This window comes from Pseudobutyrivibrio ruminis (assembly GCF_015057245.1).
GTDB classification, from domain to species: domain Bacteria; phylum Bacillota; class Clostridia; order Lachnospirales; family Lachnospiraceae; genus Pseudobutyrivibrio; species Pseudobutyrivibrio ruminis_E.
On sequence record NZ_SVET01000009.1, the window covers coordinates 1 to 57671 of the forward strand.

Annotated in this window: 49 protein-coding genes and 1 pseudogene (1 of these 50 running past the window's edge); 40 read left to right on the forward strand and 10 right to left on the reverse strand. The window is 38.3% G+C overall.

Features of this window, described 5'->3' with window-relative positions; all coding sequences use genetic code 11:
- Positions 1-365: 365 nt before the first annotated feature.
- Positions 366-1589, reverse strand: a complete 1224-nt coding sequence (locus tag E7274_RS08795) for an argininosuccinate synthase (RefSeq protein WP_304175344.1) — start codon at positions 1587-1589, stop codon at positions 366-368.
- Positions 1590-1851: 262 nt separating this feature from the next.
- Between E7274_RS08795 and argC the strand changes: the two genes are divergently transcribed.
- From argC to E7274_RS08820, 5 genes are read left to right on the forward strand one after another with little or no spacing between them, the layout of a single operon-like run.
- Positions 1852-2904, forward strand: a complete 1053-nt coding sequence (gene argC, locus E7274_RS08800) for an N-acetyl-gamma-glutamyl-phosphate reductase (RefSeq protein WP_304175346.1) — start codon at positions 1852-1854, stop codon at positions 2902-2904.
- A gap of 18 nt (positions 2905-2922) precedes the next feature.
- Positions 2923-3423: a GNAT family N-acetyltransferase gene (locus E7274_RS08805; RefSeq protein WP_242839250.1), complete on the forward strand. Its 501-nt coding sequence runs from the start codon at positions 2923-2925 to the stop codon at positions 3421-3423.
- 12 nt (positions 3424-3435) lie between these two features.
- Positions 3436-4659, forward strand: a complete 1224-nt coding sequence (gene argJ / locus E7274_RS08810) for a bifunctional ornithine acetyltransferase/N-acetylglutamate synthase (protein WP_304175348.1) — start codon at positions 3436-3438, stop codon at positions 4657-4659.
- 22 nt (positions 4660-4681) lie between these two features.
- Entirely contained in the window at positions 4682-5578 is an 897-nt protein-coding gene (argB, locus tag E7274_RS08815; RefSeq protein ID WP_033153932.1) for an acetylglutamate kinase, read from the forward strand.
- Positions 5571-6767 carry an aspartate aminotransferase family protein gene (locus E7274_RS08820; RefSeq protein WP_304175350.1) on the forward strand — a complete coding sequence of 399 codons (1197 nt, stop codon included), beginning with the start codon at positions 5571-5573 and terminating at the stop codon, positions 6765-6767. Before argB ends, E7274_RS08820 begins: the two co-directional genes overlap by 8 nt.
- Here the strand turns inward: E7274_RS08820 and E7274_RS08825 are convergent.
- Positions 6764-7996, reverse strand: coding sequence for a sensor histidine kinase (locus E7274_RS08825; protein ID WP_304175352.1), 1233 nt, complete (start codon positions 7994-7996; stop codon positions 6764-6766). The two genes, E7274_RS08820 and E7274_RS08825, sit on opposite strands and share 4 nt — an antisense overlap.
- Before the next feature lie 2 nt (positions 7997-7998).
- Positions 7999-8673 (reverse strand): response regulator transcription factor, encoded by a 675-nt coding sequence (locus tag E7274_RS08830; RefSeq protein ID WP_304175354.1) that lies wholly within the window; start codon positions 8671-8673, stop codon positions 7999-8001.
- 177 nt (positions 8674-8850) lie between these two features.
- Here E7274_RS08830 and E7274_RS08835 point away from each other — a divergent pair, with 177 nt between their 5' ends.
- Entirely contained in the window at positions 8851-11103 is a 2253-nt protein-coding gene (locus E7274_RS08835) for a hypothetical protein (RefSeq protein WP_304175356.1), read from the forward strand.
- Positions 11104-11144: 41 nt separating this feature from the next.
- On the opposite strand, the gene E7274_RS08840 is transcribed toward E7274_RS08835, so the two are convergent.
- The gene (locus E7274_RS08840) at positions 11145-11657 is read right to left on the reverse strand and encodes a SprT-like domain-containing protein (protein WP_304175359.1); all 513 of its coding nucleotides are present in this window, start codon (positions 11655-11657) and stop codon (positions 11145-11147) included.
- Positions 11658-11753: 96 nt separating this feature from the next.
- On the opposite strand from E7274_RS08840, the pseudogene E7274_RS08845 reads away from it, so the two are divergent.
- The 12 genes and pseudogenes from E7274_RS08845 to holA all read left to right on the forward strand — a co-directional run.
- Positions 11754-12497: pseudogene (locus E7274_RS08845) on the forward strand (DNA/RNA non-specific endonuclease); the annotation flags it as partial.
- A 165-nt stretch (positions 12498-12662) separates the two neighbouring features.
- Positions 12663-13235 carry a ComEA family DNA-binding protein gene (locus E7274_RS08850; protein WP_304175361.1) on the forward strand — a complete coding sequence of 191 codons (573 nt, stop codon included), beginning with the start codon at positions 12663-12665 and terminating at the stop codon, positions 13233-13235.
- A 21-nt stretch (positions 13236-13256) separates the two neighbouring features.
- Positions 13257-13955, forward strand: a complete 699-nt coding sequence (locus E7274_RS08855; RefSeq protein WP_033153935.1) for a response regulator transcription factor — start codon at positions 13257-13259, stop codon at positions 13953-13955.
- Between the two features lie 12 nt (positions 13956-13967).
- Positions 13968-15404, forward strand: a complete 1437-nt coding sequence (locus E7274_RS08860) for a sensor histidine kinase (protein WP_304175363.1) — start codon at positions 13968-13970, stop codon at positions 15402-15404.
- The gene (locus E7274_RS08865; RefSeq protein ID WP_304175364.1) at positions 15404-16393 is read left to right on the forward strand and encodes a GerMN domain-containing protein; all 990 of its coding nucleotides are present in this window, start codon (positions 15404-15406) and stop codon (positions 16391-16393) included. Before E7274_RS08860 ends, E7274_RS08865 begins: the two co-directional genes overlap by 1 nt.
- A 19-nt stretch (positions 16394-16412) precedes the next feature.
- Positions 16413-18737, forward strand: a complete 2325-nt coding sequence (locus E7274_RS08870) for a DNA internalization-related competence protein ComEC/Rec2 (protein WP_304175365.1) — start codon at positions 16413-16415, stop codon at positions 18735-18737.
- 394 nt (positions 18738-19131) lie between these two features.
- Entirely contained in the window at positions 19132-19923 is a 792-nt protein-coding gene (locus E7274_RS08875) for a hypothetical protein (protein ID WP_304175367.1), read from the forward strand.
- Between the two features lie 409 nt (positions 19924-20332).
- On the forward strand, positions 20333-20818 hold the full coding sequence (locus E7274_RS08880; protein ID WP_304175369.1) for an NUDIX hydrolase: 486 nt from the start codon (positions 20333-20335) through the stop codon (positions 20816-20818).
- A 61-nt stretch (positions 20819-20879) separates the two neighbouring features.
- Positions 20880-21161 carry a hypothetical protein gene (locus tag E7274_RS08885; protein WP_304175371.1) on the forward strand — a complete coding sequence of 94 codons (282 nt, stop codon included), beginning with the start codon at positions 20880-20882 and terminating at the stop codon, positions 21159-21161.
- Positions 21162-21525: 364 nt separating this feature from the next.
- On the forward strand, positions 21526-23295 hold the full coding sequence (gene thrS / locus E7274_RS08890) for a threonine--tRNA ligase (RefSeq protein ID WP_304175373.1): 1770 nt from the start codon (positions 21526-21528) through the stop codon (positions 23293-23295).
- Between the two features lie 58 nt (positions 23296-23353).
- A complete protein-coding gene (locus E7274_RS08895; protein ID WP_330598828.1) occupies positions 23354-24256 on the forward strand; it encodes a radical SAM protein in 903 nt (300 codons plus the stop codon).
- Between the two features lie 68 nt (positions 24257-24324).
- A complete protein-coding gene (gene holA / locus E7274_RS08900) occupies positions 24325-25305 on the forward strand; it encodes a DNA polymerase III subunit delta (RefSeq protein ID WP_304175375.1) in 981 nt (326 codons plus the stop codon).
- Between the two features lie 38 nt (positions 25306-25343).
- Here the strand turns inward: holA and E7274_RS08905 are convergent, their stop codons facing one another.
- On the reverse strand, positions 25344-27113 hold the full coding sequence (locus E7274_RS08905) for a sensor domain-containing diguanylate cyclase (RefSeq protein ID WP_304175376.1): 1770 nt from the start codon (positions 27111-27113) through the stop codon (positions 25344-25346).
- Between the two features lie 158 nt (positions 27114-27271).
- On the opposite strand from E7274_RS08905, the gene E7274_RS08910 reads away from it, so the two are divergent.
- Entirely contained in the window at positions 27272-28087 is an 816-nt protein-coding gene (locus tag E7274_RS08910; RefSeq protein WP_304175378.1) for a PilZ domain-containing protein, read from the forward strand.
- A 60-nt stretch (positions 28088-28147) separates the two neighbouring features.
- Here E7274_RS08910 and rpsT read toward each other — a convergent pair whose 3' ends face one another.
- The 3 genes from rpsT to lepA form a co-directional block, all read right to left on the reverse strand.
- Positions 28148-28411, reverse strand: coding sequence for a 30S ribosomal protein S20 (gene rpsT, locus E7274_RS08915; protein WP_033153945.1), 264 nt, complete (start codon positions 28409-28411; stop codon positions 28148-28150).
- Positions 28412-28569: 158 nt separating this feature from the next.
- On the reverse strand, positions 28570-29772 hold the full coding sequence (hemW, locus tag E7274_RS08920) for a radical SAM family heme chaperone HemW (RefSeq protein WP_304175380.1): 1203 nt from the start codon (positions 29770-29772) through the stop codon (positions 28570-28572).
- 1 nt (position 29773) lies between these two features.
- Positions 29774-31579, reverse strand: coding sequence for a translation elongation factor 4 (gene lepA / locus E7274_RS08925; protein ID WP_304175382.1), 1806 nt, complete (start codon positions 31577-31579; stop codon positions 29774-29776).
- 241 nt (positions 31580-31820) lie between these two features.
- Here lepA and hrcA point away from each other — a divergent pair, with 241 nt between their 5' ends.
- The 7 genes from hrcA (at position 31821) to galT (ending at position 40244) form a co-directional block, all read left to right on the forward strand.
- Positions 31821-32876, forward strand: a complete 1056-nt coding sequence (gene hrcA / locus E7274_RS08930) for a heat-inducible transcriptional repressor HrcA (protein WP_304175384.1) — start codon at positions 31821-31823, stop codon at positions 32874-32876.
- A gap of 44 nt (positions 32877-32920) precedes the next feature.
- On the forward strand, positions 32921-33538 hold the full coding sequence (gene grpE, locus E7274_RS08935; protein ID WP_304175483.1) for a nucleotide exchange factor GrpE: 618 nt from the start codon (positions 32921-32923) through the stop codon (positions 33536-33538).
- Positions 33539-33649: 111 nt separating this feature from the next.
- Positions 33650-35542, forward strand: coding sequence for a molecular chaperone DnaK (gene dnaK, locus E7274_RS08940; RefSeq protein WP_033153949.1), 1893 nt, complete (start codon positions 33650-33652; stop codon positions 35540-35542).
- Positions 35543-35776: 234 nt separating this feature from the next.
- On the forward strand, positions 35777-36946 hold the full coding sequence (gene dnaJ / locus E7274_RS08945) for a molecular chaperone DnaJ (protein WP_304175386.1): 1170 nt from the start codon (positions 35777-35779) through the stop codon (positions 36944-36946).
- 10 nt (positions 36947-36956) lie between these two features.
- Positions 36957-37898 (forward strand): DUF1848 domain-containing protein, encoded by a 942-nt coding sequence (locus E7274_RS08950; protein WP_304175387.1) that lies wholly within the window; start codon positions 36957-36959, stop codon positions 37896-37898.
- A 17-nt stretch (positions 37899-37915) separates the two neighbouring features.
- A complete protein-coding gene (locus E7274_RS08955; RefSeq protein WP_304175389.1) occupies positions 37916-38674 on the forward strand; it encodes a sulfite exporter TauE/SafE family protein in 759 nt (252 codons plus the stop codon).
- A gap of 76 nt (positions 38675-38750) precedes the next feature.
- Positions 38751-40244: a UDP-glucose--hexose-1-phosphate uridylyltransferase gene (gene galT, locus E7274_RS08960; protein ID WP_304175390.1), complete on the forward strand. Its 1494-nt coding sequence runs from the start codon at positions 38751-38753 to the stop codon at positions 40242-40244.
- Positions 40245-40289: 45 nt separating this feature from the next.
- On the opposite strand, the gene E7274_RS08965 is transcribed toward galT, so the two are convergent.
- Positions 40290-41003, reverse strand: a complete 714-nt coding sequence (locus tag E7274_RS08965) for a GGDEF domain-containing protein (protein ID WP_304175392.1) — start codon at positions 41001-41003, stop codon at positions 40290-40292.
- A gap of 502 nt (positions 41004-41505) precedes the next feature.
- Between E7274_RS08965 and gltX the strand changes: the two genes are divergently transcribed.
- Both gltX and E7274_RS08975 read left to right on the forward strand, forming a co-directional pair.
- The gene (gene gltX / locus E7274_RS08970; RefSeq protein WP_304175393.1) at positions 41506-42957 is read left to right on the forward strand and encodes a glutamate--tRNA ligase; all 1452 of its coding nucleotides are present in this window, start codon (positions 41506-41508) and stop codon (positions 42955-42957) included.
- 60 nt (positions 42958-43017) lie between these two features.
- Positions 43018-44844 carry an ATP-dependent helicase gene (locus E7274_RS08975; protein ID WP_304175396.1) on the forward strand — a complete coding sequence of 609 codons (1827 nt, stop codon included), beginning with the start codon at positions 43018-43020 and terminating at the stop codon, positions 44842-44844.
- Here the strand turns inward: E7274_RS08975 and E7274_RS08980 are convergent.
- The gene (locus E7274_RS08980; RefSeq protein ID WP_304175398.1) at positions 44817-45128 is read right to left on the reverse strand and encodes a DUF1292 domain-containing protein; all 312 of its coding nucleotides are present in this window, start codon (positions 45126-45128) and stop codon (positions 44817-44819) included. The genes E7274_RS08975 and E7274_RS08980 overlap by 28 nt on opposite strands.
- A gap of 130 nt (positions 45129-45258) precedes the next feature.
- On the opposite strand from E7274_RS08980, the gene E7274_RS08985 reads away from it, so the two are divergent.
- From E7274_RS08985 to fliG, 12 genes are all read left to right on the forward strand, one after another.
- Entirely contained in the window at positions 45259-47106 is a 1848-nt protein-coding gene (locus E7274_RS08985) for an alpha-amylase family glycosyl hydrolase (protein ID WP_304175399.1), read from the forward strand.
- 7 nt (positions 47107-47113) lie between these two features.
- On the forward strand, positions 47114-47650 hold the full coding sequence (locus tag E7274_RS08990) for a DUF5662 family protein (protein ID WP_304175401.1): 537 nt from the start codon (positions 47114-47116) through the stop codon (positions 47648-47650).
- Between the two features lie 15 nt (positions 47651-47665).
- Positions 47666-48673 (forward strand): tryptophan--tRNA ligase, encoded by a 1008-nt coding sequence (gene trpS / locus E7274_RS08995; protein ID WP_033153961.1) that lies wholly within the window; start codon positions 47666-47668, stop codon positions 48671-48673.
- An 85-nt stretch (positions 48674-48758) separates the two neighbouring features.
- Positions 48759-50294, forward strand: coding sequence for a YifB family Mg chelatase-like AAA ATPase (locus E7274_RS09000; protein ID WP_304175403.1), 1536 nt, complete (start codon positions 48759-48761; stop codon positions 50292-50294).
- Positions 50294-51391 carry a DNA-processing protein DprA gene (dprA, locus tag E7274_RS09005; RefSeq protein WP_304175405.1) on the forward strand — a complete coding sequence of 366 codons (1098 nt, stop codon included), beginning with the start codon at positions 50294-50296 and terminating at the stop codon, positions 51389-51391. The genes E7274_RS09000 and dprA overlap by 1 nt, the downstream gene beginning before the upstream one ends.
- 125 nt (positions 51392-51516) lie before the next feature.
- Positions 51517-53589, forward strand: coding sequence for a type I DNA topoisomerase (gene topA / locus E7274_RS09010; protein ID WP_304175406.1), 2073 nt, complete (start codon positions 51517-51519; stop codon positions 53587-53589).
- A gap of 137 nt (positions 53590-53726) precedes the next feature.
- On the forward strand, positions 53727-54503 hold the full coding sequence (codY, locus tag E7274_RS09015; protein WP_304175408.1) for a GTP-sensing pleiotropic transcriptional regulator CodY: 777 nt from the start codon (positions 53727-53729) through the stop codon (positions 54501-54503).
- 288 nt (positions 54504-54791) lie between these two features.
- Positions 54792-55187, forward strand: coding sequence for a flagellar basal body rod protein FlgB (gene flgB / locus E7274_RS09020; protein ID WP_033153966.1), 396 nt, complete (start codon positions 54792-54794; stop codon positions 55185-55187).
- A 31-nt stretch (positions 55188-55218) separates the two neighbouring features.
- Positions 55219-55674, forward strand: a complete 456-nt coding sequence (flgC, locus tag E7274_RS09025; RefSeq protein ID WP_304175410.1) for a flagellar basal body rod protein FlgC — start codon at positions 55219-55221, stop codon at positions 55672-55674.
- Positions 55675-55691: 17 nt separating this feature from the next.
- The gene (gene fliE, locus E7274_RS09030; RefSeq protein WP_033153968.1) at positions 55692-55994 is read left to right on the forward strand and encodes a flagellar hook-basal body complex protein FliE; all 303 of its coding nucleotides are present in this window, start codon (positions 55692-55694) and stop codon (positions 55992-55994) included.
- A gap of 26 nt (positions 55995-56020) precedes the next feature.
- Positions 56021-57631, forward strand: a complete 1611-nt coding sequence (locus tag E7274_RS09035) for a flagellar M-ring protein FliF C-terminal domain-containing protein (protein WP_304175412.1) — start codon at positions 56021-56023, stop codon at positions 57629-57631.
- A gap of 3 nt (positions 57632-57634) precedes the next feature.
- On the forward strand, positions 57635-57671 hold the 5' end (the start) of the coding sequence (fliG, locus tag E7274_RS09040) for a flagellar motor switch protein FliG (protein WP_033153970.1). Its footprint extends 971 nt past the window's final position; the window shows 37 of its 1008 coding nt (coding positions 1-37); it begins with the start codon at positions 57635-57637; its stop codon lies off the right edge, out of view.

The following is a 57671-nucleotide window of genomic DNA, read 5'->3' on the forward strand; positions in this document are numbered from 1 at the left end:
TGGCTGTATAGTGTTTAGAATTATCACAAATTAAATGATATATTATTTTATAAATTATTTCTATCTAAATGACATTGCCGCCGTCCTAGCGGCAGCTGCCAATTCATATCAAATATCTCTTTTTATTTTTCTAAGTTCGCTCCAAAGCAAATAGTAATAAATACAAAGCTAGTTTAAGACTGATGATTACTAAGTGTAGTGTTTGTCCGTCTCCACCCATACCTTATCGATAGAATTGTAAAACTTTGTAAGAACACCTACTAATAAATATGGGCGACTACACATTTAGATAATCATAAATCTGCGACGTACCCTGGCTCCCTGGGGCTCTGGGCCCCGTTGGGGTGGCCTGGGGTACGTATGTTTTACTTAGTCTTTTGGTTTTCGGCAAGCTTCATGGCGCGGACCTTAAGTGGGAGGCCCCAAAGTGTGATGAAGCCTTCGGCGTCGTGGTGATCGTAAAGGTCGCCAGTTGTGAAGGATGCAAGTGACTCTGAGTATAGAGAGTATGGAGAAGTTGTTCCGGCTTTGATGATGTTGCCTTTGTAGAGCTTGAACTTAACTTCGCCTGTAACGTATTCCTGTGTTGACTTTACGAATGCCTGGATAGCGTCGCAAAGAGGTGTGAACCATTTGCCTTCGTAGCAAACCTGTGCAAGCTTTGCACCCATTTCTTTTTTCACTTCCATTGTCGCGCGGTCGAGACAAAGCTCTTCAAGCTGAGCGTGTGCCTCCATGAGGATAGTGCCGCCTGGTGTCTCGTATACGCCACGAGATTTCATACCTACTACACGGTTTTCAACTATATCTACAATACCAACCCCGTTTCTACCACCAATTTCATTTAATTCCTTGATGATATCTGATACCTTCATTTTCTTTCCATTTACTGATGTTGGAACACCCTTTTCGAATGTCATTGTGACATACTCTGGCTTGTCTGGAGCCTTCTCAGGTGGAGTAGTAAGCATAAGTAAGTGATCATAATTTGGTTCCTGAGATGGATCTTCAAGCTCGAGGCCTTCGTGACTGATGTGCCAAAGGTTTCTGTCACGGCTGTAAGACTGGTCTGTAGAGAATGGAAGATTAATGCCGTGAGCTTTGCAGTAGTCGATTTCATCCTGACGAGACTGAAGCTTCCATTTGTCACTTCTCCATGGAGCAATTACTTTGATGTCTGGCGCAAGTGCTTTAATGCCAAGCTCGAAACGAATCTGATCGTTTCCTTTTCCTGTAGCACCATGGCAGATTGCAACAGCTCCTTCTTTTTTGGCAATTTCTACAAGCTTTGCAGCAATACCTGGACGAGCCATAGCAGTTCCAAGTAAGTATTTATTTTCGTAAATAGCGCCTGCCTGTACACAAGGTACGATGTAGTTGTCGCAGAAATCGTCAACAATATCTTCTATATATAATTTAGAAGCGCCAGATGCTTTTGCTCTTTCTGAAAGGCCATCCAATTCCTCGCCCTGTCCGCAATCGATACAGCAGCAGATTACTTCGTATCCATAGTTTTCCTTAAGCCATGGAATGATAGCTGTGGTATCAAGACCACCTGAATATGCAAGTACAACTTTTTCCTGTGCCATAATGTATATCTCCTTTTGAATTTATTGTTCTATAGTCTGAAAATACTGTACTACAATAAAGTGATAAATTCAAGGGTTATTTATACATGAAAATAGCATAAAAATAAATTTAGTTAATTTTAACGTTGAAATACCGAAATATATAATGTATATTTATGCAATATTAATTCATATTTTTGCGCTACAGCACTTTACTTCGTGAAAGTAAAGTTATACAATGAATGCAGTTGTACAAAAAAAACAGAGAAGGAAATGCATAATTATGATTAAAGTAGGTATTATCGGTGCTACAGGATATGCTGGAGCAGAAATTGTAAGAATTCTATATAGTCATCCAGAAGCTAAAATCGTATGGTATGGCTCACGTTCATATGTGGATGAGAGATTTGCTTCTATATATAAGAACATGTTCACTTTGGTGGAAGATAAATGCTTGGATGATAATATTCTTGAGCTTTCAAAACAGGTCGATGTTATCTTTACAGCAACCCCTCAGGGATATTTAGCAGGTGTTCTTACAGAAGAAATTCTTAGCAATTGTAAAGTAATCGATTTATCTGCTGATTATCGTATTAAGGATGTTGCTACATATGAAAAGTGGTACGGCATTGAGCACAAGAGTCCTCAGTTTATTGAGGAAGCGGTTTATGGTTTATGTGAAATCAATAGAGATAAGGAAGTAGGAGCAAGACTTATTGCAAATCCTGGTTGCTACACAACATGCTCGATACTTACAGCTTATCCACTTGTAAAGGCAGGTCTTATTGATCCTACATCAATTATTATTGATGCAAAGTCAGGAACCAGTGGTGCAGGCAGAGGAGCAAAGCTTCCTAATCTTTATTGCGAAGTGAATGAAAGCATTAAGGCATATGGAGTTACATCTCATCGCCACACACCTGAAATCGAAGAGCAGCTTGGATATGCATGCGGCCAGGAGATTATGATTAATTTCACTCCACATCTGGTTCCTATGAATAGAGGTATTTTGGTTACAGAGTATGCAACACTTGTTAAAAAGGATGGAAAGCTTCCTACAAAAGAGCAGGTAATGAAGGCCTACCACGACATGTATGATGATGAATTCTTTGTGAGAGTTCTTGAATATGGCGAGTGCCCAGAAACTAAGTGGGTTGAAGGAAGTAATTTTGTAGATGTTAGCTGCAAGATTGATGAAAGAACAGGTCGAATCGTTATGATGGGTGCTCTTGATAATCTTGTTAAGGGTGCTGCAGGGCAGGCTGTTCAGAACATGAATATTATTTTTGGTTTAGATGAAAAGATGGGACTTGATTTTGCACCAATGTTCCCATAGGTAATAGGGGTAGTAAGTATGGTTGTACAGGAAAATTTTAAGATTTCAATGGATTTAGGTGTATATACAGAGTATCAAATTCGCACCATGGAAGAGTCTGATTATGAAGAGGTTTATGAACTTTGGACAACAATTCATGGATTTGCAATGCGAAGCCTTGATGATTCAAAAGAGGGAATCTTAAAGTTCATTAAGAGAAATCCTAACACATCTGTAGTGGCGGTTGTTGATGGCAAAATAGTTGGTTCTATTCTTGCTGGACATGATGGTCGCCATGGGAGCTTTTATCATGTTTGTGTTCATGAGGATTATCGCAAACACGGTATAGGAAAAGCTATGGTTACATCGGCAATGGTTCGTCTGAAAAACGAAGGAATCAATAAGGTTCAGTTGGTTGCCTTTTCTGGAAATGAAATTGGAAATCATTTCTGGCATGCAGAGGGATGGAGAGAGCGCGAAGATTACAACACATACGATTTCGTTTTAAATGACGAGAATATAATCAAATTTAATAGTTAAGGAGTACATATAATGAAGGTTATAGATGGTGGCATTACAGCGGCACAAGGTTTTGAGGCAGCAAGCACAGCAGCAGGGATTAAATATCAGGGGCGTACTGACATGGCAATGGTTTATTCGAAGGTGCCATGTGTATCTGCTGGAACATTCACAACTAATGTGGTAAAGGCAGCATGTGTTCAGTGGGATATGAAAATTGTAAAATCTGACAAGCCAGTTCAGGCAGTTGTTATAAATTCAGGTATTGCAAATGCCTGCACAGGTCAGGAAGGCTTTAACGCATGTGAAGCTACAGCAAGAGGTGTTCAGGAGGTCCTTGGTGTACCTTACGATACTGTAGCAGTGGCATCTACTGGTGTAATCGGAATGCAGCTTCCTGTTGATAAGCTTGTGGCTGGTGTAAAAGCTATGGCACCAAAGCTTGATGGAAGTGTAAATGCAGGAACAGAAGCATCAAAGGCAATCATGACTACTGATACTGTAAATAAGGAGATTGCAGTTTCATTTGAGATAGATGGTGTGGAAGTAAAGCTTGGTGGAATGAGCAAAGGCTCAGGAATGATTCATCCTAATATGTGTACAATGCTTGCTTTCCTTGGCACAGATCTTGATATTGAAAAGGAGCTTCTCCAGGAAGCAGTCAGCGATGTGGTCGCAGATAGCTTTAACATGATTACAGTTGATGGAGATACATCCACAAACGATACACTTATCTGCATGGCAAATGGCTTGGCCGGCAACAAGAAAATCACTGATAAAGGTAAGGACTACGAGACATTCAAAGAAGCCCTTTCTTATGTATGTACTAGTCTTGCTAAAACAATGGCTGCTGATGGAGAGGGTGCAAGCAAGCTTTTCGAGGCTACTATCGTAAATGCCAAGTCGAAAGAAGATGCAAAGACATTGGCACGTGCGATTGTTGGGTCTAATCTTTCAAAAGCTGCAATCTTTGGATGTGATGCGAATTTTGGTCGTTTCCTTTGTGCAATGGGATATTCTGGAGCAAACTTTGACCAGAATGACGTGGAGCTTTTCTTCAAAAGTGCAAATGGAGAGTTAAAGGTTTTTGATAAGGGAACACCTATTGTATTTGACGAAGAGGAAGCTTTAAAGATTATGAAGGCCGATGCAGTTACAGTTTATGTAGATATGCATGAAGGAAATGCAGAGGCTACAGCTTGGGGCTGCGACTTAACATATGACTATGTAAAGATTAATGCAGATTATCGCTCATAATAAAAACTGGGAGGACAACACAATGGACAAGAGCATGTTAGCTGTTATGGACAAGGCAGAGGTTTTAATTGAAGCATTACCATATATTCAGCGTTTTAATCGAAAGATAATTGTTGTTAAATATGGCGGAAGTGCCATGATTGACGAAGAGCTCAAAAAGCAGGTTATTCAGGATGTTACTTTGCTTAAGCTTGTTGGATTCAAGCCAATCATCGTTCACGGTGGTGGCAAGGAAATCAGCCGTTGGGTTGAAAAGACAGGAATGGAGCCTGAATTCATTAATGGTCTTCGTAAAACGGATGAAGCCACAATGGAAATTGCAGAGATGGTTTTAAACAAGGTTAACAAATCACTTGTTCAGAACGTCCAGTCCCTGGGAGTAAATGCAGTTGGTGTATCAGGAAAGGACGGTGGCCTTTTGAAGGTTCAGAAGAAACTTTCTGATGGCCAGGATATTGGTTTTGTAGGAGAAATCACTGAGGTGAATCCAAAGATAATTATGGATTTACTTGAAAATGATTTTCTCCCAATTGTTTGTCCTATTGGAATGGATGAGAATTTTGTTACTTACAATATCAACGCAGATGATGCTGCATGTGCTATAGCAAAAGCGGTAAATGCTGAGAAGCTTGCTTTTCTTACAGATATTGAAGGAGTTTATAAGGATAAGGATGATCCAGATTCACTTATTTCTGAGCTGACTGTTGAGGAAGCCAAGGACTTGATTGGTGATGGATATATTGGCGGCGGAATGCTTCCAAAGCTTAACAATTGCATCGAAGCTATTGAACAGGGAGTAAGCCGTGTGCATATTTTGGATGGAAGAATAGCACATTGTCTTCTTCTTGAAATCTTTACTAACAAGGGAATTGGAACAGCTATTATTGGAGATAAGGATACGAGGTATTACAATGAATAAGAAGGAATATATAGAGGCAGCAGATAATTGTTTATTACATGTATATAATAGATTTCCAGTTATATTTGATTATGGAAAAGGCGTGTTTTTATATGATGAGCTAGATGAGAAATATTTGGATTTCGCATCTGGAATAGGTGTTATGGCTTTTGGATATGGTAATGAAGATTATGAGGCTGCTCTTACAACTCAATTAAAACGCATTACGCATACATCAAATCTCTATTATCATGTACCTATGATAGAGGCAGCACAAAAGCTTACAAAGGCATCTGGAATGGATAAGGTTTTCTTTACAAATTCAGGTGCAGAAGCAATAGAAGGTGCACTTAAGACTGCAAAGAAATACGCATATACGAAGAAAGGACCGGGAGATTATGAAATCATTGCCATGGAAAACTCATTCCATGGTCGCACCGTTGGTTCTCTTTCAGTAACAGGAACAGAGCATTACAGAGAGCCTTTTTATCCTTTAATGGCAGGAGTTAAATTTGCAACATTTAATGATTTTGGTAGTATTCTTGCAAATCTTAGTGATAAGACATGCGCAATTATTATGGAAACCGTTCAGGGAGAGGGCGGTCTATATCCAGCTGATGAGACTTTCCTGAAGAAAGTGCGTGAGATTTGTGATGAGGAAGATATACTTTTGATTCTCGATGAAGTTCAGTGCGGCATGGGAAGAACAGGAAGCATGTATGCATTCCAACAGTATGGTATTAAGCCTGATATTCTCACCACTGCAAAGGCACTTGGTAACGGTGTACCAATTGGAGCATTTGCTGTTACAGACAAGGTGGCCCAGAGCTCTTTAGAGCCGGGAGATCATGGCACAACCTATGGTGGCAATCCACTTTGTACTGCAGCGGTTTCTCAGGTGTTTGACATGTTTGAGGATTATAAACTAATCGACCATGTAAAGGAGATAACACCTTATTTTGAGCAGGTTCTTGATAATCTTGTTAATAAATACGATTTTATTACAGAACGAAGAGGTATGGGCTTGATGCAGGGACTTGTGCTTACAATTCCGGTAAAAGAGGTTGTAAGTAAAGCATTGTTAGAGCAGCATTTGGTTGTACTTTCCGCAGGTGCTGATGTTTTAAGACTTTTACCTCCACTTGTAATCACAGAAAATGACATAGATTTATTCAAAGAGAAGATTACAAATGTATTTGATCAGTTTTAAAATCTAGCGTTAAACACCACATTTCCGTCAGAGGAATCAACCCATATTTTCCCGCCATGTTCGGTTACTATGGCTTTGGCTATTGATAGTCCAAGGCCGTAGTGACCGTTATTTTCTGTTCTTGATTGGTCAGATTTGTAGAATCGTTCAAAAATCATTTCTCGTTCATTATCTGGTATTATTTCACCTGTATTTGATGCTGATAAAAGTACTTTTCCATTATCTTCAGACAAGGAAATAAGAATGTTACCGCCTGCACTACAGTGGCTTATTGCATTGTCAGTTAAAATAGAAACAAGCTTTTCTATGTTTTGGCTGTTGCAGGTTTTGATGATGTTTTCCTCTATGGAATAGTTTAATTCTAGGCCACGTTCAAAAGCTGTAGCTTCGAATGGCATTATGTTGGCAAGGGCCAGCTCACTGAGGTTTATTTCATGCATGACTGGTTTTATATTTTCAAGTCGCGCCAAGTCTAAAAGCTGATGAACAATTGTAGACATTCGTTCATTTTCATATTTTATATTGTCAAGCCAAGGGTTATTTGCCATATCTCTGCTAAGCAGTTCAGCGTTGGCACTTATAGTAGAAATAGGTGTCTTTAGTTCGTGACCCGCATCTGATATAAACTGTTTTTGCTTTTCGTATACTGTTTCGATTGGCTTCATTACCCATCCAGAAAGAATAATTGTTAGGATTGTTAGGATCAGAATTGAAATCAAACCGAAGACTATCATATTTTTAATAAGATAAGAGATAGTCAAATCTATAAGTACAGTATCCATCATGGTAACTAAAATATAATCATCGCCACGGGTGATTAGGTAGGTGACTGTTTTTCCTTCTCCATAATCACTTTCAGAATCTAAAAGATTCTTTGCGTATGAAATAAGTGCCTCATCAGAGAAACCTGATGGTGCGTCGTTTAAGATATCAACAGCGTTTCCATTTAAATCGAATGCAACTGCATAAAATGTGGATACCTGAAAATTGTGAAAGGTTGTGCTAGGAGTTATATCAGAGGCTTCAGCTATATCCATATGATTCATTTGGGAGGCTTCAGGGAATCCGTTAGTGTCGTAAGAATCAGCAAAAATCTGTAGCATCTCTTTATTTTCTTTTGTAGTTTGTACTTTGGTTGTACCGTAAATGATGGCAAGTGTTGAAAACATAATAGCTATCAAAAATAGCATCATTATAAGGACTAAACGTAATCTTGATTTTGATTTCATTATTAACCTCGTAATTCGTATCCCATTCCTCTTATAGATTTAATTTCTGTTTTTGTGCCGAGAAATTTTAGTTTTTTTCTGGTAAATGAAATGTATACTTCCACATTGTTGTATTCCGCTTCATTGTTATAACCCCACACTTTCATGGCAAGCTGTTCTTTTGAAAGTATCTGACCATTGTTTGAAATGAGACATTCCATGATTTTAAATTCCTTTTCAGGAAGTCGTATTTCCTTATTAGTGGTAGTGCATATTAGGTTTAAGGATTTTGTATTTAGATTTAAATCGTAGGCAGAAAGTATGCCATCTGTATCCTTTATATTTCTTCGAATTAATGCTCGAAGTCTTGCTAAAAGTTCTTCTATTTGAAATGGTTTTGTAAGATAGTCGTCGGCGCCACAGTCTAGTCCAGTTACTTTATCTGTAATATCACTTTTTGCAGTGAGCATAATTACTGGAGTGGAAATACCTTCGCCTCTTGCCATCTTCACTATTTCAAATCCATTCATGCCAGGTAGCATCACATCACAAATGACTGCATCATAAGTATTCTGCAGGATAGCGTCGTAGCCTCCAAGTCCTTCATCTTTAACATCAACAGTGTAACCCTCTTGCCTTAGAAGCTCTGATACAGCTGCAGACATTCTTTTTTCATCCTCTATTAAAAGTATTTTCATATTTACACCTCATAATTACTCATATTAATTATAAGATAATCTTAATAATAAATGCTTGAAGAAACCTTGAAAAATCAATGTTCAAATAATCTTCACATTGTTTCAAGCTTTCTTCAAGGTTTCTGGACTAAATTACAATCACAATAGAAAACGAAAGCAATATGAAGGAGGCTTTTAATGAAAAAGAGATTTGTTTCTTTATTAATGGTTGCAGCTCTTGCTACTAGTATGGCAGCATGTGGAACAACTTCAGACACATCTGTTGAATCAACAACAGAAGCAACTGCAACTACTGAAGTAAGTGAGGAGCAAGCTTATATAGAGGAAACTCTTAACCTTGCAAACAATGACGAAGTTACTTGGAGCTATGATTCCGAAGCAGATGCATGGATTATGTCAATTGTATCAGCTGTTGCTTATCCGGAAATAGAAGATGAGCAGGGTGTTTCTGTTTGTGTTCCAGGGGCTTATGTAACTGGTATTGATACAGATGGTGATGGTGAGGCAGATGTTACTGCGACAGATTATACTGAAGCAGTTAACGGTTCACTTGTAATTGATTACGAAGCTGAAATCGTCAGTTCAAATGGTCAGGTTTATACAGCAGCAACTGCTCCTGTAATTGTAAATACAGGTGCTGCCGGATATAGCTCATCAACAAATACTGAGGCTGCTACAACATATGCATCTGAGGGTTATATCAACATGTCTTGTGGTAACAGAGGAAAGAACGATACAGCAACAGATGAAGATGGAAATGAGTATTATACAGGCGATGCACCTAGCTGTCTTGTAGATCAAAAGAACGCTATTAGATTTGTTAAGTATAATATCCTCCTAGGAAACCTTCCAGGAAGTACAGAATATTTTGTATCAACCGGTGGATCTGGTGGTGGAGCTCATGCGACTATGGTTGCGGCAACAGGCAACAATTCTGATTTCTATGATTATGAAATTGAAGCTGGTGCAGTAGGTGTTTACCAAAACGAGGATGGATCGTACTCAACATCAGTTACAATTGATGGAACAACATATGAGATTTCAGATGGTGTTTGGGGATGTATGGCATACTCAGCAATTACATCTTTATATGAAGCCGATATGGCACTTGCCTTTGAATACTATATGGATACTGATTATGATTTCGGTACAGAATTCAAGGAGCAGTTGGCAGAATACCTTTCAGAAGAGTATATGGAATATATCAATGAACAGAATCTTTCTGTGAATGAAGCAGATGTTGAGCTTGATATAAATGGCGATGGCGATATGACAGATACTATTTCACTTACTATCGAGTATGATGAGGAAAAGTATGCTGATACAAATGGCTATGGTGGAACATATGTAGATTTCTATCTAGCAGAATTTGTTTCAAACCTTCAGTGGTATTTGGATAACTTAGATTATGCAGAAGGATGGACATGGTTTGATGAAGATGGTAATGCACTTTCTGATGAAGAGGTAGAAAACATGACTTCTGAGGAAAAAGCAGAGGCATTTATTGAAGGTAGATATGCAAAGAGCTCTTCAAGTGACGATATGATGGGCGGCCCTGGCGGCGGTGCACCAGATGGAGCACCTACAGGTGAGGCACCTACAGGAGAAGCTCCTGGTGATGCTAGCGCAGATACAGAGTCTGCTTCAGAAGATGAAGATAGAAGCTTCGCTAATGATGATGTAGCAGCAAACTCTGCTGGTGACACAATGGATGTTGGTACACCTGATGAGGGAACAACTCAGTCTGCAGGTACAACTACTGATTCAGCTAACTACAGTACATATGAAGAAATGCTTGAAGCATACGAAAGCGATATTGCTGAAATTGAAGCTGGTGATAAGTATGGCAACAATATAGTAGATCTTTATAATCCACTTAACTACATTGGTGATGAAGATACTGATGACGCTACATGGGTAAGAATTCTTTGCGGTGCATCAGAAGGTGATATTTCAATGTTCAATTCTTTAAATCTTCAGATTGCAATGCTTTCTGCAGGTATTGATGCAACAATTGATTGGCAGTGGGATGGTGGACATGTTCCATCTGAAATCCTTGGAGATAGCCTTTCATACTATGTAGATAAGATGTATGGAGAATACGTAGATGGTGCAGTTTCTATCACAAAGGCAGAAGCAGAAACACAGACAGAAAATGGAGATGCTACTGAAGCAACAGGAACAGACATATCAAGTTGGGTTGATTACAGTGACATTTCATCGGTATCATTTAGTCTCGCTGATGCTGTAAGTTACAGAACAAATGGCGCTAGCAAGACAGTACCAGGATTTGATGTTATGGATTACGGTCAGGAAGATTATGTATTCGGTGACAGCGATTCTGATGCACGTCATTGGAGCGAAAAGCTTCTAGAGGTATTGGAAGAGCACGCAGACGTACTTTCAGAATTATTCAATTCAGGAGAGTAAATAATCTTGTATTAACAACATAAATTTCTAGAATTCGATTTTTAGCTTACAGTTTTTCTAGACCAAGCTGATGCGCCACATCTGGCACATCCATAGTATCTATAATATTTAGTGAATTTAGAGTCTCGCTTGCGGTAGATTGTGGCACCACAGTTGCCGCAAGTGAAGACATATTTTACATTCATTTCTTTACTTTCGTAGTTTTCAACGCCTTTTTCTATACCTTGAGTAACACGCTTTATATTGTAACCGTACACTTGATTTACAACTTCTGCGTAATATTTCCATTTTCCAGTATGACGCATGCATCCTTTGCAGGTATGAAGTAATTCATGAATTATAGTTTCTTTGCAGGCTGTTTCAGAAATTCTATCATCTTCTAAAAGCCTGGCAGCTATTTCTATGGAGTAGCTACCATCTGGATTCAATTTACAAAGTCCCCAGCGAGTTTTTGCTCTAGTATTAATTTTCCAAGATGAAATGTTTCCTAATTTAATTCCAAGATGAGTAACTTCATCTATGCACTTTTCTTTTAATGTTTCAAAATCCTTCAACGTTGTATATCCTTTGATTTTCATGTCAAGTCTGATATTGGAATTGTATCATATGTTATGATTATATATAAGGCAAGACAGCAAGGAGGGACTTGAATGAGAAAGAAAAAATTATATACGATTTTGATTGTATCAGTGTTATGCATAGCAGATTATTTGTACTATGGAACTAGCAATGCAGGTAATGATAATAATGAGATAGTAGAATCCATTGAAACTACTCAAGACACTGACAGTGATATTGATACAGTTCAACTTGATGAAGATTATACTGATAATCTTTATACAGTTGTAAACGACAATGTGCCATATTTTTCAGAGGAAGATTTGACTCGTACTGATGCTTTTGAAACATATAGTGAACTAGATTCTTTAGGCAGATGTGGAGTAGCTTATGCAAATATATGCCAGGAGCTTATGCCTACAGAACCACGAGGTGAAATTGGTAGTGTAAAGCCTAGTGGATGGCATACTGTAAATTATCATGAATATGTGGATGGAAATTATCTTTACAATAGATGCCATCTAATTGGATACCAGCTAAGTGGTGAGAATGCCAATGAGAAAAATCTTATTACTGGCACTAGATATCTAAATGTTGAGGGAATGCTTCCTTTTGAAGATAAGGTTGCAGAATATGTCGAGGAGACAGGAAATCATGTTTTATACAGAGTCACACCTGTATTCGAAGGCGATAACTTGGTGGCTTCCGGTGTTCAGATGGAGGCTTATTCAGTAGAAGATCAAGGGACAGGAGTTATGTTTAACGTATATTGTTACAATGTGCAGCCAGGAATAACTATCGACTATGCTACTGGTGAAAGCCAGCTAACTAGTGAGTCTAATGAATAGATTTATATCTATAAAAAACATTAAATTTTTGAAATTATGTCAAAATTATTTTGATTTTACAACATTTTGTAAAACTATTGTAATATATGAAAAAATTAGCTACAATAAGCAGGACGATATTGGAGTCTCCTACAGAAAATTATAGGAGATTACATGAAGAAATTTTTATTTATTGCTTGTTGTAGCATTTTTTTATTTACAGGATGCGGTCAAGCATCATATTTTCAATCAACGGAGCTAGTAGATTCCACAGAAGAAACACCTAAAGAGCAAGAGATGGTTGAGGAATTATTGCCGGAAACTATATTTGTTCAAGTTGCAGGTGCTGTTGAGAATCCTGATGTTTACGAATTACCAGTTGGCTCCAGAGTCTATGCAGCGATAGAAGCTGCAGGTGGTCTGTTAGATTCAGCAGACGATAGCGATATTAATCAGGCGTCAGTGCTTGAGGACGGACAGAAGCTATACGTATATACGATAGAAGAAGCCGAGGCACTAAAGCAAGAGATGATTGCATCGTCACAGCAGGACGACGGACTTGTCAATATTAATACAGCCAGCGCCGCTGAGCTTCAGTCATTACCTGGAATTGGAGAGGCTAAAGCAAAACAAATTGTATCCTACAGAGAGGCTAACGGAGATTTTTCTTCGATAGAGGATATAAAAAATGTTTCAGGAATAGGCGATGGTATTTTCAACCAAATTAATTCACTTATCAAAATTTAGAGAATAGTATAGAGGATTGTTATGGCTAAAAAAGTTTTAGTAGTTGATGATGAAAAACTAATTGTAAAAGGAATTAGATTTTCTCTTGAGCAGGATGGTATGGAAGTGGATTGTGCTTATGATGGACAGGAGGCTCTTGATTTAGCTTCAGCCAATTCATACGATATGATTCTTCTTGACGTTATGCTTCCAAAGCTTGATGGATTTGAGGTTTGTCAAAGCATTAGAGAGTTTTCTAATGTTCCTATTGTTATGCTTACTGCTAAGGGCGATGATATGGATAAAATCCTTGGCCTCGAGTACGGCGCAGACGACTACATTACTAAGCCATTCAACATCCTTGAAGTAAAGGCTCGCATCAAAGCAATCATGAGAAGAGCAGCTTTGGGACAGCCAGTGGCAACTGATCATAAGGCAGAGGAAAACATCGTAGAGAACGGTGATTTAGTTTTAGATAAGAGCAATCGCCGTCTTACAATTCTTGGTGTTGAATATAATCTTACTTCAAAGGAATTTGACATGCTTCTTTTACTTGTCACTAATCCTAAGAAAGTATTTTCAAGAGAGGATTTGCTCCACACTATTTGGGGAGAAGACTACCCTGGTGATGAGCGAACAGTAGATGTCCATGTCAGACGTCTCAGAGAAAAAATCGAGCCAAATCCAAAGGAGCCTAAATACGTTCGCACAAAGTGGGGCGTTGGCTACTATTATATGTAAAGTGGGTTGTTAATGAAAAAGTTATTTAGTCACGGTTATTTTCGCAGTATAGGTTTTAAAATAGCATTTATTATCATTTGCGTAGGCATCATTCCATTTGTGGTTTGTGTGCCTATTTCTATGCGTGCATATGAATCAGTTTCTATCAGAACTGATGCAACAAATCTTATGGCACAGGCCATTTCCTACAATAGCCAAATTGTAACAAGCGGTTATCTTACAGGGGATGATAATTCACTACTTGATACACAACTTAAAGCGGTAGCAGAAAGCTATAATGGTCGAATTCTAGTGGTGAATTCTGCTTTAAAGATAGTGAGAGATTCCTTCTCTGCTGACGTTGGAAAGACTGTTATTTGGGAGAATATTATATATTCGATGCAGGGACAGTCTTTGTATTACTATGATAAGCTTACCAATTATCTTATTGTTACAGTTCCTCTTACCAGCTCAGAGGGAGAGACCGTTGGTGTTTTGGTTATTAACAAATCAATGGATTACATCCTTACAAATGAGGACACGTTTCTATCCTATATGTTAATAGGCGAGATTATTATTGTTTCTTTGACACTTATTGTTGCTGTGCTTTCTCATATTCACTTTACAAAGCCAATGAAGCGCATGTCTAAGTCTTTAGATGCGATTGTTCGTGAATATACAAGTGAGATGCCAGAGGAAAATTCATTCACAGAGTTACAGGATATTTCTTCAAAATTTAACGAAGTAATTGGAAAGCTGCACTCTATAGATGAGTCTCGTCAGGAGTTTGTTTCAAACGTGTCTCATGAGCTAAAGACTCCACTTACATCTATGAAGGTTTTGGCGGATTCTCTTAATGGTTCAGAAGATGTACCAATCGAAATGTACAAGGAATTCATGCTGGATATTGGTGATGAGATTGATAGAGAAAACAAGATCATCAATGACCTTCTTAGTCTTGTAAGAATGGATAAGAGTGGCGCACAGCTTAATGTTACAGCTGTAAACATCAATGAGCTTATTGAGCATATTCTAAAGAGACTTAAGCCTATTGCAGAAAAATCTGATATTGAGGTAGTTTACGAATCATTTAGACCAGTTGTAGCAGAGGTAGATGAAGTCAAGTTTACACTTGTTGTTACCAATCTTGTTGAAAATGCTATTAAATATAACAACGAAGGTGGATGGGTTCATATTTCATTAAATTCAGATCACCAATTCTTCTATATCAAGGTTGAAGACAATGGTCTTGGAATCCCTGAGGATTCAGTGGAGCATATTTTTGAAAGATTTTATCGTGCAGATAAATCTCATTCTAGAGAAATAGGTGGAACAGGTCTTGGTTTGGCCATTACAAAGAGTGCTATTGCTATGCACAATGGTGAAATAAAAGTCCGCTCAAAGCTCAATGAAGGCTCTACATTTGATGTGCGAATTCCTCTGAACTACATTGAAAAGGAGGTGCACTAATGAAAAGATTACTTAGCTTAATTCTTACAATTACATTAGCCCTTTCAATGGTTTCTTGTGGATCAAAGAATGAAGAGTCGGACTATCAGATTTATTATTTAAAATCTGATAAAGCGGGAATCGTTCCAATTGCTTATACTTTCCAGTCTGATAACACTGCAGAAATGGTAGAAGAGGCCATTAATGAGCTGGCTGAATCTCCAGATGATATAGATTATATCAATACAATTCCATCAGAAGTTGAAGCGAAAAGTTGGGAAATCAACGATGGTAATCTTAGCCTATATTTAGTTGGAGGCTATGACTCATTAGATACTTACACAGAGATTCTTGTCAGAGCTGCTATCGTAAAAACGTTAGTTCAGATTGATGGTGTGGAATCTGTTTCTATCTATGTAAATGATGCGCCACTTGCTGATTCAAATGGTGATAGTATAGGTGCGATGACGGCAGATACCTTTATTGAGGATTTTGGACAGGAGACAGACTCTCTACTTTCATCAGAACTGACTTTATATTTTGCTAGTGCGGACGGTATGTCTACAGTGGCAGAAACAAGAGAGGTTTATTACAGTCGTAATGTTACAATTGAGAGACTTGTTATAGAACAATTATTGAAGGGCCCTGATTCAGATGAGCTCCTTTCAGCGATTCCACCAGGAACAAAGCTTAATTCTATTTCTGTTTCAGAAAATGGAGTATGTATAGTCAACTTTGACGCTGCTATTGAGTCTACAGTAACAGGTGTCACTGAAAATGTTACTGTATACTCAATCGTAAATTCGTTGACAGAATTGGACAATATAAAGCAGGTACAGATTTTGGTTAATGGAGATACTCCACATATCTCTAACGTGGACGTAGACTTGTCTTCGTCTATTTCTCGCAATGAGGATATTATCAATGAACTTGCTGATCAAGATGAAGAAGACGAAGAGCTTTATTTGGAAGATGATAGCGATTTTGACTATACCGAAACAGAAGAATAATATTTAACAAGGAGGACATATGTTACGAGGCCGAAGACTTTGTAAGATTTCCTTGTTGATAATAATAACAATTGCTTTTAGCGTATATGGCCCCTGGGATTTCCTTGGGGTCTATACTAAAGCTGATGCAGCTGATTGTATGCCGGATGGCATCCAGGTGCAGGCTGTTGGCATGATTTATCATAAGGAAATCAAAAACGACAGTGTACTCTATTATGTAAGAAATGCTACCGTTGACTCTGAAATTGGTAGACTTTCAAATACATCTTTTATTTTCAAATTTAATTCAGATGAAATCCCAAATTATTGCAAACTAAATATAGAAGGTAATGTCAGTCATTTTTTGACGGCTAGAAATGATGGCGCTTTTGATATGAATAATTACTATCAGTCCATGGGGCTTTATTTTGAGCTGTCTAATCCTGAAATTTTAGGCTACAGCTGTGGCTTATTATCTGGCAAAGATATTTTATATAAGCTTAGTAAAGCTCTGGATTATGTTTATCATTTTGCCTTGCCAGGTGAGGAAGCGGGCTTTTTATCAAGCATCTTCATTGGTAATAAGGGGGACCTATTAGGCGATTTGCGCGAACTTTTCCAGATTGTAGGGGTGGCACATGTGTTGGCTGTCTCTGGACTTCATGTATCTGTGGTTTGTATGTCACTTTATAAGCTTTTGAGGCGAAGAGGAAAAAGCTTTATATGTGCCGGAATCCTTGCTGGAATTGTGGCTGTTTTTTACGGATTACTTACAGGGGGAAGTATATCTTCAGTGAGAGCGATTTTCATGTTCCTGATTTTTCTTTTGGCGGATATACTCGGAGAGGCATATGATTCTCTGACAGCGCTGGCTGTTGTGGCGGATTTTCTACTCCTGGGAAATCCATTGCTTATCAGAAATGGAAGTTTTATTTTTTCCTTTGGAGCAATTCTTGGTATTTGGTATGTAGCACTGCCTTTAAGTGGGATATATGGAAAGTATTGTAACGAAAGAAAAAAGCTTATGAAATCAGATGACGGCTTTGGAAAAGCAATTAAAAAGCCAATCCATAGAGTTATTGTTGAATATTTCGTATCTAGCTTTATTTTTTCTATTGGTATATACGGGGCCATGCTTCCCATTGTTACTCAAATGTATCATGAAACTCCGGTTTATTCTTCAATGCTTAATTTATTAATCTTGCCACTTATGCCGGTGCTGCTTGGGCTAGGTTTGCTTGGTGGCTTTCTTGGACTAATCTATTTACCACTGGGAAAGCTTATTCTGATGCCATGTCATTTTGTTATTTACATTTTTGAGATGATAGCGTCAATGTTTTCGAAACTACCAAATGCTAATGCAATCGTTGGGCATCGGGAAATTCTAAGAATTGTTATTTATTACGTATTAATATTTTTTGCATGGCGGCTTTCTGAATTGTTTAATAACCATATTGATGCTGAACTAATTAATCCAAGAACCAGAATATCGTATATACGAAGTAAAATGCTTGTTACAATGGCCCTTTTCATAGTTGTTATTTGCACATGGTTCATCCCTTCTAAACAATCATTCGAAGTGGATATCTTGGATGTTGGACAGGGGGATGGAATATATGTTTCTTCACAAGATGGAGTCAGGTTTTGCATTGATGGTGGAAGTACAAGCTCGGACGCTGTTGGAAAATATACCTTGATGCCTTTTCTCAAATATAAAGGAGCTAGTCATATTGATTATTGGTTTTTGTCTCATATGGATATGGATCATGTATCAGGAGTATTAGAACTACTTGAGTCTGGGTATAGAATCGATAATATTGTGCTTTCAGCAGAGATACCTAGCGACGATACTTTGAGCCAGTTACTGGAATTATGTAAAGCTAATGGCACCAATGTTCTATACATGAACCAGGGAGATAAGTGTGGCAGTAGACATCTCACATTTACTTGCGTATATCCTTTTGATGGAGTGGTCAGCGATGACATTAATGCACTGTCATTGGCACTGTTGATGGAGTATGACAAGGATGGTGACGGAACTGTTGATTACTCAGGATTCTTTGGAGGAGATTTAGGTGCTGAGCAAGAAATATCTATTGCCCAGTCCGGAAATTTAGGCCATGTTGACCTTCTAAAAGTTAGCCATCATGGCAGTCGATTCAGCTCTGATTCAGAGTTCTTGTCCCTATTGTCACCTGATGTTGCTGTTATTAGTTGTGCCAAGGTAAATCGCTACGGCCATCCAGCTGCTGAAGCCGTTGAACGCATTGAGGCCGCGGCGAGAAACATTTATTACACCATGGACTCCGGCCGCGTGAGAGCGAGGGCAGGGGGAGTTGATGTGTTTATACAGGAATCGCAGTGATATTAGATAGTTGGCTACTGCATTTTTGTAGCTTTGAATGTTTTACAGTAGAAGTATGGCGTGGTCTAGCGCATATTTGTATGGAAATCAGATTATGCAGTAGTGAATTGGGGAATGGCTACTGTAAGATATCATGGAAATCTGATTGTGCAGTAGTGATTTGAGGGATGACTACTGCAGAATATAAGAATCGGGTAATAGCGCAGTAGGGAGGACGACTGAGCCTACAGCAAGAAATTATGAATGATTATTTGAGTAGTAGATTGTTGAAATCCCTATACAGCATGTCGGATAGAAATGAGAAAAATGCTGTAGTAATCATTATGAGGACTACTGCGGGAGGAGCAAATGATGAGTCATGCAGTATTAAGTATACTATTAAGAAAGGTTATATATGAAAATAGATGAATTAAAGAAGGAATTACAAAGAATAAGAGAACAAAAAGATTATGTGAAGCAGCAATTGAAAGAATATGCCGACGTCAGTGGATATTCTCTAGTGGTCAGAAAATCAAATAAATGGTTTCAATATTACTATCGAACAAATGAAGGCAGCGTAGAATATATACCTGCGACAAATAGAATACTGGCAACTAGACTAGCGCAGAAAGATTATTATGTCAAACTGTTAAAAGAAATAGAATGCCAAGAAAAGGTAATTTGGAGTTTCGTGAACAAGTATAGTGACAGCTTTATAGGGGAATTACTAAAAGGATTATCGGATGGAAGAAAGCAGTTGATAGAACCAATAGTAATGCCAGATGAAGAGTTTATCATATCTTGGCGAGCAAAACATTTGGGAAACGAAAATTCTATAGAAATAAGCATGCTATATGCTACTAATAGAGGAGAACGTGTTAGGTCAAAGTCAGAAAAAATATTGGCAGATCTGTTTAATAGTTATGGTTTGGTTTATTGTTATGAACCTCATATAGTTCTTTATAATGGACAGAAATGTTATCCTGATTTTGCTATTTTAAACATTAGAGAAAGAAAGACATATTATTGGGAACACTTTGGACTAGCGTCAGACGATAATTATTCTGAGAAGAATCTTGAAAAGCTTGCTAAATATGAAAAATCTGGGATTATATTGGGGGAGAATCTCATAATATCGACAGAGTCAAGTGGCGTTAGTCTGGACATTTATTTGATTGAGAAAAAAATAAAAGATTATCTTTTGTAATAATACTGCATGATAGAAATAATGTTTTCAGTGCAGTAGTGATGTGCCAATGCAATACTGCATGTTTGTCAGGAAAATTGATTAAGCAGTACTTGTATTGGAGAAGCTACTGCAAAATTTGATGATTAGCAGTTTAAGCAGTAGTAATTATCAGCAAGTCTACTGCATAGATAAAGCTATCAGCATTAGAGCAGTAGCCAATATGAAAGAGACTACTGCATGATTAAAATTATTAGCATCTGAGCAGTAATCATCATATAAACGATTACTGCATAGATAAAAACAATATCATAAGTGCAGTAGGGACTACCGTGGAAATGAAATGAATTGGAATTGATGTGAAACTAGTAGAAGAAAAAATTAAAAGATATATAATGTAAAGTGACTTTGATATTAGAATAGGAAAAATATGACACTTACGACATTATGTTATTTAATAAAAGATAATAAATATTTGATGCTTCACCGCACCAAGAAGGAGCATGATATTAATGCTGGAAAATATATTGGTGTTGGTGGACATGTGGAAGAGGGGGAGTCTCCAACCGATTGCATTAAGCGAGAGGTAATGGAAGAGACTGGATTGACACTAAATTCTGTAAAAATGCGAGGCTATATCACTTTCGTTATGGGAGATGAGACTGAGCATGCTATACTTTTTACCAGCGATGATTTCTCTGGGGATTTGGCAGAATCTTGTAGCGAAGGTGAGCTGACTTGGGTTGATATTGATAAAGTGATGGACCTAAATCTTTGGGAGGGCGACAGGGCTTTCTTGAAGCTCTTAAAGAATCAGGACCAGGAGGGAAAATGTGAGTTTTTCTCGCTAAAATTGGTATATGATAGTGAGGATAACCTTTTAGATACTATCTTTGAAGGACAGTATGAAAACTAATCACAATCATTTGAACAATCGCCTAATCTAAGACAATAAAAATTAATTATAAGGACTAAAAATGAACGAAGAAAAGCTAAAAGAATTATACGACAAGATGATACAGGTGCATGAGAAGGTTGAGAGCATATACGACAAAGAGGGTGTGCCTTCCATGCTGAAAAATGAATATAGAAACAAGGTCTCTCAGTACAATGACATGTACGAAAACTGCCAGGATATGAAGCTTATGACGTCAAAACAAGAGACAATTGATAATCTTTTAAATCAACAGGCTGAAATTTTGAACGTAAGAATCAAATGGGAGCTTGACTGGGCAAAAAGAGTTATAGAGCGACTTTAATGAATATAATATAACCAAACTGTTTTATTGATTTAACAGTATTTTTGTGGTAGGATAAGACACGAAAAGCGATGACAGAAACAGTAGTATTTGTGAAAGCTAAGAGAGAGGACGCCTAGGCTGGAAGCGTCTAGCGGAAGCATTTATGAACACCATTCTCGAGCTGAGCGTAGAAGCCATTTGGTGAAGCGTCTCCGGGTAGTTCCGTTAAAGACAAAATGAGTGAAACACTAAGGTGGAACCGTGTATTAAAATGAATGATGCACCCTTAGGATTGCTAGAAGTAGCTTTCCTATGGGTGTTTTTTATTTTACACCCTTGGTAATGTACTAAGATTTCATTACATTTTAAAAGGAGAAAAGCAATGGTTAATTTTAAAGAAGATGAGGCATTAAACACTCTCAATCACTCATGTGCTCATATGATGGCACAGGCTGTAAAGCATCTTTATCCAAACGCTAAGTTTTGGGTTGGTCCTGTTGTAGAGGAAGGATTCTACTATGATATGGACCTTGGCGATGTTATGCTTACAGATGAGGATATCGCAAAAATCGAAAAAGAAATGAAGAAGGTCGCTAAGACAGGAGCTAAGATTTATCGTCGTGAGATTTCTAAGGCTGAGGCTTTGGAAGAGTTCAAGGACGATCCTTACAAGGTAGACCTTATCAATAATATGGACGAGGATTCAACAGTTATTTCTTGCTACGATCAGGGAGATTTCACTGATCTTTGCCGTGGACCTCACGTTGATAACGTAAAGCTTTGCCGTTACTTCAAGCTTGTTAAGCACTCTGGTGCTTATTGGAAGGGTGATGCTAACAATCAGGTGCTTAACCGTGTATACGGTGTTTGCTTCCCAACACAGGAGCAGCTTGATGAGCATCTTGCACTTCTTGAGGAAGCAAAAGAGCGTGATCACAGAAAGATTGGCAAGGATATGCAGCTTTTCATGGCTGACGATTTAATTGGTAAGGGACTTCCAATGTACCTTCCAAACGGTTATACAATTTGGACAGAGCTTGAGAATTACATCCGCAATAAAGAACGTAAGCTTGGTTACCTTCACGTTATGACACCATGCGTTGGTACAGTTCAGCTTTATCAGACATCAGGTCACTGGGATCACTACAAGGAGAACATGTTCCCAGCTATGGAAGTTGAGGGAGAGAACTTTGTTCTTCGTCCAATGAACTGCCCACACCATATGAGAATCTATGCTAACCGTCCACACTCATACAAGGAGCTTCCAATTCGTATCGCTGAAATCGCTCACGATTTCCGTTTCGAGTCTTCAGGAACACTTAAGGGTATTGAGAGAGGACGTCACTTCTGTCAGAACGATTCACATATCTTCTGTACACAGGAGCAGATTAAGGATGAGGTTAAGGGCGTTTGTGATCTTATCTTCAGCACATACGAAGATTTCGGTATCACAGATTACAGATGTGTTCTTTCACTTCGTGATCCAGCTGATACAAAGAAGTATCACCAGGATGATGAGATGTGGAACACAGCAGAGCAGGCTCTTCGTGAGACTCTTACAGAAATCGGTATTGAGTTCACAGAAGAAATTGGAGAGGCAGCATTCTACGGACCAAAGCTTGATGTTAACGTTAAGCCAGCTATTGGTAACGAGATTACACTTTCTACATGCCAGCTTGACTTCTGCTTACCAGCTAAGTTTGATCTTACATACACAGATGCAGAGTCTAACAAGCAGACACCTGTAGTTATCCATAGAGCTATCCTTGGTTCACTTGATAGATTTATGGCTTACATTCTTGAGGAGACAAAGGGAAATCTTCCACTTTGGCTTGCACCTACACAGGTTAAGGTGCTTCCTGTAAAGAATGATGATGAAGAGCTTAACGCATATGCACAGAAGCTTGTTGATGCTCTTAACGATGCCGATGTACGTGTTGAGTTTGATACTCGTTCAGAGAAGCTTGGATACAAGATGCGTGAAGCACAGATCCAGAAGGTTCCTTATCTTGCTGTACTTGGTAAGAATGAGGAGGCTGAAGGAACAGTTTCATACAGACTTCACGGCGAGCAGGGCACTACAACAGTTTCATTTGATGAGTTTGTAGAGCTTATTGTTAATGAAATCAAGACAAAGGGTCGCAATAAATAATTAAAAGATATGGTGCCTGGTTTTAATGCCAGGCACTTTTTTGTTTATTATGGAAATTATGAATGAATGTAGGCTTTGTCCTAGAGATTGCAAAGTTAATAGAGTAAATTCAAGAGGGATATGTCAGGTATCTGATAAGCTTAAGATAGCCAGAATCGCCTTGCATTATTGGGAGGAACCATGTATTTCAGGAGAAAGCGGCAGCGGAGCTGTGTTTTTTTCAGGATGTAATCTTCACTGCGTGTTTTGTCAGAATGAAGAGATAAGCCATGGAAAGGTTGGCAAGGAAATCTCTGTAGAAGAATTGGCAAATCAGTTTATTAAGCTTCAAAAGCAAGGGGCTAATAATATAAATCTCGTAACAGGCACTCACTATATTCCACAGATTGTTCAAGCGGTGAAGCTGGCTAAAGCAGGTTTAGATGATGGAAACCGCCTTGAAATACCGGTTATTTACAATACCAGTGGTTATGAGAAGGTGGAATCGTTGAAACTCCTAGATGGAATAGTGGATGTATATCTGCCTGACTTTAAATATATGGATGAATCATTGGCTGGTAATTATTCCCACGCTTCAGATTATCCGGAAGTTGCAAAAGCGGCTATTGCTGAGATGGTTCGCCAGTGTCCATCAGTGCAGTTTGACGAGCAAGGTTTTGTTAAATCAGGTGTCATAGTTAGACAGCTTTTACTGCCAGGTCATGTAAATGACGCCAAAGCAATTATTAAATATTTATTTGATAACTATCAGAATAGTGTTTTTATCAGCATGATGAGCCAGTATACACCTATGCCTCATATAGCTTCAAAATGCCCTGAATTAAATAGAAGAGTTACCAAACGTGAATACGATAGTCTTATTAATTACGCTTTGGATTTGGGCGTAGAAAACGCCTTTATACAGGATAGAAAAGTAGCAAAGGAGAGCTTTATTCCAGAGTTTTCTAACGAATGGGATTAGTTTATTGAATATTATTTCTTTTCAATATTCACTAGTAGTTAATCTGGATTTAGGCTATACTTTTACCTATGAGACGTATAGATGAGGATATTAGTTCAGGACAATTTCAAAATATATATTTGCTTTATGGTGAGGAAGACTATTTAAAGCTTCAATACAAGAATAAGCTTTTGAAGGCTCTTGTAAATGAAGGGGATAATATGAACTTCACCAAATACGAGGACAATGGCATCAACGTAGGCCAGGTTATTGATCAGGCTGAGACAATGCCATTTTTTGCTGAGCACAGAGTCATTCTTATAGAAAATAGCGGATTTGGAAAAAAGATGCCTGAGGATTTGGGCAACTATCTATCTAGTATTCCGGATTTCACTATATTTATTTTTGTTGAGCCTTCTGCAGATAAAAGAGGAAAGCTATATAAGGCAGCAAAAGCCGCAGGTCGAGACATAGAGATGAATATGCCTAATGAAAGTGTCTTGGCTAAATGGGTTGGTGGTCAGCTAAATGCTGCTGGCAAACAAATGAAACGGGATGCCTGGTCTCAGTTTTTGAACATGACTCACGACTCAATGGATAACATGGCTACGGAGCTTGATAAGCTTGTTTCTTATGTAGGGGATAGGAATCAGATAACTTTGGAGGACGTCAATGCTATCTGTATTGCCCGGGTCGAGACAAAGATTTTCGATATGCTAAATGCTATTTCTGCCAAGGATTTGAAAAAGACATTGGATTTGTATCAGGATATGCTTTCTGCAAAGGAACCTCCTATGAGAATCTTGACTATGATAGTTCGCCAGTTCAGGCAGATGAAGGTTATCAAGGAGTTGTCGGCATATGGCAACAATGCAGGAACGATAGCAAGCAAAGTGGGAATGCCTGATTTTGCTGTGAAGCGTACAATGCAGCTGGCTAACAATTTTTCTGCAAAGGAAATTACAAATCTATTAAATGATGCGGCTGATTTTGAGGAGCAGTTTAAGACTGGTCGCTTGGATGAAAAGCTGGCTGTAGAACTTATTATTATGAAATATGCAGGTAAATAAAAGGCTCTGTCCCTATGCATGGGACAGAGCTTTATTTTTTATTTTATACATATTTTGTTTTTGCCAGTTTCTTTGGCTTCATATAAAGCTGCATCGGCTCGTTTAAACACTGATTCAGCGGTGTCTCCCGCGATGAAAGCGGTGAGTCCAAGACTTACTGTAGGAGAGTCTATTCCATCAAATTTTATGCTGGAGACTCGTTTTCTGGCTTCTTCAATATTGGATGAAACTTCATCTAGCTTTAATGTAGGGGCGATAAACAAGAATTCTTCGCCGCCCCAGCGTCCGATAATTCCGCTAGGGAGTTTTTCAACTTCGTTATCCAGCTGCTTGGAAAGCTCTTTTAGAACGATATCACCCATGGTATGACCATATGTATCATTAATTTCTTTAAAATTATCAATATCCACAATACCGATAATCATATCAAAGCCGTTTTTATTCGCTCTATCAATAGCGTTTGAAACAAGTTTGTTGAGCATACGGCGGTTGTATAACCCTGTTAGCTCATCGGTATCTGCAATTTCCTGAAGTTTTTCGTTGGCCTCTTGAAGCTCAGCAGCTGTGACGTTAATAAAGTTGGCCAAACGACGTACCATAGAAACCTGACTGTGCATTTTTTGCTCTTCTGGTATAGGCAAAGCTTTGTCGCCATTAAATGATGGCTGAACAATAGCCTTTTCACCTTCACGCATGCCAATTGCTATCAATGTGACATGATGCTCAATGATGTGGTCACCCATGCGCATAATCTCTCCGCTTGAGTAGAATCCAGAAGTTGGAGAGATGGCTGCAAATGGTGCTGTTTCCTTGTTAATAAGGTATTTCCAGTAAAGTCGTCGGACTCCGCAGCTGTACAAGAATATTGCTTGTGGTGCGAAGGCCTTTACTTTTTTTACAAGAGCAATTACATCTTCTTTTATAACATCAGGATCACCGTAGGAAAGATTGATTGGAGTTCCTGGGTCGATATCAGCTGCAAGAATAATAGAGTTATCTTCGTGATTACATGAAAATGGTAATCGTAATACTTCATTGCCATGCTGATGAGACATTATTGGAAATTCTAGTATGTTTGAAAAGAAGTTTTCGTCAGCTTGAATATCCAAATACTTGCTATATACGACGCCGGCAGGGGTATTATTGATTTCAAACAGCTGCTTGCCTTTGATTTTTGTGACTTTTAATTCCTTACCTAATGCCTTCCAACCTATTGCATGATGTACATCGATATGGAAATCTGGGCCAGAATAGGTTATCACAAGGACACCATTAGGAGAGATGTCATTCTCATCTATTACACAGGTATTATCATCAGATATTGTGACGGCGGCACTTCCTCCGCCGAATACGAAAATATCTTTATGGCATTTTTCTACGTTATTTAAAATGATATGACTGTTAATCGATTTGAGGGTAATAAGTAATTCGGCGGCAACGATATTATTCGTTGAATCAATGAAATCAGAGATACTTTTGCCAATAGCGTCTTCATTTCCTGGAATGCATTTGAAAAGTTTTACTTGTGTTGATGTGCTTTCAAAAACTGAAACAGAAATAATCATTCCTTCGTCAACTAGATGGCCATCGCAAATACCACCGTTGGTGCTGGTTCCGCCAATTGACGCAGTTGGAAAGGCATCAAGAATTTCAGAAATAACGATGTCTACTTCTGACTTATCGATACCGTTTGTATAAATATGAAATAGAATTGATGAATAAGAATCATTGCCGATTTCTTTATGCAAAGAATTCAGTACATTTTCTATATGAGATGTATTCTCAAGTTCATAATTGTATTGTTTCAAATTATCGCCCTCATTGCGTTTTTATACTCCCTCTTTAATATACATAATACTGTGCGATAAATCATGCAAATTGTGTGAAGTATTTGTTACGAAAGATATTGGATATAAGGGCTAATTCTCTAGTAGTCAGGAACTTTTATCTTTGTTAAAATTAAGATATGAATAAAGAAAAGGCGATTACTAAATTACATATTTCAGATGTGACTGAAAAAGCGCGCATCTCAGTGCAAGCAACTCTTGAGAATAAAAAGTTGGAGTTGCCGACGGAGTATGCTGTTTTAGATGAAAAAGAGCAAGAAGAATTTGCTGCTAAGTTTGGTAATAAAGGTATCCCAATAGAGAACATTATTCAAATGTGGCAGGACTCTGTTAGAGAAGTAGATTTTACTGGAAGCGTTTCAAAACTTGATTTGATAGTAGTGAATGATCAAGGTGTTTTTATTTGGGAAAATATCAAAATATATAGATTCACTTTTTCGTCAGGGCGTGCAATCCACGTTGTATTACCCTTATTAGAAGAGGGAAATAAATATAATAGACGTCGTGGAGTGCGCATCAATATTGATAAGGTCATGGAGGTAGAGCAGGACGATATAATGTATTCGGTTATCGTTCGAGATTTATCATATTGCGGAGTTGGATTTGTAGAGCCTTTAGGTTCTCAAATTGATCCAAATCGAGAGTTTATATTACATCTTACAGAGAATAGTGAGGATGGTGAAAGGGAAGTAGGAAAGTTTTTTGGAAGAATTGTAAACCAGAAGGACGATGAGAATGGTGGCATTTTCAGTGGATGCACAATTTCATCAGACCATGCAGCTTTTCTACAGAGATATATCGCAACAAAACAAATTGAGGCTATAAGAGGCAAGAGCGATAAGTCAGGGATAAAACGAATTAAGACAGGAGAGTTCTGGAAAGAAGATATAGCAGAAGCTATTATTAAGTCTGAAGAAGATGAAGAGCAAGAATAAAAATAACAACAAAAAAGCATCGGCTGACGGGACCGATGCTTTTATTATTTCGTATTTAAATTAAGCAAGTGTGTTTACAAGCTTTGAAAGACGAGATACCTTACGGCTAACTGTGTTGTCGTGGTAAACGCCCTTAGAACCAGCCATCTCGATAACCTTGATAGCAGCCTTAAGCTCAGCCTCTGCAACAGCCTTATCACCAGCTTCTACAGCAGCCTCAACACGCTTAACGTATGTCTTAACCTCTGATCTGATTGCCTTATTACGCTCTGTTCTGATAGCTGTTACCTGAACACGCTTCTTAGCAGACTTAATATTTGCCATGTGTTGCTACACCTCCAATTTGTATAATTATAAAATGTTCAAATTAAATACGTTGTAGCCGGACACGGACAGTTCAACGCATACTCAAATATAATAGTTAATGAATCCCTGGTTGTCAATAGTTTGAGAATATTTTTATTGAAATAATGTAAATATTTCTACTTATCTAATAAAAATTGAGCAAGAACCTGATTGCTTACATCTATTCCTATGTCAGTAAGGAACAAGCGTCCTTCTTTAGCGTCCATAAAGCCTTGATTTCGAAGGGCAGTAATAATTGGACCATATATTGCTTCGATATCGATTCCAAACATATTGAAGAAGTCTGAGCGATTGACGCCGTCTATTTTTCTAAGGCCGAGGAACATGAATTCTTCCATAGCTTCCTTTTTGGAAAGGGCATTTTCATCGCAATAGAAAGGTGAGGATAGCTTAGTAGGAACTTCCTTGCCTTCTGCAATCTGTTCAGCTATTTCGCAGTATTTGTATATGTCACGAATGTTGTCTGCACGCCTGTTTTGATAAAGGGTAGCAGCGCCAAGGCCAAGTCCTAAGTATGGAACACGGTCCCAATAGCCTAAATTGTGGCGGCAAACCTTTCCACCGCGGGCATAGTTGGAAATCTCGTATCGTTTATAACCTTTCTTTTCAAGGTAGTCCATTGTGAATTTGTATAAATGATAAGATTCTTCGTCTGTAGGTAAATCTTCAGTTTCCATTCCAGCGTGTTGCTTAACAGCATCGAATTTGTATTTATCGTAGAATGGAGTACCTTCTTCAATAATCAAAGAGTAAGCAGAGATATGCTCTGGTCGAAGCATAGTGACTGCGTTTAGGGTACGTTCGAGTTTTTCCACTGTTTGGTGAGGTAATCCTGTCATGATATCCACATTTACATTGTCAAAGCCTGCTTTACGAACTAAATCAAAGGTGTGGAGAAAACGATTGTAGTCGTGGATTCGTCCAAGCTCCTTTAATTCATCGTCATTTGCTGATTGCAGACCAATGGATAGTCTGTTGATTCCAACGCTACGGTATACATTGAGCTTTTCAGCCGACAGTGTCCCTGGGTTACATTCAACAGATATTTCTGCTAATGGATTGACTCTGAAGGATGATTTTATGGTGGTAATAATTGAATCCATCAAATCTTCGGAAAGCCAAGATGGGGTACCGCCGCCAACATAAATCGTAGCTACTTCAACGCCATGGACCTGGTTTGCCATATATTTTATTTCAGTGCATAAAGCAGCGACATAACGTCGCTGCATTTTTTCATCAAACACTCCTGAAAGGAAGTCGCAATATAAACATTTTTTTACACAGAATGGTATATGTATATATAGTTCGATAGGAGTCATTTTAATCCTCGTCTAATTTAAGAACACTCATGAAAGCTGACTGTGGTATTTCTACATTTCCAACCTGACGCATTCGTTTTTTACCTTCCTTTTGCTTTTCAAGAAGCTTCTTCTTTCTACTGATATCACCACCGTAGCATTTTGCAAGTACGTCCTTACGCATAGCTTTTACAGTTTCGCGGGCAATAACCTTTGAACCAACTGCAGCCTGGATAGGTATTTCAAAGAGATGACGTGGAATTTCTTCCTTGAGCTTTTCGCACATCTTGCGGCCTCTCTCGTAAGCAGTACCAGAGAAGACGATGAATGAAAGTGCATCCACCTCTTCCTTATTAATAAGGATATCAAGCTTAACAAGCTCAGATTTCATATATCCCTTCATTTCGTAATCGAATGATGCGTATCCGCGGGAACGGCTCTTAAGAGCATCAAAGAAATCGTAAATGATTTCATTAAGTGGAAGAGTGTATTTGAGGAGTGCACGTGTTTCTTCCATATATTCCATTGAAATATACTGGCCACGACGCTCCTGACAAAGGTCCATAATAGCACCGATGTATTCGCTGGTAACCATGATTTCTGCTTCAACGATTGGCTCTTCCATGTATTCGATTTCACTAGGGTCTGGAAGATTGCTTGGGTTTGTAAGCTCAATCATTGTGCCATCTGTTTTGTATACTCTGTATACTACGCCTGGAGCAGTAGTAACTAAATCAAGATTGTACTCGCGCTCAAGACGTTCCTGAATTATTTCCAAATGAAGAAGTCCGAGGAAACCACATCGGAATCCAAAGCCAAGTGCGACAGAAGTCTCGGGTTCGAACTGTAATGCAGCATCATTAAGCTGAAGCTTCTCCAGGGCATCACGCAAATCTGGGTACTTAGCGCCATCTGCAGGATAAAGACCGCAGTAAACCATTGGGTTAACCTTTTTATATCCTGGAAGTGGCTCGGCTGCAGGAGCATTAGCGTGAGTGATAGTATCACCGACACGAGTGTCACGAACGTTTTTGATAGAGGCTGTCATGTATCCAACCATACCTGCTGGAAGCTCATCGCAAGGAATGAATTGACCTGCACCGAAATATCCAACCTCAACTACGTCGAATTGAGCGCCGGTAGCCATCATCTTTACGCTGTCGCCTACCTTGAGGGTTCCTTCCTTAACTCGGCAGAATACGATAACACCCTTGTATGGGTCGTAAAGTGAGTCAAAAATAAGTGCCTGAAGTGGAGCCTTTGGATCACCAGTTGGAGCTGGAAGCTGATGTACGATTGCTTCCAAAACATCGTGAATATTAAGGCCTGTCTTGGCTGAAATCTGAGGCGCATCATGTGCTTCTAAGCCGATTACATCCTCAATTTCTTCTATAACTCTATCTGGATCAGCAGAAGGTAAGTCGATTTTGTTAATGACAGGAATAACATCCAAATCGTGATCCAAGGCAAGATATACATTTGCTAAAGTCTGAGCTTCGATACCCTGAGCTGCATCAACAACAAGAATAGCGCCATCGCAGGCAGCCAGTGAACGAGAAACTTCATAGTTAAAATCAACGTGGCCAGGGGTATCAATAAGGTTAAAAATGTATTCATTGCCGTCATCAGCCTTGTAAACAATACGAACGGCTTGAGATTTGATAGTGATACCGCGCTCACGTTCAAGGTCCATATTGTCAAGAACCTGTGCCTGCATCTCACGATCAGTGAGAGTACCTGTCATTTGTATGATACGATCGGCAAGTGTTGATTTACCGTGATCGATATGTGCAACAATGCAAAAATTTCTGATTTTACTCTGATCCATAAAACACCTCTATATTAATGTAATTATTTTTGCAAATTAATGAAGATATTTACAAAAATGATTGCCTTCATATATTACCAAAGCTTAGGAAAAATAACAATTATATAACATTATAAAGAAAGTATAAAAAATATCTTAAGGCGGTTGACAAAAGGGGACCCTAGGTGTAAATTAACATCAGAAAATGATTAGCACTCCAATTAGATGAGTGCTAACAACAAAACGGGGAAGAGGTGAATGTATGGCTGATATCGAACTAGATGAGCGAAAAGTAAAAATCTTAAATGCGATTATTAAGAATTACCTTGAGACTGGCGAGCCAGTTGGTTCAAGAACAATTTCAAAATACACTGATTTGAATCTTAGTTCAGCTACCATCCGAAACGAGATGTCAGATCTTGAGGATTTAGGATATATCGTTCAGCCACATACATCGGCAGGTCGTATTCCTTCAGATAAAGGTTACAGATTCTATGTTAACAATCTAATAGCTGAGAAGGATAAAGAAGTTGCAGATATGCATGAGTGGATGATTGAGAAGACTGAAAAGATGGAAAGCCTTCTTAAGAACGTAGCAAAGACACTGGCAAACAACACACAGTATGCAACACTTGTTTCAGCTCCTTCAGTTGTTTCAAATAGATTAAAGTTCGTTCAGCTTTCAGCTGTGGACGAACATCAGGTGCTTTCAGTAGTTGTCATGGATGGCAACATTGTTAAGAATAAAATCATCAATGTGGATAAGCCACTTGATAATGAGACAATGTTAAAGCTTAACATGCTTCTTAACACAAACCTAAATGGTCTGACGGTTGATCAAATCAATTTGGCAGTTATTTCCAGATTAAAGGAGCAGGCCGGTATCCATGATGAGATTGTAGAGCAGGTACTTGATACCGTAGCAGAGACAATCACTGAAGGTGATGATTTACAGGTTTACACTTCAGGTGCTACCAACATCTTCAAGTATCCAGAGCTTGCTGATTCAAAGAAAGCATCTGAATTATTAGATACATTCGAAGAAAAGCAATCACTCATAGAGCTTCTCAATGACAGCTCAAGTGAAAGTGAGAACACAGGAATTCAGGTTTATATCGGAGACGAATCTCCAATATCTACAATGAAGGATTGTTCGATTGTTACAGCAACATATGAGCTTGGCGAAGGAGTCAAAGGTACAATTGGTATCGTTGGTCCAAAGCGAATGGATTACGAAAATGTTGTTGACAATATAAAAAGTCTTAAAGGTCAGCTAGATAAACTACTTAAAAATGAGGCTGACAGAAATAAAGGATAAAGAAATTAAGGAGATGTAAATTCGTGGCAGAGAATAAAGAAAACATGGAAGAGTTCTCTACTGAAGAAGCAGTTAAAGAAGCTATGGAAAATGCGGAAGCGATGGAAAATGCAGAAGCTACGGCTGAGGAAGCTGAAGTAACAGAGGCTTCTGAGGAAAACACTTCAGAGGAATCTTCAAAAGAGGAAAAGGATGGCAAGAAGCCATTCAAGAAAAAAGAAAAGAAGAAAGATAAGCGTGATGAGCAGATAGAGCAGCTTACTGATAGAGTTACTCGTCAGATGGCAGAATTCGAAAACTTCCGTCGTCGTACAGAGCAGGAAAAGGCTCAGATGTTTGGAAATGGCGCAAAGGCCATCATTGAAAAGGTTCTTCCTGTAGTTGATAACTTCGAAAGAGGTCTTGCTACAGTTGAGGAAGGGGCAGATCCATTTGCTGATGGAATGCTCATGATATACAAGCAGTTACTTACAACTCTCGAGGAAGTAGGCGTTAAGCCTATCGAGGCTGTAGGAAAGGAATTCAATCCTGATTTCCACAATGCAGTAATGCATGTTGAGGATGATGAGGTTGGCGAGAACATCGTCGTAGAAGAATTCCAGAAGGGCTACATGTACAATGATTCAGTAGTACGTCATTCAATGGTTAAGGTTGCTAATTAAAATGGCACTAAAAATCGAGCTTGCGAAGATTTCTTAGTGTCAGGAGGCCCATTGGCCGACGATACAAATTTAGACAGATTACACTAGTAAGAAAATAGGAGGAAATAAATCATGGGAAAGATTATTGGTATCGATTTAGGAACAACTAACAGCTGTGTTGCTGTTATGGAAGGTGGAAAGCCTACCGTTATCGCAAATACAGAGGGTGCTAGAACAACACCATCTATCGTAGCATTTACAAAGACAGGCGAGAGACTTGTTGGTGAGCCAGCAAAGCGTCAGGCTGTTACAAATGCAGAAAAGACAATTTCTTCAATTAAGAGAGATATGGGTACAGACAACGGTCGTATCATCGACGACAAGAAGTACAGCCCACAGCAGATTTCAGCTATGATTCTTCAGAAGCTTAAGAGTGATGCTGAGAACTACCTTGGTGAGAAGGTTTCTGAGGCAGTTATCACAGTTCCAGCTTACTTCAACGATGCTCAGCGTCAGGCTACAAAGGATGCTGGTAAGATTGCAGGTCTTGATGTAAAGCGTATCATCAACGAGCCTACAGCAGCTGCACTTGCTTATGGTCTTGATAACGAGCAGGAGCAGAAGATTATGGTATACGATCTTGGTGGTGGTACATTTGATGTATCTATCATTGAAATCGGTGATGGCGTTATCGAAGTACTTGCTACAGCTGGTAACAACAGACTTGGTGGTGATGATTTCGATCAGAAGATTACAGATTGGATGCTTGCAGAGTTTAAGGCAGCTGAGGGCGTAGATCTTTCAACAGATAAGATGGCACTTCAGAGACTTAAGGAAGCAGCTGAGAAGGCTAAGAAAGAGCTTTCATCTGCTACAACTACAAACATCAACCTTCCATTTATCACAGCTACAGCAGAAGGTCCAAAGCACTTTGATATGAACCTTACACGTGCTAAGTTTGATGAGTTAACACATGATTTAGTAGAAGCTACAGCAGGTCCTGTTAACCAGGCTCTTAAGGATGCTGGTCTTAACGCTTCAGACCTTTCAAAGGTACTTCTTGTTGGTGGTTCTACAAGAATCCCAGCAGTTCAGGATAAGGTAAAGGCTCTTACAGGTCACGAGCCAAGCAAGACTCTTAACCCAGATGAGTGCGTAGCTATCGGTGCTTCAATCCAGGGTGGTAAGCTCGCTGGCGATGCTGGTGCAGGCGATATCCTTCTTCTTGATGTAACACCACTTTCACTTTCAATTGAGACAATGGGTGGTATTGCTACAAGACTTATCGAGAGAAACACAACTATTCCTACAAAGAAGAGCCAGATCTTCTCTACAGCAGCTGATAACCAGACAGCCGTTGATATCAACGTTGTACAGGGTGAGCGTCAGTTCGCTAAGGATAACAAGTCACTTGGACAGTTCAGACTTGATGGTATCCCACCAGCAATGAGAGGTGTACCACAGATCGAGGTTACATTCGATATTGATGCTAACGGTATTGTAAACGTATCTGCTAAGGATCTTGGAACAGGCAAGGAGCAGCACATCACAATTACAGCTGGTTCTAACATGTCTGATGAGGATATCGATAAGGCAGTTAAAGAGGCTCAGGAGTATGAGGCTCAGGATAAGAAGCGTAAGGAAGCTGTTGATACAAGAAACGATGTTGAGAGCTTTGTATTCCAGACAAAGAAGGCTCTTGATGAAGTAGGTGACAAGATTGATGCAGCTGATAAGGCAGCAGTTGAGGCTGATATCGAAGCAGCTCAGAAGCTTCTTGATCAGTACCAGACTCCAGAGGAGATGAGCGATTCACAGATTGGTGAGCTTAAGGCAGCTCAGGAGAAGCTTACAGAGTCAGCTCAGAAGGTATTTGCAAAGATGTATGAGCAGACACAACAGGCACAGGGTGGAGCAGCTGGTGCAGGCCCAGATATGAGCCAGTTCACAGGAGCAGGCGCTGGTGCAGGCGCACAGTCTAACCCAGCAGATGATGTCGTAGACGCTGATTTCAAGGAAGTATAATTTGTAAATATGATATGCTGTGAAAAACACATTGTCTTGGCAAGCGCGAGTAGGAAGGCTAAACGTAAGCCAGTAAGCAACAAGCTCTTAGATCTCTCGAGCGAGACATTTTAGTCGAGCGGAGAGATACTAAGGCTTGTAGCTGTAACTGGCGACGTATGGAAGTGGTCTACGGAAGCTTTGAAGGTGTTGGAGTTTTTCACGGCATTTTAATATGTAAAGGATTGATAAACAATGGCAGAACAAAAACGTGATTACTATGAGGTGCTTGGAGTTTCTAAGACAGCCTCAGATAGTGAGATCAAAAGTGCATATAGAAAGCTTGCTAAGAAGTATCACCCTGATATGAATCCAGGTGATGCAGAAGCTGAGAAGAAATTCAAAGAAGCTTCTGAAGCATATGCTGTTCTTTCTGATGCAGACAAGAGACGTCAGTATGATCAGTTTGGTCACGCAGCATTCGAAAACGGCGGTGGCGGAGCTGGCGGCTTTGATTTCTCTGGTATGGACTTCGGCGATATCTTTGGTGACATCTTTGGTAGCTTCTTTGGAGGCGGCGGTGGTCGTGCTTCAAATGGCCCAATGCGTGGAGCAAACCTCAGAGCAGCAGTGCATATCACTTTTGAAGAAGCAGCTTTCGGTTGTGAAAAACAGATTGAAATCGTTCTTAAGGATGAATGTGCTGCTTGTCATGGTACAGGTGCAAAGCCTGGTACAAGCAAGCGTACATGTACAAAGTGTGGCGGTAAGGGACGTGTAATGATGTCTCAGCAGTCACTTTTTGGTATGGTTCAGAATGTTACAACATGTCCTGATTGTCAGGGAACAGGTGAGGTTATTGATACTCCATGTCCTGATTGTAATGGTACAGGCTATGTCGCTCGTAAGAAGAAGATTTCTGTATCTATTCCAGCTGGTATCGATAATGGCCAGAGTGTTCGTATCCGTGAAAAGGGTGAGCCAGGCAGAAATGGTGGCCCAAGAGGCGATTTACTTGTAGAAGTAATCGTAGCAAATCATCCTATTTTCCAGCGTAGAGATATGGATGTATACTCATCAGCACCTATTTCATTTGCACAGGCTACACTTGGTGGAGAGGTTATTATTGATACTCTCGACGGCAAGGTATCATACGAGGTTAAGCCTGGTACACAGACTGATACAACAATCAGACTTCGTGGAAAAGGTATTCCTTCCCTTAGAAATAGAAATGTTCGTGGTGACCAGTATGTTACACTTGTTGTACAGGTTCCTACAGGACTTTCTAAGGAAGCTAAGGAAGCACTTCGCAAGTTCGATGAGCTTACAGGCAACACAACAGTTGGCGGTCCAAAGTCAGTAAAGGCTGAGAAAAAGAAGAAGGGCTTTGCAGATAAAATAAAGGACGCTATCGACGATCTATAAAGGATAATAAATGATTATTAATACAGGGCAGCGCACAGATATACCTGCATTCTTTCCGGAATGGTTTGCGAACCGACTGAGAGAAGGCTATGTATGTGTGCGCAATCCTTACAATCAAAATTCAGTAAATAAATATATTTTAAACCCACAGGTGGTGGATGCTATTGGCTTTTGCACAAAGAATCCAGCACCTTTTTTTTCGTATTTGGATTTAGTAAAAGACTATGGTCAGTATTGGTATGTGACAATCACACCCTATGGCAAGGATATTGAGCCAGGTGTTCCAGATAAAAAAGAGGTAATGGAGTCCTTCAAATTCCTCTCTAAAACTGTGGGGATTAATCGCATTGGCTGGCGATATGATCCAATCTTTGTAAATGAAAAATATACAGTCGATTTTCATATTGAAGCCTTCACAAAGATGGCAGAAAATCTTAAAGGATATACCAATCATGTGGTAATCAGCTTTATTGATATTTACGAAAAGGTAAAGAAGAACTTTCCTGACGCAATGGCTGTATCTGCAGAAGATAAGCTTCGTTTGGGACAGGAGATTATTCGTATCGCGAAAGCCAACAATATGGTTGTAAAGCCATGCGCAGAAGGAGATTTTCTTGCTAAATTCGGAGCTGATTGCAGTGGCTGCATGACAGTAGATATGTATGAAAAGGCCATTTCTGCTCATTTGAATGTGCCTAAATCAAATGTTAAGCCTGCCAGGGCAGACTGTGCTTGCTATCTTGGAGCCGATATAGGAGCGTACGATACTTGTAGACATTTTTGCAAATACTGCTATGCAAATAATGACTTAAGTCAGGTAAGAATAAATGAAAAACTCCACGATGTGAATTCTCCATTTTTAATTGGAGGATTTCGAGAGGGAGATATAATCCATGAGGCTAATCAAAAGTCTTGGATTGACAATCAGATGAGCATTTTTGATTTAATATAGATTAGGTGGTTATTTTAATGTTTTTATGGATTTTAGCAGCGTTTTGCGCTTTCTTTGTTAAAGGGCTATGTGGATTCGCAAATACGTTAGTGTTTGATACAATACTGGGATTTGGAGTAAACAATGTAAATATTTCTCCAGTGGAGCTGGTACTGGGGTATCCAACAAATGTAATATTGACTTTCAAAAACAGGGAAAAAATAGATAAAAATATCGTTATTCCCTTGATTATTGTGGTTATAGCAGGAAGTCTTCCAGGGGCATTTGTACTTCGATACGTAAATGCGAATATCGTTAAAATGATATTTGGTGTTATGGTTGCACTCGTTGGCATAGATATGATGTATCGAGAGTATAAGCCCTCCGCTGGAAAGAGTCATAAATTATTTGACATAGTAATAGGAATTCTTGCAGGCGCTATGTGTGGAATGTTCGGTGTAGGTGTGCTTTTGGCAGCATTTGTAAGTAAAGTTACAAAGACTAGCACAGAGTTTAAAGCTAATCTAAGCCTTGTATTCATAGCTGAAAACACCTTTAGACTTGTCACATATATCGTACTTGGGGTAATGACATTTGATAGCCTTATAAAGGCAATATGCCTTGCTCCGGTGATGCTTTTCAGCCTTTGGCTTGGTATGAAGTGTGGGGATATCTTGGATGAGAAGCTGATTAAGAAGCTTGTAATATTATTCTTGATTATCTCTGGTGTTGCTATGATAGTAAATAATTTGAATGGTCGTTTTTGCAATTTTTCCTTGCAAGAATACTTGAAGTAGAAAACCGAAAAGGTGTAAAATAGTTTCCAGAAGAACAAGCTTCATATTAATATTTCAATAATTTCGGAGGGGAAATATGTTGCAGGAAAGTATAAAGAAATTAGTTCAGTATGGAATTGATACAGGGCTTACACCAGAGTGTGAAAGAATCTACACAACAAATCTTTTGCTAGAGTGCATGAAAGAGGATGAGTACACTGATCCTGAGTGTGATTTATCAAATATCGTTTTAGAAGATGTTTTAAAGGACTTACTTGATGAAGCGGTCAAAAGAGGAATCATCGAAGACTCTATTACATACAGAGATTTGTTTGACACAAAGCTTATGAATCAGCTTTGCCCTAGACCATCACAGGTTATTGATAAGTTCAATGATATATATAAGAATGAAGGCCCAGAGGCTGCTACAGATTTCTTCTATAATATGAGTCGTAATTCCGACTATATCCGTACATATAGAGTAAAGAAGGATTTGAAGTGGACCACAGAAACAGACTATGGAACACTTGATATTACAATCAATCTTTCAAAGCCGGAGAAGGATCCAAAGGCTATTGCAGCCGCTAAGAATGCGAAACAATCAGCATATCCAAAGTGTCAGCTTTGCATGGAAAATGAGGGATACGCTGGACGTACAAATCATCCAGCCAGAGAGAATCATCGTATTATTCCTATTACTATAAATGATAGTAAATGGGGATTCCAGTATAGTCCTTATGTTTACTATAACGAGCACTGCATCGTATTCAATGGTGAACATACACCAATGAAAATCGAACGTGCCACATTTGTTAAGTTATTCGATTTTGTTAAGCTTTTCCCACACTATTTCCTTGGAAGTAATGCAGACCTTCCTATCGTAGGTGGTTCTATCCTGAGCCATGATCATTTCCAGGGTGGTCATTATACATTTGCAATGGAAAAAGCTCCAATTATTAAGGAGTTCTCTGTGAATGGATATGAGGATGTAAAAGCTGGTATTGTTAAGTGGCCACTTTCAGTTATTCGTCTTCAGTGCAAGGATGAGAAGAGGATAATTGATCTTGCAGAGCATATTTTGAATGCATGGAGAGGTTATACTGACGAAGCTGCGTTTATTTTTGCTGAGACGGATGGAGAAAAGCATAATACAATTACTCCTATTGCTAGAAAGAGAGGAGAATTGTTTGAGCTTGACTTAGCTCTTAGAAACAATATAACAACCGAGGAGCATCCTCTTGGAGTTTATCATCCACATGCTCATTTACATCATATTAAAAAAGAAAACATTGGTCTTATTGAGGTAATGGGGCTAGCTGTTCTTCCTAGTCGTCTTAAAGGTGAAATGGAGCAGCTTGCAGACTACATTGTAAATGGCAAGGATTTAAGAAGTAATGAAATTCTTGAAAAACATGCTGATTGGGTCGAAAGCTTCTCAAAGAATTATGATAAGATTGATGAAAGCAATGTAAATGAAATTCTTCAGCAGGAGATTGGTAAGGTATTCTGTGAAGTTCTTGAATGTGCAGGTGTGTATAAATGCACAGAAGAGGGAATGGAAGCATTCATGAGCTTTGTAAATACTTTGTAAAGATATTAATAAAGCCATCTAGTTAGAAGCTAGATGGCTTTAGATTTATATATCTTTATAGTTAATTATTTGGTTACGACCGTGATTCTTTGCGTAGTATAAAGCTTTATCTGCTTTGTCAACACATTGCTGATAAGTATCATTTTTGTCGTAGCAGCAGAGTCCCATAGATATTGTTATAGGGCAGATTCCATTATTGGAATTTTCAACATCTGAGCGAAGCTTTTCTGCTAATTCTAAGGCGCTATCAGTTGTATGATTTACAAGAATCACAATGAATTCTTCACCGCCCCAGCGAATGATGTAATCATCTTTTGAAAGATGACTTTTTATTTTAGTAGAAACATATTTAAGAATTTCATCACCAGCTTCGTGACCGTAGGTGTCATTTACTTTCTTAAAGAAGTCAATATCAAACATGAGAACGACAATATCTTTTTGCAATGAAAATTTATCTGTTGCTGGGTCAATTATTTCATTTATAATGTATCGATTATTAACGCCTGTGAGCTCATCTGAGACAGAGCTGATTTCCAATTGCTTTTTTATAAGGTATTGATCTGCGTAGGAACTCTCCAAAATCCATAGCATAATGACAACACCGATATAGAGCGGAATAGCAAGTGCCAACATGATGGTATAATACTCATAATGATTCCACATATTTGAAATAATGATATTGGCCATCAAAAGAGCGTGCAAAACTATGTGGTATTTTAGTGGAGTAGCAAAACCGATAGCCAGGAAAGCAAAGTGCATGATTATGAAGCCTTCACGGGCATAATCCCTATTCTCCAGATGGTAAATGGCCCATATTGTACACCACATAGCTGCATGTGGCATCAAATAATATAGAAGGGTTCCCCATTTGTAATCAATTATTCTTGGATAAAGAATTAAAAACAGGATAAGAGGTATTACAATGGAAAATCGAGGAATTACTGTCTCAGTTGCAAATCTTCCATATAAAATGCAATCGGAGATGAAATAGGACATCTCTAATAGACCGATTAATATGGCAGAATATCCACTAACAACCCTGAAATAATCAAATTTAGATTGATAAAAACTATTTAATTCATCTTTTCTTATTTTTCGAGTTACCATGAATTTGATTATACGACAGGATATTATTTCACACAACGTTACATTGCATAACGTAACGGTATATACTTGAAAATTTACAAAATTAGTATAGAATAGTTTAGGATTGCATTTTTATGTAAGTCTTAAATTAATTTGATTTTATGCGAGGTATAAAATGAGTAAGGTTAGAACACGTTTCGCACCATCTCCTACAGGAAGAATGCATGTAGGAAATCTTCGTACAGCTCTTTATGCTTACCTAGTAGCAAAGCACGAGGGCGGCGATTTTCTTCTTAGAATAGAAGATACAGACCAGGAGCGTCTTGTTGAGGGTGCTGTAGATATTATTTATAGAACACTTGCTGCTACAGGTCTTATTCACGATGAAGGACCAGATAAAGACAAAGGCTTCGGTCCATACGTTCAGTCAGAGCGTCAGGCACAGGGAATTTACCTTAAGTACGCAAAGCAGCTTGTTGAAAAAGGAGAGGCATATTACTGCTTCTGCGATGACAAGCGTCTTGAAGAGTGCAAGCAGGTTATTGGTGGAAAGGAAATCCACATCTATGACAAGCATTGCTTAAACCTTTCAAAGGAAGAGGTAGAAGCAAATCTTGCTGCTGGAAAGCCTTATGTAATTCGTCAGAACAATCCTCGTACAGGTACAACTACATTTGTAGATGAGTTGTACGGAGAGATTACAGTTGATAACGCAGAGCTTGATGACATGATTCTTATCAAGTCTGATGGCTATCCAACATATAACTTTGCAAACGTTGTTGATGATCACCTTATGGGTATCACACACGTTGTTCGTGGTAATGAATACATTTCTTCATCACCAAAGTACAATCGTCTTTACGAAGCTTTTGGTTGGGAAGTACCAAAGTATATCCATTGTCCACTTATTACTAATGAGGAGCATCAGAAGCTTTCTAAGCGTTCTGGCCACTCATCTTATGAAGATTTAATTGAGCAGGGATTCTTAACAGAAGCAGTTGTTAACTTTGTTGCTTTACTTGGATGGTCACCTGAAAACGATAACGAAATCTTCTCATTAGATGAGCTTGTTAAAGAGTTTGATTATCACCGTATTTCAAAGTCACCAGCAGTTTTTGATATTACAAAGCTCAAGTGGATGAACGGAGAGTACATGAAGGCTATGGACTTTGATAAGTTCTATCAGATGGCTGAGCCTTATCTCAAGGAATACATTAAGGGTGATTATGATTTAAAGAAGATTGCAAAGATGGTTCAGACTAGAATCGAAATCTTCCCTGACATCAAGGACCATGTTGATTTCTTTGATGCAGTTCCTGAGTATGACAGTGCAATGTATACTCACAAAAAGATGAAGACAAATGAAGAGTCTTCACTTGCAGTTTTAAAAGAACTTCTTCCTGTTCTTGAGGCACAGGATGACTACTCAAATGATGCTTTATATGCGCTTCTTTCTGGATTTGCTGCAGAGCATGAGTACAAGAATGGATATGTGCTTTGGCCAGTACGTACAGCTGTTTCAGGTAAGCAGATGACTCCTGGTGGTGCAACTGAGCTCATGGAGATTCTTGGTAAAGAAGAGTCTATTAAACGAATCAAAGCAGCTATTGAAAAGCTGTCTAAATAATATAATACATGCAGATAGAGTCGGGAAACCTCTATAAAGAAACGCGGTTATCTATATTTTATGAATCTTAATGATAGCCAACAAACAGCAGTTTCACATTTGAACGGACCTTGCCTGGTACTGGCGGGTCCTGGCAGTGGGAAAACTGCAGTGCTTACAAGGCGTGTTATGGCCCTTATAGAATCTGGTGTACCGGCTCGAGAAATCCTGGTGATTACATTCACCAAGGCTGCGGCTTTAGAAATGAAGGAACGTTTCGAAAGGTTATCAGATGATATTCATCCTGTGACTTTTGGGACGTTCCATTCTTTATTTTGGGGTATTCTACAAAAAGAAATTGGTTTTAAGTCTACAGATATTATCATGGGAAATACTAGGACAAAAATAATTAGAGAGGCTATGGCGCGGGTAAATTTAGACCATGATGATAGTTTGCTTGTGAAAAGCTATTCATCAGAGCTTTCTTTTATAAATAATCGAGTTGGAGGGGTGGATAATTATTTGCCAAAGTCTGTAGACAAGAGGGACTTTAAAGATTTTGTATTAGCCTATGAAAATCTTAAAGCTAAATATCATGTTATAGATTTTGATGACATGTTAAAGAAAGCGTATGAACTTTTTAATAGCAAGCCTGAAATACTTGAAAAATGGCAAAATCGATTTTCTTATTTTCTCGTAGATGAAATGCAAGATATGAATGATTTGCAATTTCAGTTAATTAAGATGCTTTCTACTCGGACAAATAATATTTTTTGCGTAGGAGATGATGACCAGTCTATTTATGGATTCCGAGGAGCGAATCCGAAACTGATGGATGATTTTAGAAAACAATATCCGGATTGCAATGTTGTTGTTCTTAACTATAACTATAGAAATCCGACTAATATTGTGGAAAAAGCAGGTAATTTGATATCAAAAAACACCATGCGTTTTCAAAAACAAATAATGGCAACTGCTGATGATGGACAACTATGTGTTGAGGAATTAAAATCCGAAGGGGATGAAGCTGATTATGTTATATCAATGATAAAAGAGCTTAATAAAGGCGGTACATCCCTTGATGAAATTGCTATTTTATATCGTAATCATTCTGACGCGAGGTATATAGTTGACAAGTTATTAGAACAGAAAATACCCTTTTACCTAAAGGAAAAAATGCCTAACATTTATTCTCACTTCATTATTTCAGATATAGAAGCATACTTTCAGATTGCTATTGGAAATGAAACTAGAGCTAGGCTTTTATCAATTATAAATCGCCCTAATCGATTTCTGCATAGAAGAAGTGTGGAATATAGAGGAAATTTGCAAGGAATAAAGTCCTTTTATAAAGATAATCCAGGATGCCTCAGGGCTACAGAGGCGCTAATTGCGGATGTGAATTTGATAAGCAAAATGTCGCCATGCGCTGCTATTAATTATATAAAGAATGTAATGGGGTATGATAGCTTTTTAAAGGAGGAAGCTGTAAAACAGAATGCTGATGTAAACGAGTATTATGATGTCTTGGATTTTTTCATTGAAATGACAAAGGACTGTAAGACTATAAAGCAGGCGATTGATAAGCTGAATATTATGAGGCTTAAAGTGGATTATGAAAACAAAATGAAGGTAATAGATAAAAAGAATAAAATTGGACTTTATACCTTGCATTCAAGTAAGGGATTGGAGTTTGAAAATGTCTTTATTATTGGTGTAAATGATGGAATAATCCCGAGTAATAAAGCTGATTCCAAAGATGAGATGGAGGCGGAGCGCCGTTTGTTTTATGTTGGAATTACTAGGACTAAACGAAACTTATATTTGACTTATACAAATAAAAAGAACCGGGATAAATCCCGATTCTTAAATGAGCTGAATTATTCTTCATCTAAAGCTTCGCCGTAAAGTTCATCGAACTTCTTAGCTACTGCATCGTATTCTTCATCAGACTCGATGTTGTCAAGCGAAGGTGCGCCTGTTTCATCCTCGAAATATCTATAGATGTATACCTGACCTTCAGCATTTTCCTCGCCGTTTTCATCGAGAGGAAGAAGTACAATATAATCCTGCTCGCCTATGTCAAAGATTGTGAGAATTTCACATGTCACTTCTGAACCATCATCCAAACTTAAAGTGACAACAACATCATCGTCTTCATTGTCAACTGGAAATACTTGATTCTCGTCCATTCTATACTCCTTTTGTTTATTTTATTTGTTTAAGACATGTCCTTATGATATAATTCATCAGGAATATTGTCTAGTAAAATTAATTATTATTTGAGTTTAATATACAGCTTTTTGGAATCGAGGCATAGTTATGAAGGTATTAAGGGGCGATTTTAGGGAATATGGTCCAAGAATAAGAGCAAAGGATGGTGTTATTTTCACGGTAGCGATTAAACCTACTACGGAAAAGGCATCCATTCTTTTATTTGATAAAAAAACAAAAAAGCAGCTACAGGAAATAGAGCTTATACCGGATTTTGCTGTAGGAAGAGTATATTCTGTTGAAGTTACTGGTATAGATATTGATAAGATTTGTTATCTCATAAAAGAAGATGATAAAACTGCGCTTGATCCTTACTGCACAGCTGTTGTAGGTCGCGATAAGTGGGGAGATGTTAAGGAACGCCAGACAAAAGAGTTTGCTGTATATTCTGGTATTTCACATATTGAAAAAAACTGGAAGGACATAAAAGTAGAAATTGCTCCTTCTGATATGATTCTTTATAAGCTTCACATGCGTGGATTTACTGCAGGATTTAATATGGCAGCTTCGAAAGTGGGAAATTACAATGGCCTTCTTTCGAAAAAAACATATTTGAAAAACATGGGTATTACCAGCATTGAGCTTATGCCTCTTTATGATTTCGAAGAGTTATTTTTAGATAATAAAATGCTTATATCTACTAAAGGGATGATTACCGAGACAAAAGAGTTCTCTGGTAAGAAAAATTATTGGGGATTTGGCATTGCTAATTATTTTGCACCAAAGGCATCTTATTTTGGTGGGGCTTCCAATGCATGTGAAGGCCTGCGCAACATGGTTAGCAATCTTCACAACAGTGGTTTTGAAGTTATTATGGAGATGGCTTTTGCTGCTGAAACGCCAGATGACCTTATATTAGAGTGTTTAAAATATTATGTTAAGTATTTTCATATTGATGGATTCCATATAGTGGGATGCAATGCACCAATTCAGCGAATTGCAGCTGAGCCTTATTTGGCTGATACAAAGATTTTCTACGAATTTATTCCAGAGGAAATCCTTTGTAATGAAAAAGGTAAAAAGCATTTGTTTGTGTATAACGATTCATTTATGAATGTTACCAGACAGATTGAAAACCATATGAACGGAAGTATGGTTCAGTTTGCAAATCATATGCGTAGACAGAATAGTGCCTATGGTTTTGTAAATTACATGGCGAATGTTAACGGATTCTCATTGTGGGATTCATATTCATACGGTGAAAAACACAACTGGGATAATGGCGAAGATAACAGAGATGGTACTAACAACAATTATTCTTTCAACTATGGAGTTGAAGGAAAGACTACAAACAAAACCATCAATGCTAATAGATTCAGAGAGATGCGAAATGCTTTTACCGCGTTGATGCTTTCTCAGAGTGTGCCACTTTTTGTGGCGGCAGATGAAGCTGCGGCTACACATCTTGGAAATAATAACCCTTATTGCCAGGACAACAAAGTTGGATACACTTGTTTTACAAAGACAAAGAGCAAAGATTCACTTACTGGATTTGTAAAAAAATTGATTGAGTTTAGAAAGAACCATAAATGTATTAGAGTTGAAAGTCCATTTTTAATGAATGACTACAGACATTTAGGTCTTCCTGATATGTCATTTCATGGTACCGAGCCATGGATGATGTCTATCGGTGAGGAGCAAAAAGCGTTGGGTGTTCTTTATAATGGTGCCTATGTTGATGAAGAAGAGGAAGTATTTGTATGCTATAACTTCCACTATGATGCTGTTGATATGGCACTTCCACTTTTAGCTCCAGGAAAACGATGGCGTTTGTGCTTTAACACAGCTAAAGATACTGATGATTTTGAACCAAAGCCTATACATGACCAGCAGTCAATCAATGTTCCAGGCAATTCCATCAGCGTGCTTGTTGGGGTAAAGCCAGGAAAGAGGTAGTTATTTAATGAAGGCTTGGGAACATTTTAAAACAATCACCCATCATCGTCGTTTAGTTAGAAAGGGATGCTTTGCTGTAGGTCTATACATGCAGGGGCTTCTACATGATTTATCAAAGTATTCATGGGTTGAGTTTCGAGTGGGGGCTAAGTATTATCAGGGTACACAGAGTCCAAATAATGCTGAAAGATTAGAGACAGGGGTTTCTATGGCGTGGCTTCATCACAAGGGACGCAACAAACATCATTTTGAATATTGGATAGATTACAGCTTGGATGAGCATCATCATATGACTGGCATGGAGATGCCTGTAAAATACGTTGTTGAAATGTATTGTGACAGAGTGGCAGCATGCAAGACCTATCAAAAGGAAAACTATAACGATTCTAGTGCATTAGAATATTACAACAGGGGAAAAGGTAGATATATGATGCATCCTAAAACAGCGGCTTTGTTGGAGGATATGCTTACATATCTTGCTGAACACGGTGAGAGTGCAACAAACGAATATATTCGCAAAAATATACTAAAGAATAAAAAGTAATTTGGAGATAACATTATGGAAAAAGAGAGAAAAGTATTATATTCAGGTATGCAGGCAACAGGAAAGCTTACCATTGGCAATTATATAGGAGCATTAAAGAACTGGGTAAATCTTCACGAGGACTATGATTGCTTCTTTGGTGTTATGGATTTACATTCTCTTACAGTTAGACAGAATCCTACAGAATTTAGACAAAACGCAAGAAGAATATATACACAGTATGTGGCAGCAGGACTTGATCCACAGAAAAACTGTATTTATTTCCAGTCACATGTACCAGCACATGCTCAGTTAGGCTGGATTCTTGATTGCTACACATACATGGGTGAGCTTAACCGTATGACTCAGTTTAAGGACAAGTCTGCAAAACATGCAGATAATATTAATGCTGGCTTATTTACATATCCTGCACTTATGGCTGCAGATATTCTTTTGTATCAGACTGATTTGGTGCCAATTGGAGCAGATCAGAAACAGCACTTGGAAATCTGTAGAGACGTTGCAGAGCGTTTCAACAATATTTACGGAGATGTATTTACTATTCCAGAGGGATATTTCCCAAAGGCGGGTGCACGAATTATGTCTCTTGCAGAACCTACAAAGAAAATGTCTAAATCAGATGAGAATGTTAATGCAACAATCTATCTTATTGATGATAAGGATACAATCATCCGCAAGTTTAAGAAGGCTGTTACAGATTCTGATGCTGAAGTTAGATATGATGTTGAAAATAAGCCTGGTGTATCAAATCTTATGGAAATCTACGGTGTTGTTACTGGAAAGTCTATGGATGAGGTTGCTAAAGAATTTGAAGGTAAGGGATATGGCGATTTCAAGCTTGCTGTTGGTGAGGCAGTAGCGGATATGCTTGAACCATTCCACGTTCGTTGCGCAGAGCTTGAAAAGGATAAGGCATATATTGATGGCTGCATCAAGGAGAATGCAGAAAAGGCATCTTATTTTGCTAATAAAACTCTTCGCAAGGTACATAAGAAGCTTGGTTTAACAGAAATGATTAGATAATAATGATGTTGTATTTAAGACAGGAGTATGCTAAGATAGCTCCTGTCTTTTTCTATTTTCAATTTTAATTCCAAAAGGAGTTTAATTGTATAGTATTGTAAATACCGCGACGATTTTTGGTATTGATTCTAAGCTTATATCTGTGGAAGCAGATATATCTGAAGGTATGCCCATTTTTGAAATGGTGGGTTATCTTTCATCTGAAGTGAAAGAAGCTAAGGAGAGGGTGAGGGCTGCACTTAAGAATGCAGGCTATGCGCTTCCTATTAAGCGAATCACGGTCAATTTATCACCAGCAAGTATTAGAAAAACAGGAGCAGGCTTTGATTTGCCTATTGCTGTGGCTATTTTATCTGCTATAGGAATAATTAATTGCGAGAAGCTTTCATCTATATGTCTATGTGGCGAAATAGGCCTAGATGGCAAAATACAGCCTGTAAATGGTGTGCTATCTATGGCTATGGAAGCCAGAAGAAATAATTTGCAGATAATGATTGTTCCTAAGGACAATTTAGTTGAGGCTAGGCTGGTAAATGATTTGACTACAATTGGCGTAAGCCAGATTTCTGAGGTAATCGAGCTTTTAAATGAAGGCGTATTCGATGCCAAAGATGAAATAATTAATATGGAAGATACATCTCAGGAGGATATGGAATATGATTTTTCCATGATTAATGGACAACAGGCTCTTCGTCGAGCTTGTGAGGTGGCTATCTCAGGCATGCATAATATGCTTATGGTTGGACCTCCGGGAGCGGGAAAATCCATGATAGCGAAATGTATTCCTTCTATATTACCTGCTATGGATGCTGATGAGCAGTTAGAATTATCAAAGATTTATTCTGTCTGTGGTATGTTTGATGAACGGGGCGGTCTTATGAAAAAAAGACCTTTTAGAAGTCCCCATCACACCGTGTCTCCCCAGGGATTAGTTGGAGGTGGACAGAATCCAAAACCAGGCGAAATATCCTTGGCTCATGGAGGGGTACTGTTTTTAGATGAGCTTACAGAGTTCACAAAATCTACAATTGAAATGCTAAGACAACCTCTTGAGGATAAAAAGGTAAATATTTCAAGAGCTTCTGGAAGCTTTACATTTCCGGCAGATTTTGTAATGGTGGCGGCAATGAATCCTTGTTCTTGCGGGTATTATCCTGATTTGAATAGATGCCACTGTAGCAGAATGTCCATTCAAAGATATTTGGCTAAGATATCTCAACCATTGCTTGATAGAATTGATATTTGCGTAGAAGCACCTACTTTAAATTTTGCACAGATTGCATTGCGTCAGAAAAATGAGTCTTCTGCTGATATTAGAGTTAGAGTGGAGCGGGTTCATGAAATTCAACGTGAACGATACAAAAATTATGACTTTAAATTTAACAGCCAGATTCCAAGTAGCCATATAGATGTATTTTGCCCTCTAAAGGAGGATGAAGCTAAATATATGGAAGAAATGTATGAAAAGTATTCCCTTACTGCTAGAACCTATCATAAGGTGCTTAGAGTGGCTAGAACGATAGCAGATATGGATGGTTGCCAGGATATTAGCCTTGTGCATCTTCAGGAGGCAGTTTGCTATAGAGGGCTTGATAAGCATTACTGGGAGGAGGGAATCTGATGGACAAACACCTTTACCAGTACTGGTTTATGCGTAATGAAGATATTACTTATTCAAGAAAACATAAACTTATTGATTATTTCTACGATAGTTATAATATCTATTTTGCTACGAAAAAAGATTTGGTTGATTCGGGATTGATGGATGATAAAACAGCCGATACTTTTATACTTAATCGCGGTAAGTTTGATTTATCTAAGGAGTATGAGGAGTTTTCGCATTCCCCTTTTTCCTTTATAACAATGGAAGATGTGGCTTATCCTGATAAGCTAAGAAACATTTATGATAAGCCCTATGGTCTTTATTATGTTGGGCAAATTCCATCTTTCGAAAGGGCGGTTTCTATTGTAGGAGCTAGACGCTGTAGTGCTTATGGCAAAAGACTTGCTCTCCAAATTGGAGACAAACTTGGACAAAATGGATACACTGTTATCAGTGGTATGGCCAGAGGAATCGATGCATATGGTCATAAAGGATGTATAGATGCAGGTGGCAAAACTATCGCTGTTTTGGGAAGCGGCTGTGATGTAATATATCCTGCTGATAATAGAATATTATATGAAGAGATTCTTTCAACTGGCGGAGCTATAATTTCAGAATATCAGATGGGGACAAGTCCTGTTGCAATGAACTTTCCTAGAAGAAACAGGATAGTTTCGGCACTTTCTGATATTGTTGTTGTAATTGAAGCAAGGGAAAAATCCGGTTCTTTGATTACAGCAGATTTTGCGCTGGAACAAGGTAAGGATATTTACGTTACTCCTGGCAGAATAGGGGATTCGTTAAGTTCTGGCACAAATAAACTTATTGCCCAAGGGGCAGGAATCATATACGACATAGATCAGTTTATAGCTGATATACAAAATTTTTATGGATTAAATCCTGAAAAAATTAACGCTAAAAAGAAGCCAAAAATTAGTCTTACTGAAGAGCAGAAAAGGGTATACAAATTGTTTGATGATTATCCTAAAAGCATTTCCACAGTTATAGAGGAAAGTGGGATGGATTATCTTAATTTATTGTCTGTAGTGCTGTCTTTAGAAAGGCTTGAATTGCTTTCTGAAGTGTTCAAAAATAATTACGTAAAAACAGCGTGATTTGTTGATGGATTTTATATGAAAATTATTAAATTGTTTTGTCAATAGGTAAAATTTTCCTTGAAAAGAAAAAAATAATGTTGTATAGTGATTTTCGATTTCTTTGTGAATAGGAGCAAAAAAATATGGCAAAAAATCTAGTCATTGTGGAGTCACCAGCAAAGGTGCATACAATCAAAAAGTTTTTAGGCAGCAATTACGAGGTTATGGCATCACAGGGCCATGTTCGAGATATGCCTAAAAGTCAGCTTGGCTTTGACCCAGAAAATGATTTTGAACCTAAATATATAACAATTCGTGGAAAGGGTGAGCTTCTTGCTGCACTCCGTAAGGAAGTAAAGAAAGCAGATAAGATTTATCTCGCAACTGATCCCGACCGTGAGGGAGAAGCTATTTCATGGCATCTTACTCATGCACTCAACTTACAAGATAAAAAGGTATATAGAATTACCTTTAATGAGATAACAAAAACTGCTGTAAAGAATTCACTTAAGCATCCAAGAGAAATAGATATGGATTTAGTTGATGCGCAGCAGGCAAGACGTATGCTTGATAGAATGGTTGGATATAAAATCTCTCCACTTCTTTGGGCAAAGGTTAAGAGAGGCCTATCGGCAGGCCGTGTTCAGTCTGTTGCACTTCGTATTATTTGCGACAGAGAAAAAGAAATTGAACAATTTATTCCTCAGGAATATTACACACTTGATGTATTGCTTGATGCTAAGGATGCAAAGAAGCCAATCGTTGCTAAATATTATGGTGATACATCTGGTAAGAAGGATATTTCAGACAAGGAAAGCCTTGACAAAATCATGACTGATTTAAAGGGTGCTGATTTTAACATCGCTTCTATTAAGCGTGGAACTAGAGAAAAGAAGGCACCATTGCCTTTTACTACATCTACAATGCAGCAAGAGGCATCAAAGGCTTTAAACTTCTCAATTCAAAAGACTATGAGCGTTGCTCAGCAGCTTTATGAAGGTGTTAATGTAAAGGGCCATGGAACAATTGGTCTTATCACATATCTTCGTACTGATTCTACAAGAGTTTCAGATGAGGCGAGAGCGGCAGCGGAGCAGTTCATTACTGGCAATTATGGTCAGGAATACTTATCAGCTCCTGTAAATTCAAGCAAAAAGAACACTGGTAAGGTTCAGGATGCTCACGAGGCTATTCGTCCTGCTAATATCGAATTGATTCCATCTGAGATCAAAGAAAGTCTTACTAGAGATCAGTTTAGACTATATCAGCTTGTATGGAAGAGATTTGTGGCAAGCCAGATGTCAAATGCCATTTATGATACAGTTTCACTAAATGTTCAGGCAAAGAATCATGTATTTACAGCATCTGATTCTTCAATTAAGTTTGATGGATTTATGATGATTTATGTTTCAGCTGATGATGAAGCAGAATCTAAGACTCATCCGTTATCAAAGCTTACAGAAGATACAAAGCTTGGTTTTAATTCTTTTGAGGAAAAGCAGCATTTTACACAGCCAGCGCCTCATTTTACAGAAGCGTCTCTCGTAAAGACATTAGAAGAGCTTGGTATTGGTAGACCATCAACCTATTCACCTACCATTACAACTCTTTTAAAGCGTCATTACATTACAAAAGAGGCAAAGAACCTTTTTGTTACAGAACTTGGCGAAGTAGTCAATTCAATTATGGAGGCATCATTCCCTATAATTGTTGATGATAAATTTACTGCAAACTTGGAATTACTGCTTGACGGTGTTGAAGAGGGAACAGTTGAATGGAAATCTGTTGTAAGAAACTTCTACCCAGACCTTGAAAAGGCAGTTGAAGTGGCAGAAGAGGAGCTTGCAAAAGTTGAGATTCATGATGAAGTTACTGATGTTATCTGCGAAGAGTGTGGAAGAAACATGGTAATTAAATTTGGGCCTCATGGAAAATTCTTAGCTTGCCCAGGATTTCCAGAATGTAGAAATACAAAACCATTCCTTGAAAAGATAGGAGTGCCATGCCCTAAATGTGGCGGTGACGTTGTTATTAGAAAGTCTCAAAAGGGAAGAAAATTCTTCGGATGCGCAAATCATCCTGAGTGTGACTTTATTAGCTGGTCAAAGCCAACCACAGAGAAGTGTCCAAAGTGTGGAACATATATGGTGGAAAAGGGTAATAAACTTGTTTGTGCAAATGATGATTGCAGATTTGTAGAAAATCAGAATAAATAGTGGTAAATTTTCTGAAATTTATTGCGATTTGTTCTAATCGGTGCTATAATTGGTACAAATTTCACATTAGTTCGGGGACGACAGTTAGATTGATTTGGCACAATATAGTGTTTAGATTCAGGAGGAATACATTTTAAATGAGCGTACAGTTATTAGACAAAACAAGAAAGATTGGAAAACTTCTTCACAATAATAATTCATCAAAGGTTGTTTTTAACGACATTTGCTCTGTCCTTACAGAGATTTTGGATTCTTCAGTTCTTGTTATTTCTAAGAAGGGTAAGGTCCTTGGACTTTCACACTTACCAAACACTACAGAAATTGGTGAGTTAATTGTTGACGAGGTTGGCGGATTTATTGATCCACTTTTAAACGAGAGATTACTTTCAATTCTTTCAACAAAGGAAAATGTTAACTTAAAGACATTAGGTTTTGAAAAGTCTGATATTGATATGTATTCAGCAATCATTGCACCAATTGATATTGCTGGAGAGAGACTTGGAACACTTTTTGTTTACAGATTTGATAAGCAGTACGATATTGATGACATCATCCTTACAGAGTACGGTACAACAGTAGTAGGACTTGAGATGATGCGTTCAGTAAACGAAGAGTCTGCAGAAGAGAACAGAAAGCTTCAGGTTGTTAAGAGTGCTATTTCTACACTTTCATACTCAGAGCTTGAAGCTATCATCCATATCTTTGATGAGCTTGATGGAAACGAAGGCGTTCTTGTTGCTTCAAAGATTGCAGATAGAGTTGGTATTACAAGATCAGTTATAGTAAATGCACTTCGTAAGTTTGAATCAGCTGGTGTAATTGAATCTCGTTCATCTGGTATGAAGGGTACATACATCAAGGTTCTTAATGACGTTGTATTTGATGAGCTTAGTGAGATTAAGAAAAATAAATAATTAGGATTTTATTTAAAGGGACTTACATTTTGTAGGTCTCTTTTTTGTTATTATTCATAACTTTAACACAAAAATATTTTATGATGATAGTAATTATAAGATGGTGATTTGTATTCTATTTTTATGTAATTATGGCGAAATACAACACTAATAGTGGTAATTGAGTAAATGAATGTATGCCACTATTTCTTGTGTTTAGAATTAATAAAATATACTACATGATGTAAAAAAGCCTTGTGTTTTTTTACATATAATTTATAATTAAATTAGTCTAGGAGGATTGTATATATGATTAGTTCAGATGCATTCGGATATATCAACTTACTTGATAATACAGCAGATGTGAGCTGGCAGCGCCAGACTCTCATTATGAATAATATTGCTAATGCTACAACTCCTGGTTATAAGAGACAGGATATAGAGTTTGAGAGTGTCCTTAGAAAAGAGCTTATCAACACTCATGAGCGTTCTTTGGAAAGAGCAGTTAATGTCTTAGACGATGATGGAAATCATGTTGATGGCATTGAATATACAGATTATGAGAATTACTCATACAGACTGGATGGCAACAATGTTGACATGGATACAGAAAATGTGGAGCTTGCTTCTGAACAGATCAGATATCAGACTCTCACAACTAGTGTTAACAATGAAGTTGGGCGTTTCAAGTCAGTTATTTCATAATCGTGATTGTTAAATAAACGGAGGAAAGGCCATGGGATTATTTCAACCTTTTGACATTGCTGCATCAGGCATGACAGCACAGCGTTTCAGAATGGATGTTATCGCTGAAAATATTGCAAATGTCAGCACCACTCGTACAGAGAATGGTGGCCCTTATACGCGTAAAATAGTTACATTCCAGGAAAAGCAGTTGAAGGCAGGTACTCCATCTTTTAGAAATATTCTTAAAGAGAGCACAGCAGCTTATAATGGCAATGGTGTAAAAGTTTCAAAAGTGTCAGAAGACACTGAAACAGATTACATAATGGAATACGATCCATCTCATCCAGATGCTGATGAAAATGGATACGTTAGATATCCAAACGTAAATACAGTTACAGAGATGACTAACCTTATCGATGCCAGCCGTGCGTACGAAGCAAATACCACAGCATTCCAGGCTATTAAGTCTATGGCTACAAGCGGCATTTCAATTGGACAGGGATGATATTAAAGGAGAATTAAATGGACGTTAGTTCTATTCAGAGTTTATATGGTGCTACACCAGTCACATCAAGCGAGACAAAAGTAAACGCAGATACAGGATTTCAAAGCATGCTTAATTCTGTTATGAGCTTATTAGAGGATACAAACTCACAGATTCAACAGGCTCATAAAGAAGAAGTTGCTTTTCAGCTTGGTGAGACAGACAACACTCATGATTTGATGATTGCAGAGCAGAAGGCAAACATTGCATTACAGTATACTGTAGCAGTTCGTGATAGAGTGCTTGAGGCTTATCAGCAGATTATGCAGATGCAAGTCTAATTAGGTATTATTAAAGGGAGAACAATATGCCAGAACAAATTCAAGCTATCATTAATCGAATACTTGAATGGTGGAGAAAGTTTACTAGAAGACAGCAGGTGTTGATTGTATCAATTACTGCTGTTGTTATTGTGTCATTTATTATTTTAGGAGTCATTATTTCACGTCCAACCATGGTTCAGTTGATCCAATGCGAGGATGGAGTACAGGCAGCGGCAGTTAAGCAGTTGCTTGATGATGAGGGAATTGTATACGAGACAAGCGAGGATGGATATACTTTCTATATCGAGGATAAGGATAAGGCCAATGCCAATGTCTTACTCGGTTCAAATGACATTCCAAGTTCAGGATATTCCATCGATGATGTTGTAGATGGAAGTTTCTCAACAACAGAAGCAGATAAGCAAAAGAAATATAAGCTCTATCTCGAGAATCAGTTTGAGGATATGTTAGAGTCACAAGCTGCTGTCAATTCTGCAACAGTTATTCTTACTATTCCAGAGCAGGATGGAACTATCCTTGCTAGAGAAGCAGCTTCATACGCAAATGTTACACTTGATTTGAATGCGCAGATTTCTGGAGATACAGCTGCCGGCTTAGCTCGAGCTTTAGCTGTCAATCTTGGAAACGATGACACAGAGAATATCTTTATCATGGATACAAATGGTAATGTTTTGTTCTCTGGTGGTGATGCAACGTCAGCTGCTGGAAATGCCAGTGCTAATCAAGATGTGAGAGAGAGAGCTAGCAGTGAAATCGTAGATAGAGTGCACACAGTTTTGGAAGGAACTAATCTTTACGATGATATTTCTGTTGGTGTAAACCTTTCAATGAACTTCGATGAAAATAGCACTGTCACATACGATTATTCTGTTGATGAAGGTCGTACAGAAGGCTATTTAGATAGTGAATCTGGTTCTAACTCAACTAACACATCAGGCGCAGGCGGAGTTCCCGGAACAGATTCAAATGACGACGATACTACTTATGTAATCGAGGATGGTACTGAGTCTGAGAGCACAACAGAAGAATTCTATAGAGATTATCTTCCAGATGAGACTATCACAAATCATACAGATGAAATGGGTAAGAGAGAGCTTGACAATTCTTCAATCTCTGTTACTTGTAAAACATATGCAATCTATAACCAGGACAAGATGGAGAGCGATGGTACTCTTGAAGAACTAGGACAGACATTCGATGAATTCGTTAAAGAAAATTCTGATCCAGTTCAGCTTGAGGTTACAGATGATATCGTGGAAGTAGTAGCTCAAGCTACAGGATTTCCTTCGGCAAGCGTTAAAATCGTAGCTTACGAAATCCCAATGTTCCAGTATTCAGAAGGTTCAGGCATTGGACTTACAGATATCCTTCAGATTGTACTTGCAGCACTCATCTTCTTAATGCTTGGCTTTGTTGTATTCAGAAGCCTTCGTACAGAAGAAGAGGAGCCTGTGGAGCAAGAGCTTACAATTGACGATTTAATTGCTTCTACACAGGAAGAGGAAGAAGAGCTTGAAGATATTGGTTATACTGAAAAATCTGAGGCTCGAATATTAATAGAAAAATTCGTGGACGAAAAACCAGAGGCTGTAGCACAGCTTTTGAGAAATTGGCTAAACGAGGATTGGGGATAAGCTATGGCTACTGAAGATTTAAATGGAGTACAAAAAGCGG

Excerpts from the sequence above, each read along its gene's own strand:
- E7274_RS08950 (WP_304175387.1), top strand. The coding sequence starts at position 36,957 with ATGATTATTAATACAGGGCAGCGCACAGATATACCTGCATTCTTTCCG.
- grpE (WP_304175483.1), top strand. The coding sequence starts at position 32,921 with ATGGAAGAGTTCTCTACTGAAGAAGCAGTTAAAGAAGCTATGGAAAAT.
- E7274_RS08965 (WP_304175392.1), bottom strand. The coding sequence starts at position 41,003 with ATGCACTTTGCTTTCCTGGCTATCGGTTTTGCTACTCCACTAAAATAC.
- holA (WP_304175375.1), top strand. The coding sequence starts at position 24,325 with ATGAGACGTATAGATGAGGATATTAGTTCAGGACAATTTCAAAATATA.
- E7274_RS08860 (WP_304175363.1), top strand. The coding sequence starts at position 13,968 with ATGAAAAAGTTATTTAGTCACGGTTATTTTCGCAGTATAGGTTTTAAA.
- hrcA (WP_304175384.1), top strand. The coding sequence starts at position 31,821 with ATGGCTGATATCGAACTAGATGAGCGAAAAGTAAAAATCTTAAATGCG.
- argC (WP_304175346.1), top strand. The coding sequence starts at position 1,852 with ATGATTAAAGTAGGTATTATCGGTGCTACAGGATATGCTGGAGCAGAA.
- E7274_RS08820 (WP_304175350.1), top strand. The coding sequence starts at position 5,571 with ATGAATAAGAAGGAATATATAGAGGCAGCAGATAATTGTTTATTACAT.
- fliE (WP_033153968.1), top strand. The coding sequence starts at position 55,692 with ATGGACGTTAGTTCTATTCAGAGTTTATATGGTGCTACACCAGTCACA.
- argJ (WP_304175348.1), top strand. The coding sequence starts at position 3,436 with ATGAAGGTTATAGATGGTGGCATTACAGCGGCACAAGGTTTTGAGGCA.
- galT (WP_304175390.1), top strand. The coding sequence starts at position 38,751 with ATGTTGCAGGAAAGTATAAAGAAATTAGTTCAGTATGGAATTGATACA.
- flgB (WP_033153966.1), top strand. The coding sequence starts at position 54,792 with ATGATTAGTTCAGATGCATTCGGATATATCAACTTACTTGATAATACA.
- dnaK (WP_033153949.1), top strand. The coding sequence starts at position 33,650 with ATGGGAAAGATTATTGGTATCGATTTAGGAACAACTAACAGCTGTGTT.
- E7274_RS08875 (WP_304175367.1), top strand. The coding sequence starts at position 19,132 with ATGAAAATAGATGAATTAAAGAAGGAATTACAAAGAATAAGAGAACAA.
- trpS (WP_033153961.1), top strand. The coding sequence starts at position 47,666 with ATGGAAAAAGAGAGAAAAGTATTATATTCAGGTATGCAGGCAACAGGA.
- E7274_RS08885 (WP_304175371.1), top strand. The coding sequence starts at position 20,880 with ATGAACGAAGAAAAGCTAAAAGAATTATACGACAAGATGATACAGGTG.
- E7274_RS08835 (WP_304175356.1), top strand. The coding sequence starts at position 8,851 with ATGAAAAAGAGATTTGTTTCTTTATTAATGGTTGCAGCTCTTGCTACT.
- dprA (WP_304175405.1), top strand. The coding sequence starts at position 50,294 with ATGGACAAACACCTTTACCAGTACTGGTTTATGCGTAATGAAGATATT.
- topA (WP_304175406.1), top strand. The coding sequence starts at position 51,517 with ATGGCAAAAAATCTAGTCATTGTGGAGTCACCAGCAAAGGTGCATACA.
- argB (WP_033153932.1), top strand. The coding sequence starts at position 4,682 with ATGGACAAGAGCATGTTAGCTGTTATGGACAAGGCAGAGGTTTTAATT.
- codY (WP_304175408.1), top strand. The coding sequence starts at position 53,727 with ATGAGCGTACAGTTATTAGACAAAACAAGAAAGATTGGAAAACTTCTT.
- E7274_RS08870 (WP_304175365.1), top strand. The coding sequence starts at position 16,413 with ATGTTACGAGGCCGAAGACTTTGTAAGATTTCCTTGTTGATAATAATA.
- hemW (WP_304175380.1), bottom strand. The coding sequence starts at position 29,772 with ATGACTCCTATCGAACTATATATACATATACCATTCTGTGTAAAAAAA.
- E7274_RS08990 (WP_304175401.1), top strand. The coding sequence starts at position 47,114 with ATGAAGGCTTGGGAACATTTTAAAACAATCACCCATCATCGTCGTTTA.
- E7274_RS08955 (WP_304175389.1), top strand. The coding sequence starts at position 37,916 with ATGTTTTTATGGATTTTAGCAGCGTTTTGCGCTTTCTTTGTTAAAGGG.
- E7274_RS08895 (WP_330598828.1), top strand. The coding sequence starts at position 23,354 with ATGAATGAATGTAGGCTTTGTCCTAGAGATTGCAAAGTTAATAGAGTA.
- E7274_RS08855 (WP_033153935.1), top strand. The coding sequence starts at position 13,257 with ATGGCTAAAAAAGTTTTAGTAGTTGATGATGAAAAACTAATTGTAAAA.
- E7274_RS08795 (WP_304175344.1), bottom strand. The coding sequence starts at position 1,589 with ATGGCACAGGAAAAAGTTGTACTTGCATATTCAGGTGGTCTTGATACC.
- E7274_RS08850 (WP_304175361.1), top strand. The coding sequence starts at position 12,663 with ATGAAGAAATTTTTATTTATTGCTTGTTGTAGCATTTTTTTATTTACA.
- E7274_RS08825 (WP_304175352.1), bottom strand. The coding sequence starts at position 7,996 with ATGAAATCAAAATCAAGATTACGTTTAGTCCTTATAATGATGCTATTT.
- gltX (WP_304175393.1), top strand. The coding sequence starts at position 41,506 with ATGAGTAAGGTTAGAACACGTTTCGCACCATCTCCTACAGGAAGAATG.
- E7274_RS08975 (WP_304175396.1), top strand. The coding sequence starts at position 43,018 with ATGAATCTTAATGATAGCCAACAAACAGCAGTTTCACATTTGAACGGA.
- E7274_RS08910 (WP_304175378.1), top strand. The coding sequence starts at position 27,272 with ATGAATAAAGAAAAGGCGATTACTAAATTACATATTTCAGATGTGACT.
- E7274_RS08830 (WP_304175354.1), bottom strand. The coding sequence starts at position 8,673 with ATGAAAATACTTTTAATAGAGGATGAAAAAAGAATGTCTGCAGCTGTA.
- rpsT (WP_033153945.1), bottom strand. The coding sequence starts at position 28,411 with ATGGCAAATATTAAGTCTGCTAAGAAGCGTGTTCAGGTAACAGCTATC.
- E7274_RS08880 (WP_304175369.1), top strand. The coding sequence starts at position 20,333 with ATGACACTTACGACATTATGTTATTTAATAAAAGATAATAAATATTTG.
- dnaJ (WP_304175386.1), top strand. The coding sequence starts at position 35,777 with ATGGCAGAACAAAAACGTGATTACTATGAGGTGCTTGGAGTTTCTAAG.
- thrS (WP_304175373.1), top strand. The coding sequence starts at position 21,526 with ATGGTTAATTTTAAAGAAGATGAGGCATTAAACACTCTCAATCACTCA.
- lepA (WP_304175382.1), bottom strand. The coding sequence starts at position 31,579 with ATGGATCAGAGTAAAATCAGAAATTTTTGCATTGTTGCACATATCGAT.
- flgC (WP_304175410.1), top strand. The coding sequence starts at position 55,219 with ATGGGATTATTTCAACCTTTTGACATTGCTGCATCAGGCATGACAGCA.
- E7274_RS08980 (WP_304175398.1), bottom strand. The coding sequence starts at position 45,128 with ATGGACGAGAATCAAGTATTTCCAGTTGACAATGAAGACGATGATGTT.
- E7274_RS09035 (WP_304175412.1), top strand. The coding sequence starts at position 56,021 with ATGCCAGAACAAATTCAAGCTATCATTAATCGAATACTTGAATGGTGG.
- E7274_RS08865 (WP_304175364.1), top strand. The coding sequence starts at position 15,404 with ATGAAAAGATTACTTAGCTTAATTCTTACAATTACATTAGCCCTTTCA.
- E7274_RS08805 (WP_242839250.1), top strand. The coding sequence starts at position 2,923 with ATGGTTGTACAGGAAAATTTTAAGATTTCAATGGATTTAGGTGTATAT.
- E7274_RS08985 (WP_304175399.1), top strand. The coding sequence starts at position 45,259 with ATGAAGGTATTAAGGGGCGATTTTAGGGAATATGGTCCAAGAATAAGA.